Annotated in this window: 50 protein-coding genes, 1 other RNA gene and 1 pseudogene (1 of these 52 only partly in view); 35 read left to right on the plus strand and 17 right to left on the minus strand. The window is 61.4% G+C overall.

The annotated features are described in order from the left end of the window. Positions 1-171: 171 nt before the first annotated feature. From AC0969_RS15635 to AC0969_RS15675, 9 genes are all read right to left on the minus strand, one after another. The gene (locus AC0969_RS15635; RefSeq protein WP_479625078.1) at positions 172-1,899 is read right to left on the minus strand and encodes a methyl-accepting chemotaxis protein; all 1,728 of its coding nucleotides are present in this window, start codon (positions 1,897-1,899) and stop codon (positions 172-174) included. Between the two features lie 43 nt (positions 1,900-1,942). Beyond that, on the minus strand, positions 1,943-2,437 hold the full coding sequence (locus AC0969_RS15640; protein ID WP_479625079.1) for a chemotaxis protein CheW: 495 nt from the start codon (positions 2,435-2,437) through the stop codon (positions 1,943-1,945). Between the two features lie 467 nt (positions 2,438-2,904). Continuing rightward, positions 2,905-3,510: a hypothetical protein gene (locus AC0969_RS15645; RefSeq protein ID WP_479625080.1), complete on the minus strand. Its 606-nt coding sequence runs from the start codon at positions 3,508-3,510 to the stop codon at positions 2,905-2,907. Positions 3,511-3,559: 49 nt separating this feature from the next. Further along, the gene (locus AC0969_RS15650; protein ID WP_479625081.1) at positions 3,560-4,753 is read right to left on the minus strand and encodes an MFS transporter; all 1,194 of its coding nucleotides are present in this window, start codon (positions 4,751-4,753) and stop codon (positions 3,560-3,562) included. A gap of 117 nt (positions 4,754-4,870) precedes the next feature. Next, the gene (locus AC0969_RS15655; RefSeq protein WP_479625082.1) at positions 4,871-5,962 is read right to left on the minus strand and encodes an ABC transporter ATP-binding protein; all 1,092 of its coding nucleotides are present in this window, start codon (positions 5,960-5,962) and stop codon (positions 4,871-4,873) included. A gap of 10 nt (positions 5,963-5,972) precedes the next feature. Continuing rightward, complete coding sequence (locus AC0969_RS15660) at positions 5,973-6,887, minus strand: carbohydrate ABC transporter permease (protein ID WP_479625083.1); 915 nt, start codon at positions 6,885-6,887, stop codon at positions 5,973-5,975. Between the two features lie 3 nt (positions 6,888-6,890). Then, a complete protein-coding gene (locus AC0969_RS15665) occupies positions 6,891-7,730 on the minus strand; it encodes a carbohydrate ABC transporter permease (RefSeq protein ID WP_479625158.1) in 840 nt (279 codons plus the stop codon). A gap of 251 nt (positions 7,731-7,981) precedes the next feature. Then, positions 7,982-9,223, minus strand: coding sequence for an ABC transporter substrate-binding protein (locus AC0969_RS15670; protein WP_479625084.1), 1,242 nt, complete (start codon positions 9,221-9,223; stop codon positions 7,982-7,984). 96 nt (positions 9,224-9,319) lie between these two features. Next, on the minus strand, positions 9,320-10,699 hold the full coding sequence (locus AC0969_RS15675; RefSeq protein ID WP_479625085.1) for a GH1 family beta-glucosidase: 1,380 nt from the start codon (positions 10,697-10,699) through the stop codon (positions 9,320-9,322). A gap of 136 nt (positions 10,700-10,835) precedes the next feature. Here AC0969_RS15675 and AC0969_RS15680 point away from each other — a divergent pair, with 136 nt between their 5' ends. The 16 genes from AC0969_RS15680 (at position 10,836) to AC0969_RS15755 (ending at position 29,953) form a co-directional block, all read left to right on the plus strand. Continuing rightward, a complete protein-coding gene (locus tag AC0969_RS15680) occupies positions 10,836-12,785 on the plus strand; it encodes a sensor histidine kinase (RefSeq protein WP_479625086.1) in 1,950 nt (649 codons plus the stop codon). Then, on the plus strand, positions 12,782-13,429 hold the full coding sequence (locus tag AC0969_RS15685) for a response regulator (RefSeq protein ID WP_479625087.1): 648 nt from the start codon (positions 12,782-12,784) through the stop codon (positions 13,427-13,429). The genes AC0969_RS15680 and AC0969_RS15685 overlap by 4 nt, the downstream gene beginning before the upstream one ends. A gap of 127 nt (positions 13,430-13,556) precedes the next feature. Further along, positions 13,557-15,008: a Fic family protein gene (locus AC0969_RS15690; RefSeq protein WP_479625088.1), complete on the plus strand. Its 1,452-nt coding sequence runs from the start codon at positions 13,557-13,559 to the stop codon at positions 15,006-15,008. Between the two features lie 255 nt (positions 15,009-15,263). Continuing rightward, positions 15,264-16,508 carry a TIGR03862 family flavoprotein gene (locus tag AC0969_RS15695; RefSeq protein ID WP_479625159.1) on the plus strand — a complete coding sequence of 415 codons (1,245 nt, stop codon included), beginning with the start codon at positions 15,264-15,266 and terminating at the stop codon, positions 16,506-16,508. 152 nt (positions 16,509-16,660) lie between these two features. Beyond that, a complete protein-coding gene (locus AC0969_RS15700; RefSeq protein ID WP_479625089.1) occupies positions 16,661-17,392 on the plus strand; it encodes a helix-turn-helix transcriptional regulator in 732 nt (243 codons plus the stop codon). Positions 17,393-17,504: 112 nt separating this feature from the next. After that, positions 17,505-18,101 carry a 2OG-Fe(II) oxygenase gene (locus tag AC0969_RS15705; RefSeq protein ID WP_479625090.1) on the plus strand — a complete coding sequence of 199 codons (597 nt, stop codon included), beginning with the start codon at positions 17,505-17,507 and terminating at the stop codon, positions 18,099-18,101. A gap of 87 nt (positions 18,102-18,188) precedes the next feature. Further along, positions 18,189-18,620: a DUF6817 domain-containing protein gene (locus AC0969_RS15710; RefSeq protein WP_479625160.1), complete on the plus strand. Its 432-nt coding sequence runs from the start codon at positions 18,189-18,191 to the stop codon at positions 18,618-18,620. 144 nt (positions 18,621-18,764) lie between these two features. Then, the gene (locus tag AC0969_RS15715) at positions 18,765-19,247 is read left to right on the plus strand and encodes a hypothetical protein (RefSeq protein ID WP_479625091.1); all 483 of its coding nucleotides are present in this window, start codon (positions 18,765-18,767) and stop codon (positions 19,245-19,247) included. A gap of 26 nt (positions 19,248-19,273) precedes the next feature. Further along, on the plus strand, positions 19,274-19,486 hold the full coding sequence (locus tag AC0969_RS15720; protein WP_479625092.1) for a hypothetical protein: 213 nt from the start codon (positions 19,274-19,276) through the stop codon (positions 19,484-19,486). A 53-nt stretch (positions 19,487-19,539) separates the two neighbouring features. Then, the gene (locus tag AC0969_RS15725; RefSeq protein ID WP_479625093.1) at positions 19,540-20,292 is read left to right on the plus strand and encodes an AAA family ATPase; all 753 of its coding nucleotides are present in this window, start codon (positions 19,540-19,542) and stop codon (positions 20,290-20,292) included. A gap of 193 nt (positions 20,293-20,485) precedes the next feature. Next, positions 20,486-20,674: a hypothetical protein gene (locus AC0969_RS15730; RefSeq protein ID WP_479625094.1), complete on the plus strand. Its 189-nt coding sequence runs from the start codon at positions 20,486-20,488 to the stop codon at positions 20,672-20,674. A 223-nt stretch (positions 20,675-20,897) separates the two neighbouring features. Continuing rightward, positions 20,898-21,212 (plus strand): hypothetical protein, encoded by a 315-nt coding sequence (locus AC0969_RS15735; protein ID WP_479625095.1) that lies wholly within the window; start codon positions 20,898-20,900, stop codon positions 21,210-21,212. Between the two features lie 251 nt (positions 21,213-21,463). Further along, complete coding sequence (locus tag AC0969_RS15740; RefSeq protein ID WP_479625096.1) at positions 21,464-22,429, plus strand: TraB/GumN family protein; 966 nt, start codon at positions 21,464-21,466, stop codon at positions 22,427-22,429. Positions 22,430-22,650: 221 nt separating this feature from the next. Then, positions 22,651-23,937, plus strand: coding sequence for an HlyD family secretion protein (locus AC0969_RS15745; RefSeq protein ID WP_479625097.1), 1,287 nt, complete (start codon positions 22,651-22,653; stop codon positions 23,935-23,937). Further along, positions 23,934-26,042 carry a peptidase domain-containing ABC transporter gene (locus AC0969_RS15750; protein ID WP_479625098.1) on the plus strand — a complete coding sequence of 703 codons (2,109 nt, stop codon included), beginning with the start codon at positions 23,934-23,936 and terminating at the stop codon, positions 26,040-26,042. Before AC0969_RS15745 ends, AC0969_RS15750 begins: the two co-directional genes overlap by 4 nt. 194 nt (positions 26,043-26,236) lie before the next feature. Beyond that, positions 26,237-29,953, plus strand: a complete 3,717-nt coding sequence (locus AC0969_RS15755) for a hypothetical protein (protein WP_479625099.1) — start codon at positions 26,237-26,239, stop codon at positions 29,951-29,953. A 24-nt stretch (positions 29,954-29,977) separates the two neighbouring features. Here the strand turns inward: AC0969_RS15755 and AC0969_RS15760 are convergent, their stop codons facing one another. The 3 genes from AC0969_RS15760 to ffs form a co-directional block, all read right to left on the minus strand. Then, complete coding sequence (locus AC0969_RS15760; RefSeq protein WP_479625100.1) at positions 29,978-30,334, minus strand: addiction module antidote protein; 357 nt, start codon at positions 30,332-30,334, stop codon at positions 29,978-29,980. After that, complete coding sequence (locus AC0969_RS15765) at positions 30,331-30,546, minus strand: type II toxin-antitoxin system RelE/ParE family toxin (protein ID WP_479625161.1); 216 nt, start codon at positions 30,544-30,546, stop codon at positions 30,331-30,333. The genes AC0969_RS15760 and AC0969_RS15765 overlap by 4 nt, the downstream gene beginning before the upstream one ends. Before the next feature lie 356 nt (positions 30,547-30,902). After that, positions 30,903-30,998, minus strand: an RNA gene (gene ffs / locus AC0969_RS15770) — signal recognition particle sRNA small type. Between the two features lie 45 nt (positions 30,999-31,043). Between ffs and AC0969_RS15775 the strand changes: the two genes are divergently transcribed. From AC0969_RS15775 to AC0969_RS15815, 9 genes and pseudogenes are all read left to right on the plus strand, one after another. After that, on the plus strand, positions 31,044-32,072 hold the full coding sequence (locus AC0969_RS15775; protein WP_479625101.1) for a LacI family DNA-binding transcriptional regulator: 1,029 nt from the start codon (positions 31,044-31,046) through the stop codon (positions 32,070-32,072). 82 nt (positions 32,073-32,154) lie between these two features. Beyond that, the gene (locus tag AC0969_RS15780) at positions 32,155-33,117 is read left to right on the plus strand and encodes a Bug family tripartite tricarboxylate transporter substrate binding protein (protein WP_479625102.1); all 963 of its coding nucleotides are present in this window, start codon (positions 32,155-32,157) and stop codon (positions 33,115-33,117) included. Between the two features lie 28 nt (positions 33,118-33,145). Beyond that, positions 33,146-34,480 carry a glucarate dehydratase gene (gene gudD, locus AC0969_RS15785; protein WP_479625103.1) on the plus strand — a complete coding sequence of 445 codons (1,335 nt, stop codon included), beginning with the start codon at positions 33,146-33,148 and terminating at the stop codon, positions 34,478-34,480. A 108-nt stretch (positions 34,481-34,588) separates the two neighbouring features. Then, positions 34,589-34,982: pseudogene (locus AC0969_RS15790) on the plus strand (DUF4147 domain-containing protein); the annotation flags it as partial. Between the two features lie 21 nt (positions 34,983-35,003). After that, entirely contained in the window at positions 35,004-35,114 is a 111-nt protein-coding gene (locus tag AC0969_RS15795; protein WP_479625162.1) for an MOFRL family protein, read from the plus strand. Positions 35,115-35,156: 42 nt separating this feature from the next. Next, a complete protein-coding gene (gene dnaX, locus AC0969_RS15800) occupies positions 35,157-36,902 on the plus strand; it encodes a DNA polymerase III subunit gamma/tau (RefSeq protein ID WP_479625104.1) in 1,746 nt (581 codons plus the stop codon). Positions 36,903-36,928: 26 nt separating this feature from the next. After that, positions 36,929-37,261, plus strand: a complete 333-nt coding sequence (locus tag AC0969_RS15805; protein WP_479625105.1) for a YbaB/EbfC family nucleoid-associated protein — start codon at positions 36,929-36,931, stop codon at positions 37,259-37,261. An 87-nt stretch (positions 37,262-37,348) separates the two neighbouring features. Continuing rightward, positions 37,349-37,939: a recombination mediator RecR gene (gene recR / locus AC0969_RS15810; RefSeq protein ID WP_479625106.1), complete on the plus strand. Its 591-nt coding sequence runs from the start codon at positions 37,349-37,351 to the stop codon at positions 37,937-37,939. Between the two features lie 94 nt (positions 37,940-38,033). Then, positions 38,034-39,077 (plus strand): ABC transporter substrate-binding protein, encoded by a 1,044-nt coding sequence (locus AC0969_RS15815; RefSeq protein WP_479625107.1) that lies wholly within the window; start codon positions 38,034-38,036, stop codon positions 39,075-39,077. Positions 39,078-39,092: 15 nt separating this feature from the next. Here the strand turns inward: AC0969_RS15815 and AC0969_RS15820 are convergent, their stop codons facing one another. Both AC0969_RS15820 and gloB read right to left on the minus strand, forming a co-directional pair. Continuing rightward, positions 39,093-40,664 carry a transglycosylase SLT domain-containing protein gene (locus AC0969_RS15820; protein WP_479625108.1) on the minus strand — a complete coding sequence of 524 codons (1,572 nt, stop codon included), beginning with the start codon at positions 40,662-40,664 and terminating at the stop codon, positions 39,093-39,095. After that, the gene (gene gloB, locus AC0969_RS15825; protein WP_479625109.1) at positions 40,664-41,431 is read right to left on the minus strand and encodes a hydroxyacylglutathione hydrolase; all 768 of its coding nucleotides are present in this window, start codon (positions 41,429-41,431) and stop codon (positions 40,664-40,666) included. Before gloB ends, AC0969_RS15820 begins: the two co-directional genes overlap by 1 nt. Here gloB and AC0969_RS15830 point away from each other — a divergent pair. Then, positions 41,430-42,206, plus strand: coding sequence for a methyltransferase domain-containing protein (locus AC0969_RS15830; RefSeq protein ID WP_479625110.1), 777 nt, complete (start codon positions 41,430-41,432; stop codon positions 42,204-42,206). The two genes, gloB and AC0969_RS15830, sit on opposite strands and share 2 nt — an antisense overlap. A 33-nt stretch (positions 42,207-42,239) precedes the next feature. Here the strand turns inward: AC0969_RS15830 and AC0969_RS15835 are convergent, their stop codons facing one another. After that, entirely contained in the window at positions 42,240-44,618 is a 2,379-nt protein-coding gene (locus AC0969_RS15835) for a TonB-dependent hemoglobin/transferrin/lactoferrin family receptor (protein ID WP_479625111.1), read from the minus strand. 445 nt (positions 44,619-45,063) lie between these two features. Between AC0969_RS15835 and rnhA the strand changes: the two genes are divergently transcribed. The 9 genes from rnhA to AC0969_RS15880 all read left to right on the plus strand — a co-directional run bounded on the left by rnhA (position 45,064) and on the right by AC0969_RS15880 (position 54,670). Then, complete coding sequence (rnhA, locus tag AC0969_RS15840) at positions 45,064-45,498, plus strand: ribonuclease HI (protein ID WP_479625163.1); 435 nt, start codon at positions 45,064-45,066, stop codon at positions 45,496-45,498. A gap of 8 nt (positions 45,499-45,506) precedes the next feature. After that, positions 45,507-46,961 (plus strand): exodeoxyribonuclease I, encoded by a 1,455-nt coding sequence (gene sbcB, locus AC0969_RS15845; RefSeq protein WP_479625112.1) that lies wholly within the window; start codon positions 45,507-45,509, stop codon positions 46,959-46,961. Positions 46,962-46,979: 18 nt separating this feature from the next. Continuing rightward, a complete protein-coding gene (locus AC0969_RS15850) occupies positions 46,980-48,149 on the plus strand; it encodes an extracellular catalytic domain type 1 short-chain-length polyhydroxyalkanoate depolymerase (protein ID WP_479625113.1) in 1,170 nt (389 codons plus the stop codon). A gap of 196 nt (positions 48,150-48,345) precedes the next feature. Next, a complete protein-coding gene (locus AC0969_RS15855) occupies positions 48,346-49,992 on the plus strand; it encodes an acyl-CoA synthetase (RefSeq protein ID WP_479625114.1) in 1,647 nt (548 codons plus the stop codon). Then, on the plus strand, positions 49,982-50,734 hold the full coding sequence (locus AC0969_RS15860) for an ABC transporter ATP-binding protein (protein ID WP_479625115.1): 753 nt from the start codon (positions 49,982-49,984) through the stop codon (positions 50,732-50,734). Before AC0969_RS15855 ends, AC0969_RS15860 begins: the two co-directional genes overlap by 11 nt. Further along, complete coding sequence (locus tag AC0969_RS15865; protein WP_479625116.1) at positions 50,731-51,435, plus strand: ABC transporter ATP-binding protein; 705 nt, start codon at positions 50,731-50,733, stop codon at positions 51,433-51,435. The genes AC0969_RS15860 and AC0969_RS15865 overlap by 4 nt, the downstream gene beginning before the upstream one ends. A 32-nt stretch (positions 51,436-51,467) precedes the next feature. After that, on the plus strand, positions 51,468-52,682 hold the full coding sequence (locus AC0969_RS15870) for an ABC transporter substrate-binding protein (RefSeq protein WP_479625117.1): 1,215 nt from the start codon (positions 51,468-51,470) through the stop codon (positions 52,680-52,682). 131 nt (positions 52,683-52,813) lie between these two features. Continuing rightward, entirely contained in the window at positions 52,814-53,698 is an 885-nt protein-coding gene (locus AC0969_RS15875) for an ABC transporter permease subunit (RefSeq protein WP_315184282.1), read from the plus strand. Positions 53,699-53,716: 18 nt separating this feature from the next. Next, positions 53,717-54,670 (plus strand): branched-chain amino acid ABC transporter permease, encoded by a 954-nt coding sequence (locus tag AC0969_RS15880; protein ID WP_479625118.1) that lies wholly within the window; start codon positions 53,717-53,719, stop codon positions 54,668-54,670. Between the two features lie 100 nt (positions 54,671-54,770). On the opposite strand, the gene AC0969_RS15885 is transcribed toward AC0969_RS15880, so the two are convergent. Both AC0969_RS15885 and AC0969_RS15890 read right to left on the minus strand, forming a co-directional pair. Beyond that, on the minus strand, positions 54,771-55,193 hold the full coding sequence (locus AC0969_RS15885) for a universal stress protein (protein WP_479625119.1): 423 nt from the start codon (positions 55,191-55,193) through the stop codon (positions 54,771-54,773). A 120-nt stretch (positions 55,194-55,313) separates the two neighbouring features. Next, on the minus strand, positions 55,314-56,844 hold the 3' portion of the coding sequence (locus tag AC0969_RS15890) for an electron transfer flavoprotein-ubiquinone oxidoreductase (protein ID WP_479625120.1). It continues 167 nt past the right edge of the window; 1,531 of the gene's 1,698 nt are visible here — the last part of the coding sequence; its start codon lies beyond the right edge, outside the window — the gene reads right to left on this strand; the stop codon is at positions 55,314-55,316.

The following is a 56,844-nucleotide window of genomic DNA, read 5'->3' on the forward strand; positions in this document are numbered from 1 at the left end:
TGGCTTTCGATGCACCTCAACCACGCAACCCGCTAAATCCCTTCGCTTCGTCTTGATTTTTGTCGCTGGCACATTGGCCGCTTGGTCATCCGCAGAATTGTGCAAGTGGCTCAAATAGATAGTGATTCACCCTGCCTGTAGCGGGCCCAGGGCCCGCGAACGGAGGTGCTTTTAGAAGCTGGCCCAGTCGTCGGAATTGGCGGTGGTGGCCAGGGCTACTTTTTTTACTACGGGCTTGGGAGCTGCCAGTTTGTTGGGCTTGAAGGCTGGGCGCACTGGGCTGGGTTGCACCCGGGGCCGTGCGGCCGAAGCGGTGTGGTTGTTGGTAACACCCCCCAGCTGGAACACCGCCACCGATTGCAGCAATTGCTCGGCTTGGCTTTGCAGGCTATTGGCGGCTGCCGCGCTTTCCTCCACCAGGGCGGCATTTTGCTGTGTTACCTGGTCCATCTGGGTAATGGCCTCGCCCACTTGGGCTACGCCCTGGCTTTGCTCGCTGCTGGCGGCGCTGACTTCGCCAATGATGTCGGTCACCCGGCGGATGGCGGTCACCACTTCGGTCATGGTGTTGCCGGCTTTGGCGACCAGTGTGGTGCCTTGGTCTACCTGGCTAACGCTGTTGTCGATGAGGGTCTTGATCTCTTTGGCTGCGGCCGCACTGCGCTGGGCCAGGTTGCGCACTTCGCTGGCCACCACGGCAAAGCCGCGACCTTGTTCACCTGCACGGGCGGCTTCTACGGCGGCATTGAGCGCCAGGATGTTGGTCTGGAAGGCGATGCCGTCGATCACGCTGATGATGTCGGATATCTTTTTCGAGCTGTCGTTGATACCTTTCATGGTGTCCACCACCTGGCTCACCACCTCACCGCCTTGCATTGCCACAGCAGATGCATTCACCGCCAGCTGGTTGGCCTGGCGGGCGCTGTCGGCGTTTTGCTTGACCGTGCTGGAGAGCTCTTCCATGGATGCGGCGGTTTCTTCCAGGGCGCTGGCTTGTTGCTCGGTGCGGCCAGACAGGTCGCTATTACCCTGGGCGATTTCGGCGCTGGCGGTGGCCACGCCATCGGCGCTTTGGCGCACATTGGATACCACGCCGACCAGGCTGTCCTGCATGGCTTTGAGCTGGGCCATCAGGCTGGTGCTGTCGCCAGGTTTGACGGTGATGGGCATGGTCAGGTCACCTTGGGCAACAGCTCGGGCCAGGTCGGCGGCGGTGCTGGGTTCGCCGCCCAGGGCTCCTACCAGATTGCGGGTAATCAGAAAGCCCAAGGCAGCGGCTGCAGCTATCGCCACCAAGCTGGCGGCAATGAGCTGCAACTTTGCCTTGTTGTAGTCGCTTTCTGCCTTGGCGACACTGTCGGCACCGCTCTTGGTGCTGAACGCTTGGTAGCTGTTGGCGGCTGTGAGCAAGGTGGCCAGCAGGGGGCGACATTCCTTGTTCATCTTGGCAATGGCTTCGTCCTTTTTACCGTCCACGGCCAGCTTCACGATGTCCAGCGCGATAGGACCGTACAGGCCTTCCACCCGGTTGATCTCATCTATCAGGCGGCGTTCTTCGGCGCTTATCTGGGGGGTTTGCTTGATGGCAGTGTTCAGCTTGAGCAGGGAATCCTGGGTTTTTTGGTGGGCCTGGGTCACTATTTGCTTCTCTGTGGCGAGATCCTCAGGGGTGGTCACCAGCAGCAGGTTGCGTGCCGAGAGGGCCCGGCGGTTGACCGCAGCTCGCACATCCGTAACCAGTTGGGCCTGCGCCACATTGACACGGCTGTACTCTGTGAAATGGTCATTGGTATCGCTCAATGAGTGCATGGCTGCGAGGGATACGGCCAATACCAGTGCAGCCATGAGACCGAAGGCGAAGCTCAGCTGGCCTTTGACGGTGAAGTTCTTAAAGTTCATTTGAATGCCTCTTTAAAGTGAAATTCTCGGAAATGACGGACTACTAGTGAAAGGTGGGGCTCTGGCTGAGTTCGGGGGTGCCCAGGATGGATTCGGTATCCACCAGGATCAACATGCGATCTCCCAGATTGGCCAGGCCGGTGATGAAGCTGGCATCGTTGCCGGTATGGAGGTCGGGAGGCGGCTTGATGCTGCCGGGCTCCAACTGCACCACATCCGAGACCGAGTCCACCACCACACCTATGACTTTGTGGCGCAGGTTCAAAACAATTACCACGGTGGATGCCGTGTAGACCACGGTGGGGCAGTGCAGCTTGAGCCGCAAGTCAATGATCGGCACGATGACGCCACGCAGGTTGATCACGCCGAGCAATTCGCGAGGCGCATTGGCGATGTGCGTGGGCTTGGCATAGGAGCGGATTTCCTGCACTTTCAGGATGTCGATGCCGTATTCCACCGTATCCAGGCGAAAGGAGAGGTATTCGCCCGCAACACTCTTGGCGGTAGCTGCGTTTGTCGTAATGGGGTGTTGCATCATCTTCGTGGCTATGTGGTTGCGTTGGTCTAAATTCTACCCACTATATGATTCATGTGATACATATGATTTTTTCAACATGTGATTTTTTTGTGAAAATAGCACTTAAAAACAATTATTTGATTTAAATGATTTATTGATGGCAGGGCCCGATGCCCCATTTGCGTGCCTTGTGCTTGTGGGGCGGGCATACCTCTTGCGCTGGGGGCTATGCTGGGCGAGCAGATGCGCGATTGCCCCGCCGGGCATTGCCGAGGCCCCGGTGGCAGCTAGAAAAAGTAGCAGGCCGTTTGTGTGTGTGGAGTGCCGCACAGGTGAACCACGCTTCACACCCGATACGTTAAAACCCGCGCGCGCTGCGCGCTGAAGGCGCAGGCCGGGAGCCGGTCTACCCCGATAAATGAAATTTAAGCCTTTTAGGCCTCTAGCGCATATTTCACCTGCGCAAGTAGCTATATTTTACGTAGCAATCAAGCTTCCACCAAACTGCAATACGCCTTGCGCGTTTCGGGCGATACCGCTGCCAGCAGTTGGGCGTAGGTGGTTTGGTGGCGGGCCAGCATGCGGGCCGTGGCCACGGTTTTGGATTTGCAGAACCAGTGGCAGGTGTGCTGCATCAAGAACAGCTCGGCCGATAGGGTAAAGGCCTTGTCTTTGGCCGGGGTGCTGCTGGCCATATCGGTGGCACGGGCAATGCCCTGGGCGTGGATGGCGAAGGCTTTGCGCAGGTCAAAGGTGGCGCTGGGGAATAGCGTGTCTGCAAAAGGCAGGGCGATGGCGATTTGGCTGACCCGGGTTTGCTCTGCACCGGCTTTGGCAAATGTGCTTGCAAAGCGCTTGAACTGGTCGGCCAACTGGGCTTCGCTGGTGTTCAGCAGGCTCCATATTTGCTCTTGCCGGGCCAGGTCTTTTTCACCCAGCGCCCGCAGGTAGCCCTGGGTGATGGTTTCCATCAGCTTTTCAATCTGGTACTGGCCCAGGTGGCTGCCAAGGGTTTTGATGCGCTGGCGCTGGTCGCGCGAGGTGAGGGCGTAGCTGCCAATGGCGGCCAGGATCGCCAGGATGAGGAAGTCCATTACAGGGGGTGTGAGGGCGGTTGAAGAGGACTGGAGTGTAGTCACCCCGCTATGGTGTGTGCGGCAGGGGCGGGGTCGTTTGCCAAATCTGCCGCAGCGCGGGCACCAGCGCCAGGTACACCGCGCCAAACAGCACAAAGCCCAGGGTCAGCACCTGGTTGGCAAATTGGGCGTTCAGCAGAAAAAACAGGCCCACGCCGACCATGCGGCCCAGCCCCAGCGGGATTTCGCGCACCACGATGTAGTCCAGCTTGTGTTGGGCGTAGTCGGGGGCGGACTCGATGGCCGCGTAGCTCCAGGCCATTTCGCAGGTGGTGATGGTGTTCATGCCGATGGCGCTGGCCACGCCGTAGACCACCAGCATGGGGGCGCTAGGCCACAGCGCCAGCCCGATGCTGGCGGCGCACAGCAGCAGCGCACCCAGGGTGTAGGTGCGCAGCCGGTGCCGGGCCTGCGACCACACGGCCAGGGCGATGCTGGACACCAGGCCCACCAGCGCCACCATCGCGCTGTAGGCCCCAAAGGCAAACTCGTCTTGCAAGATGGCGTAGGCCATCAGGGTGACCAAAAAGCTGGTGTAGGTTCCCTGCACCGTGGCCATAGCGGTGCTGACCCAGAACATGCCGCGCCAGGTACGCTGCTTGTTGCGCCACGCACCCAGCAGGTTGGACTGGCGGCCCAGCGGCTGGCCGGTGATGCGGGTAGACCACCAGGCGGCCAGCGCAAAGGTCAGCAGCGACAGGCCGAACACCGCGCTGTAGCCGGGCGGCCCGGTGATGTGCCGGATCAGCCAGCCCGCCAGCAGCGGGGCCACGATGGCGGCGCCGCTGGTCATGTAGTTGGCGGCGTATAAAAAGCGGTCGCGCTGCGCGTCTTGGGCATTCTCTAAAAACTGCATGTGCTGGCCGATCACGAAGAAGCTGATCGCCAGCCCCTGCATGCCACCAATCAGCAGCACATGCTGGGCACAGTCTTCTTGCAGCCACAGAATCAGCGCGTAGGTCAGCATGAAGATCACCAGCCCGACCCGCGAGCTGGCCATCGGCGAGGTGCGCCGCGCATGCAGGCTGCACAGCGGAAAACTCAGCAAAATCGCCGCCGACTGGCTCAGGCTGTAGTAGGCCTGGGTGCTGAGGGCGCGGTCAATGTTCCAGATGTAGAGGTTGACGAAGATGCTGGACAGGCCGACTGCAAAGGCTTGTAGCAGCATCAAGACCAGGAAGCGGCGGGCGTTGGGGTGCATGTGTGGATTGTGGAGTCAGCCCCCACCCCAACCCTCCCCCGGAGGGGGAGGGAGTAGAAACGGGCCCTGTCTTCCTCCCTCCCCCTCCGGGGGAGGGTCGGGGTGGGGGCTTGGTGGTTACAGCCGCTGCCCGTCCTCGCCAAACAGCGAAATCCGCCGTGTATCGCACTGCACGCCCAGGGTGTGGCCGCGCTGGTGCGGGGTGTGGCTCTCGGCGATGGCCGACATCTGGGTGCCGGCCAGGTCTAGCCACAGCACCACCATTGCGCCCATCGGCTCGGCCAGGGTCACGGTGGCGTGGCCTACCACGGACCGGTCAGCGGGCGGGTCTTGCGGCACCAGGGTGATGTGCTCGGGGCGGATGCCCAACACCGTTTTTTGGCCCATGTGCGGCGACGCGGCGAAGGGGTAGGCGCTGACATCCACGCTCAGGCCGGGGCCGCGCCACACCAGCAGGCCGTTGTCGGCGGCGATCACGCCTTCAAAGAAGTTCATGGTGGGCGAGCCTAAAAAGCCCGCCACGAAGCGGTTGTTGGGCCGGTCATACACCTCGGCGGGGGTACCGATCTGCTGGATCTTGCCGTCCAGCATCACCGCAATGCGGCTGGCCAGGGTCATGGCTTCGGTCTGGTCGTGGGTCACGTAGACCATGGTTTTGCCGATGTCTACGTGCAGCTGCTTGAGTTCGCGGCGCAGTTCGTTGCGCAGCTTGGCATCCAGATTCGACAGCGGTTCGTCAAACAGATACACCCCGGCATCGCGCACCAGCGCCCGGCCAATCGCTACCCGCTGGCGCTGCCCGCCCGACAGCTGCGAGGGCTTGCGTTGCAGCAGCGGGCCCAGGTGCAGCATGCTGGCCGCGCGGTCTACTCGGCGGGTGATTTCGTCTTTGGCAATGCCGGTGATGCTGGGGCCGAAAGACATATTGCGCTCCACCGTCATGGTGGGGTAGAGCGCGTAGCTTTGGAACACCATGCCAATCGACCGGTCCTTGGGGTCGGCCCAGGTCACGTCGGTGCCGCCAATTTCGATCGCGCCGTCATGCACGTCGATCAGCCCGGCTATGGTGTGCAGCAGGGTGGATTTGCCGCAGCCCGAGGGGCCCAGCAGCACCAGGAATTCGCCATCGACGACCTCCAGGTTCATGTTTTGCAAAATGTCCACGCCGCCCAGACGGATGTGGAGTTGTTGGATCGAAACGCTTGCCATAATTTTTCTTTCAACCCTTCACAGCACCGGCGGCGATACCACGCACGAACCAGCGACCAGAAATTAAATAAATGAACAGCGGCACCGAGGAGGTGAGGATGGTGGCCGCCATGTTGACGTTGTACAAACGCTCGCCGGTGGTGGTGTTGATGATGTTGTTCAACTGCACCGTCATGGGCAGGTTCTCGCGCCCGGCAAACACCAGGCCCAGCAAAAAGTCGTTCCAGATGCCGGTGACCTGCATGATCACGGCCACGATGATGATGGGTGTAGACATGGGGATCATCAGCTGGAAGAAGATGCGCCAGAAACCGCCGCCATCAATGCGCGCCGCCTTCACCAGCTCTTCGGGCAGGCTTGCGTAGTAGTTGCGAAACAGCAGCGTCATTACCGGCATGCCGAAGATGGTGTGCACCAACACGATGGCGGGCAGGGTGCTGAACAGGCCCATCATCGACAAGCCACGCACCAGCGGGTACATGTGCACCTGGTACGGGATGAACGCGCCCAGCAACAAAATGGCAAAGAACCAGCCCGCCCAGGGCCTGCGCCAGTAGGCCAGCGCGTAGCCGTTGAGCGCGCCCACAAAGATCGACAGCGCCGTGCTGGGTACCACGATCTTCAGCGAGTTCCAAAAACCCACCTGGATGCCGGTGCACTCCAGCCCGGTGCAGGCGCTAGACCAGGCAATGCCCCAGGCTTCCAGCGTGGGCTTGCTGGGCAGGGCAAAGATCTGGCCCAGGCGGATTTCGTCCATCGGTTTCAGCGATGTCACCACCATCACATACAGCGGCAGCAGGAAGAACACCGCGCTCATCAGCAAAAAGGCGTAGATGCCGATGCGGGCCGGGGTGAACCAGGATTTTTTAGGGCGCTGGTTGCGTGCTTTTGGGGGCACATTGCTAGGGAAAGTTGCAGTGGTCATGGTTCAGTGGCCCTTGTTTTGCGCACGGTCCATGCGGTTTTTGGCATACAGCCAGGGCAGTAACAGGGCCAGCACGGTCAGCAGCAGCACTACCGAGGCGGCCGAGGCCAGGCCGATGTTGGCGCGGTTGAACAGGTAGTCCATGATGAATTTGGCGGGTACTTCGCTGGCAATGCCGGGGCCGCCGCCGGTCATGGAGACCACCACGTCAAACACCTTGATCACGCCCAGCGACAGCAGCACCGTGGCGGTGGCAATGCTGGGTGCAATCATCGGCACCACGATGCTCATGTAGACGCGCCACACCGGGATGCCGTCGATGCGCGCGGCCTTCCAGATTTCTTCGTCCACGCCGCGCAGGCCGGCCAGCAGCAGGGCCATCACCAGCCCGGCCGACTGCCACACAGCGGCCAGGGCGATGGCGTACATCACCTTGTCCTGGCTGATGATCCAGTCGAATTCAAAGTTGGGAAAGCCAAGTTGGCGCACCGCCTCTTGCAGGCCCAGGCCGGGGTTCAGCATCCACTGCCAGACCAGGCCGGTGGCCACAAAGCTCATGGCGTAAGGGTACAAAAAGATGGTGCGAAAAATGCCTTCGCCGCGCACCTTCTGGTCGATAAACACGGCCAAAAAGAAGCCCAGCAGCAGGCAGGCGATTACAAAGATCACGCCAAACAGCGCCATGTTGTGCAGCGACAGCCACCAACGGTCGGTGTTGAACAGTTTTTCGTACTGCGTCCAACCCACGAAGTTGGTGTTGGGGAAGGTTTTGGAGTTGGTAAACGAGACGGCAATCGACCACAGCACCGTGCCCAAATAGCACAGCAGCACGGTCACCGCCATCGGCAGCAGGGCGAAGTTGACCGCCCAGTTCTGGCGCTTGCCGCGCCGGGGCGGCGGTTTTATAGTTTTTGTAAGCAAAATAGACCTCTAGCGCTTATTGGTAGTGCGTAAGCAGCTATGAATTTAGGAACGAACCGAACAGGCAGAACGCACCCCCCACCAGAGATACCGCAGAACCGGCTTTGCCGGGCTGCAGGTATCGCCCCCTTCAAGGGGGTTGGCGAAAGATGCGCAGCACTGCAGCCTGGGGGTTAGCCTTTTATAGCGCTTTGCAGGGCCTTGACTACATCGTCCACCGACTGGTTGTTGTTCCAGTATTTGGAGATGATGTCTTGCACCGCGCCGCCCACATCGGGGGCCAGCAGCATGTCGGGCACGGCGATCTGGCGGGTCTTGTCTTTCATGATGGCCAGGCCGGTTTGGGCGCACAGGTCCATTTGTGAGGCATCGACATCGGTACGGATCGGGATGGAGCCCTTTTTGTTGTTGAACGCGACCTGGGTAGCGGCCGATGTCATCGAGGTGGCCAGCATCTGCTGGGCCTTGATGGCTCCGGCATCCTTGGTGCGGGGGAACACAAACACGTCACCGGCAATGATGTACGGCGACTTGGGGCCAAAGCCGGGGAAGCAGCCAAAGTCTTTGCCCGCCACTTGCTTGGCGTTGGCGAACTCGCCCTTGGCCCAGTCACCCATGATCTGCACGCCAGCCTTGCCGGTGATCAGCATCGAGGTGGCGTCGTTCCAGTTGCGGCCAGGGGAGCCTGCATCGGTGTAGCTCTTCAGGCGTTTGTAGTCGGTCAACACCTTGCGGAAGGCGGGGGTGTTGACGACGGCGGCATCGTGGTCTTTGAAGAACTTCATATACAGGTCGGTGCCGCCGACTTGCGCCACCCAGCTGTAGAAGGTGATGTATTCCTGCCAGCCCTGGCCACCCAGTGCCAGAGGCACCAAGCCAGCGGCCTTGAGCTTGTCCAGCGCGGCAAACAGCTCGTCGGCAGTCTTGGGTTCGCTGGTGATGCCGGCCTTGGCAAATGCGGGCTTGGAGTACCAGAACCAGCTGGGCATATGGATGTTGACCGGGGCGGCGTAGTAGTGGCCGTTGACCTTGATGCTGTTGATCACCGGCGCGGGCAGCATGGTGTCCCACTTTTCTTTGGCGGCTACGGCATCAATGTCGTTGAGCATGCCTTCTTTGATGATGTCCAGGTACTGCTGCGAGGTGTTGAACATGGCGGCAGTGGGCGGGTTGCCGCCGACGATGCGGTTGATCGCCGCTGCACGGGCTGCTTCGCCACCGGCCACTGCGGTATCGACCCACTGGCCACCCGATTTGTTGAACGCGGCGGCCAGCTCTTGCACGGCTGCCGACTCGCCCCCCGAGGTCCACCAGTGCATGACTTCGGCCTTGGTCTGCGCCTGTGCGCCGGTGGTAGCCAATATGGCTAGCGATGCAATGGCCAGGGCCACGGTGGTACGAACTTGTGCTTGCATGTTGTCTCCAGTTTTTATTCAAAAAAGGGCGTACTGCCCAGGGGGGAAAAAGGGCGGAACCCACGTTAGCACGCAGGCCCCGCCACGAAAAACCTATTAACGCTGGGCCCGCTCTTTACGCAGCTGTAGAAACGCTTGCACGGCCAGCGAGCTGTGCTTGGGTGTGCGCACCTGGGTGGTGTAGTCCACATGGGTGATGCCAAAGCGGCGCTCGTAGCCGTAGGCCCATTCAAAGTTGTCCATCAGCGACCAGATGAAGTAGCCGCGCACATCCACCCCGGCCTTGATGGCGGTGTCCACGGCCATCAAATGCCGCTCTAGGAAGCTAATGCGCTGGGTGTCCACCACGCCGTCGGCAGCCACGCTGTCATCGCTGGCCATGCCGTTTTCAGTGATGTAGACCGGGGGCATGTCTTGGTAGCGGGCGTTGAAGTCCACCAGCAGATCGGTCAGGCCCTGGGGATACACCTCCCAGCCCATTTGGGTGCGTTCCACCTGGTTGGACTGTGCGGAGTGGGGGGCTTCCTGGTAGCCGCCCTTGCCGTCCGATTCGACCTCAGTGCGGAAGTAGTAGTTGATGCCCAGGAAATCCATCTTGGTGGAGATGATGTCCATATCGCCCGCCAGCACCAGCGGCTCGCAGCCGGGCCACAGGCGGAACAGGTCTTGCGGGTAGGTTCCCAGCAGCAGCGGGTCGAACACCCAGTGGTTTTGCTGCACATAGGCCAGGTACGACGCATCCTTATCGGCAGCGCTGTCGGTGTGCGGGCCAAACACCCCGGTGTTGCAGACGATGCCGCGCATGGCCGCCGGGTCGTTGGCCTGGATCTTGGCCAGCGCCAGGCCGTGGCCCAGCAGCAGGTGGTGCAGGGCTTGCGTGGTCTGGCGCAGGTCGGTGATGCCAGGGGCGTGGCGGCCAATGCCGTAGCCCAGGTAGGCCGAGCACCAGGGCTCATTCAGCGTGGCCCAGGCCGTTACCTTGCCCGCCAGTTCGCGGCTCATCAGGTCGGCGTATTCGGCAAAGGCGTAAGCGGTTTCGCGGCTGGCCCAGCCGCCCCGGTCTTGCAGGTGTTGGGGCAGGTCCCAGTGGTACAGGGTGACGTAGGTTTGCACGCCACGGGCGATGAGGGCGTCCAGAAGCTTTGTGTAAAAGTTAATGCCTTTGGCGTTGGGCGCACCTTTCTCGTCCATCACGCGCGGCCAGGCGATGGACAGGCGGTAGGCATCCACGCCCAGTCCGGCAATCATGTCCACATCGGCCTCCCAGCGGTGGTAGTGGTCGCAGGCCACATCGCCGGTGTCGCCGTGCAGCACGCGGCCGGGCTCGTCGCAGTAGGTGTCCCAGATGGATTGCAAGCGGCCATCTTCGTCGGCCGCGCCTTCGATTTGGTACGAGGCGGTGGCTACGCCCATCAAAAATTCAGGCTGGGCAATGGCCGAGGTGGCGGGGATATTGAGGGCGGGGACAGCAGGCATGGTGTTCCAAAAAATGCAGCAGGGTGGGTGAATGTGGCGATGTTAGGGACGATGCACGCTGCGGTATGTAGGGAAAGTTTGACACCCGACCTATGGCTATCCCTGAGTGCCTCGCTATGCGGCACACTTGCGCACCATGCATGACACCCCCCCTCTTTTGACCGACCGCCTGGGGGCTGATGGCCTGCCCGGCGTGCCCGGCTACAGCGACCAAAAGCAGCAAACCGACCCCCGCTTTGGCCAGGGCGCGGTGTGGCGCTGGCTCAGCGAGGCCGACCTGCTGGACCAGCGCGGCGAGGCCCAGGCCGAATCGGTGCTGGTGTCCAACAGCCACCGCGTGTGGCAACTGCTGCGCGAGATGCCGGTGGGCCTGGTGTTGTACGACGCCGACTTCAACGTGGTCTACCAGAACCGTGCCAGCGAGCTGATGACCGGTTTTGGCGCCGACGAGGCCGTGGGCCGCTCCCCCATCGGCCTGTGGATACTGCCCGACCAGGTGGCCAACCTGCACCACACCTTGCGCCGCATGCGCACCGAGCGCATTTCGCTGCACGGGCGCGGCGTGCAACTGCGCCGCGACGGCCATGTGGCTTGGGTGCAGTGGTACACCACGCCGCTGTTTGAGGGCGACACTTTCATCGGCTACCTGGGCACGCACACCGACATCAGCGAAGAGCTGCGCGCCCACACGGCTGTGCGCGCCGCCAAGCAGCAGGTCGATTTGCTGGTGGATGCGGCGGTAGACATCGCCATGCTGCAACTCTCGCCGGTGGGCCGGGTGCAAAGCTGGAACCGCAACGTGCAGACCCTGTTTGGCCTGCCCGCGCTAGAGGTGCTGGGTCAGGACCTGGCGCAGGTGCTGGACCTGCCCGCGCATTGGCCAGCCTTGCTTGACGGGGCTGCAGGCGGCGCGCGCATGGAATTTGAAGGCTGGCTGCCGCGCCAGCCCGAGGGACGTTTCTGGGGCAACCTGTTGCTGTACCCGCTCACCGATGAAGTCAATGCCGTGGTGGCGGTGGTACTGGTGGCCCGCGACCTGAGCGACCGCCGCCTGGCCGAGCAAAAAATCCGCGACAGCGAAGCCCTGCTGTCGGCCATCGTCTCCACCACCAGCGACGCGATTCTGGGTCTGGACGCGCAGGCCTGCGTGGTCTTTAGCAACCCCGCCGCCCAGCGTATTTTTGGCCGCAGCGCTGCGCAATTGTTGGGCCTGCCGCTGGCCGACGTATTGCCGGATGTGGATTTGCCCAGCCTGATCGGCGTGGTGCGCACCCTGTCGGCCCGTCACCCCGACGGGGCCACGCTGCACCTGGAAGCCTCGGCCAGCGAAACCCGCGTCAACGGCGACATCCTCGTCACCCTGACTGCCCGCGACGTGACCGAGCGGGTCGAATCCGAGCAGGCTCTGCTGCATTACCGTGAACAGCTCTCGGCCCTGTCGCGCCAGCTGATGGAGGCCGAACAGCAAACCAACCAGCGCCTGGCCCAGTTGCTGCACGACCAGCTTGGCCAGACGCTCACCACCCTGCGCATCTCGGTCGATGCCCTGCGCGCCCAGCTGCCCCCCAGCGCCACCCCCGCCATCGACCAAAGCTGGACGCGGGTGTCCGGCATGATCGACCGGGGCATGCGCGAGGTGCGCCAGGTGCTGGTCGAGCTGCGCCCGCCGCTGCTGCAAGAGCAGGGCCTGGGCGTGGCGCTGGACAACGAAATCCAGGCCGAAGCCGCCAACCACGGCGCGGTGGCCCTGCGCCTGCACATCCCCCCTTTGATGGCCGACCGCCGCTGGAACCCTGAGGTCGAATACGCCGTCTTCATGGTCGCCCGCGAAGCCATTGCCAACGCCCTGTGCCATGCCCGCTGCCAGCACCTCACCGTGGGTATTGAACCCCTGGGTACGCTGGGCCTGCGCCTGCTGGTGCAAGACGACGGTATCGGCCTGGGCCCCATCGGTCAGGCCCTGAAACCCGGCCACCTGGGCCTGGTGGGCATGCGCGAACGCTCCCAAGCCATCGGTGCCCACCTGAGTGCCCGCAGTGCCGACAACGAACGCGGCACCATCATCGAACTGAGCTATTCCCCATGACAGATTCTGTGTATTTGGTCGATGACCACGCCATCCTGCGCGAGGGCCTGCGCGCGTTGCTGGAGCCGTCGGGCTTTAACGTGGTGGGTGAAAGCGGCGACCTGCCCACCGCCCTGCACGACATCGTGCGGGCTCCGCCCGACTGCGTGCTGCTGGATTTGTCGCTGGGCGAGCGCTCGGGCCACGAACTGCTGGCCGAGCTGCAACGCCGCAAAATCCCCAGCCGCGTCGTCGTGCTCAGCATGATGGCCCAGCCCCGCCAGGTGATGGATGCCGTGCGCATGGGCGCGATGGGCTACGTGCTCAAGGGTGCGTCGGGGGCCGAGGTGATCACCGCCCTGCGCCATGCCTGCTGCGGCCAACACTACTGGAGCGCCGCCATCGAACGCATAGCACAAGAGGCGCTATTGCCCGCCGACCCCAGCGCGCCGCCCGAGCCGCTGCACACCCTGTCGCAGCGCGAGCGGCAGGTGCTGAACCTGGTGGTGCGCGGCCAGCCCAGCAGCAGCATCGCCCACACCCTGAACTTGTCCGCCAAAACCGTCGAAACCTACCGCTCGCGGGTGATGGCCAAGCTGGGGGTGAGCGACATCACCGGGCTGGTCCGGCTGGCGGTGAAGGAGGGGTTGCTCGATGGGGAGTGAGGGTTTGAATGAAAGTGGTCGATAGCGCAGGTGGGGTGTGCGGGAGTAGCTACTTATTTTGTAGCAAAGCGTTTTGCGCCTCTTTACAGGGCTGGCGCAATTCCTGTAATCGCGCCATAATCGCGCCATGACCACCCCCGACTCTCGTTTCCTGCCCCGCATCGCATCGGCCCCCCAAGGTCTGTCGCTGGGCGAGTTATTAGCCGCATTCCCCGATGTCGCCCGGCGATCTGCCCAGCGTTGGCTGCAATTGCAGGTGGCGCAGGGCGTGCTCACGCCGGTGGGGGCGGCGCGGGCGCGGCGGTATGTGGTGGCCAAGTTGGCGCCAAAAATCGCGCCAGAAGTCGCGCCAGTAATAGCGCCAGATATCGCGCCAAAATCCGGTTGGCGCGATTTCTTGCCTATGCCGCCACTGGTGGCGCGTGAGGCCGGTGGGCGGGATGATTTCCCCGCCAGCATCCCTTTGTCGGCCGACAGCCGTGAGGTGCTGGCCTACGTGCAGCAAAGCGTGTTGGCGCGCAAGCCGGTGGGCTACCAGCGCGATTTTCTGGACAGCTACCAGCCCAACCACACGGCCTATCTGTCCGAGCCGCTGCGGCGGCAACTGCGCAATATGGGGGCGACTGGGCGCGGCACCGAGCCTGCGGGCACTTACGGGCGGGCGGTGCTGAACCGGCTGCTGATCGACCTGTCGTGGGCCTCTAGCCACCTGGAGGGCAACACCTACACGCGGCTGGACACCCGGGCGCTGCTGGAGCAGGGGCAGGCGGCCGACGGCAAGGCGGGGCTGGAAACCCAGATGATCCTGAACCACAAGGCCGCCATCGAGCTGCTGCTAGACAACATTGATAGCGCCAATTTCGACCGCTACACCCTGTTCAACCTGCACAGCGCACTGGCCGAAAACCTGCTGCCCGACCCCAGCCACGAGGGCCGCCTGCGCGACCACGCGGTGGAGATCGGCCAAAGCGTATACCGCCCGCTGGACCACCCGGCGCTGCTAGGCGAGCTGTTTGATGCCGTGCTGGGCAAGCTGGTGCAGATCCACGACCCGTTCGAGCAGGCGTTTTTTGCGATGGTGCATCTGCCGTATTTGCAGCCGTTTGCCGACATCAACAAGCGCACCTCGCGGCTGGCGGCCAATTTGCCGCTGCTGCGCGCCAACCTGTGCCCGCTGACCTTTCTGGAAGTGCCCAGATCCGCCTACAGCCTGGGGATTCTGGGGGTGTACGAGATGACCCGCGTAGAGCTGCTGCGCGACGTGTTTGTGTGGGCCTACCAGCGCTCCACCCAAGAATATGTATCCCTGAAACGCGACCTGGCCCAGCCCGATCCGGTGCGCCTGGCCTACCGCGACGTGATCAAAAACTGCGTGCGCCAGATCCTGCTGTCGCCCGAGCAGGACGCGCTGGACCTGATCGCCCACGCCGTCCACACCCAGGCCCCGCCCGCCGACCAAGCCGCCCTATCGGCCGTGGTGATTGCCGAACTGAGCCGCGTACACGAGGGTGTGCTGGCGCGTTACGGCGTGCGGGCATCGGAGTTTCAGCGCTGGAAGATGCAGCAAAGTGGAATGTAGATGTCCATGTCAAAAAAAGCATTTGCAGGGCTTTGGCGCAACACCGCACGGGCCTTGTATCCTCGCCCCCTCACATAAAACCCGGTAACTACTCACACCCCCAGGCTACAGCGCAAGCGCTTTTCGCCAACCCCCTTGCTGGGGGCGATGCCAGTGGCCCGGCAAAGCCGGTTCTACGGCATCTCTGGCTTGCATCCGTTCTGGCTGAACATTGGGAGCTGAGTTGTGGCAAAACCTGTAATTTTGAAAGAAACCATGCAAAAAGAACAAAAACCCCAAGGCAGCACCGCGCTGGTCATTGGCGGGGGGCCTGCGGGCTTGATGGCGGCGGAAGTGCTGGCCAAGGCGGGGGTGTCGGTGCAGCTATGCGATGCCATGCCTTCGGTGGGCCGCAAATTCCTGCTCGCGGGCAAGGGTGGGCTCAACCTCACCCACTCCGAGCCGCCCGAACTCTTCGCCACACGCTACGGCACCCGCCAGGAACAGGTCAGCCCTTGGCTGCAAGACCTGGGCGCGGCGCAACTGCGCGACTGGGCCAAGGAGCTGGGCGTGGACACTTTTGTAGGCAGTTCAGGCCGGGTGTTTCCGACTGACATGAAATCTGCCCCGTTGTTACGCGCCTGGCTGCACCGCCTGCGGGTGGCCGGGGTGCAGTTCCACATGCGCCACCGCTGGGTCGGGCTGGAGGGCAATACCTGGACTTTTGACACGCCCAAGGGCCCTGTGCAGATAACCGCCGACGTGGTGGTGCTGGCGCTGGGCGGCGGTAGCTGGGCGCGGCTCGGGTCGGATGGCGCGTGGATGCCTTTGCTGCAAGCGGCCCAGGTGCCGGTGGTGCCCTTGCAGCCCGCCAACTGCGGCTTCGATGTGGCGGCCTGGACCGAACATTTCAGCAGCCGCTTTGCCGGCCAGCCGTTCAAAACCGTGGCGCTGTCGTTCACCAATAGCCAGGGCGACAGCTTCCGCCGCCAGGGCGAATTTGTGGCCACCACCAGCGGCATCGAAGGCAGCCTGGTCTACGCGGTATCGAATCTGGTGCGCGACGAGATCGCCCTGCACGGCCACGCCACCGTGCTGCTGGACCTGCTGCCCGACAAAACCCCCGAGCGGGTGCTGGCCGACGTGGCCCATCCGCGCGGCACCCGCTCGCTGTCCAGCCACCTGAAAAGCCGCCTCGGACTGGAAGGCATCAAAGCCGGCATCCTGCACGAACTGCTCGACAAAGCCGCGTTCCAGAACCCCGCCGCGCTGGCCATCGCCATCAAGGCGCTGCCGATCCGTCTGGTTGCCACCCGTCCCATCGATGAAGCCATCAGCAGCGCCGGAGGCATTGCCTTCGAGGCATTGACCGACGACCTGATGTTGCAGCCGCTGCCCGGCGTGTTTGCCGCCGGTGAGATGCTGGACTGGGAGGCCCCCACCGGTGGCTACCTGCTCACCGCCTGTATGGCCAGCGGGGCTAGGGCGGGGCAGGGGGCTTTAAGCTTTTTAGGCCGCTAGCGCATATTCTGCTTGCGCTGGTAGCTATTGAAAATATAGCTACTGGCGTTTTTGTGTACTATGGTTGCGATTCGTTCTCAATATGGTGGATGTATTTTCTAGGCGGCTATTCCACAATCCGCGCACTGAAATAGCGCCAAGGAAGCCACTGCATGCCCCGAGACCGTTTTGAATTGACTGCGGATGCCCTAGCCGCCAGTGCCCGCCGGGTGCAGAGTATGGAGATTTTCCAAGACTGGGCCCGTGGCGTGTTGCGCGGCGTGCTGCCGCACCAAGCCTTGTTGTGCGGGCAGTTGGTGCGGCATTCGGGTGGCTTTACGGCGCTACAGCGGTGCAGCGTCGATGTGCCCGACGCTTATCTGGAACCCCTGGAGCGCCCCGGTAACAATCTAAGCACCCCCATGTTGGTGCGCTTGCTCCAGGCCCCCGACCAACCGCATTTTTTCGACCCCATCCGGGATGCTGCTTGGGGGCGCACCCACCCAGACTGGTATGCCCACTATGTGCAGGCCGGTTGGCGCAATTCACTGGTCTTTGGTTATGCGGCAGGCGAAGGCGACGACACGGTGTTGACCGCCGCTACCTTTTACAACGTCGATCCGGGGCTGGAATCCCAGGCCCTTGGCTGGCGGCGTGCCGTCATGCGGCCCTTGCATACGGCACTGAGCAGCTGGTATGCGGCCAGCCAAACCCATAAAGGCCCTGGATTGACCAGAGTCGAAGAAGCCATTCTGGCCCTGCTAAAGCAAGGCAAGACCACCAAAGAAATCGCCAAGCAACTAGGCAAAAGCGACCACACCGTCAAAAACCAGATCAGCGCCATGCTGCGCAAGTTTGACGTCAGCAGCCGTACCGAGCTGGTCAGTGGCTTTGGTGGGCTGTAACTATGCGCTGCCAACCCAACTTCGCCCGGTTGTCAATTAGCCCAATCGGGCTATATTTTTTCGAGCACCCCGCTTCTACCATCTGCGCAATACCCCCAATGGAGCGAGATGCATGGAGCGATTTGCGCAACACGACAACTTTTTAACCCAAGATGCCTTGGCCGCCCTGCAGGCCTATTTCCAAAGCCAGGTCACCTGGACCTTTGGCTGGCAAAGCAACAAAAAGAACGCCGAAGTTCCGTTCAGCCACTGGAACCACGACTTTCTGGGCGCGGGCAGCAACAACCAAACCGACCTGGCCAGCCAGCTGCTGGCCAACCCCGCGCTAGCCCCCATCGCCGCACTATGGACCCAGCTGCAAACCCGCCTGCTGCCCGGCCATGCCCTGGTGCGTTGCTATGCCAATGCCCACACCTTCGGCATCGAAGGCTACCCCCACACCGACAGCCGCAAGCCCGGCAACATCACCACCATCTTCTACATCAACCCCCAGTGGAAGCCCGAATGGGCCGGGGAAACCGTCTTCATCAATGATCTGGGCGACATCGCCCACGCCGTGTTGCCCCGCCCCGGCCGGGCCGTGGTGTTTGACGGCACCATCGTCCACAGCGCCCGTGCCGTGACCCGCCTGTGCCCGGCGCTGCGCGTCACGCTGATGTTCAAAACCCGCGCTCCCGGTGCCGAAATGGACGCAGAACCCCATGCTTGACACACTTGCCCGCAGTGCCATAGACCCCGCGCACACCGCTTTTTTACAGCAGCGCGAACCCGGCACACCGCCCACAGCGGCCACACCCTGTGGGCGCATTTAACCGGCGTACACCACATACTGGTGCGCTGGGGCGCCGCCCGCCCACTGCAACTGGCGGGGCTGTTCCATTCGGTCTACGGCACGCAGGTGTTTGCCACGGCCAGCGTGGCCAAAACCGAGCGTGCCTGCGTCATCCGCCTGATTGGCGAGCCCGCTGAAACCCTGGTCTGGCTATTCGCCCACCTGCCACGCCCCACGCTGTTTGAAACCTCGTTGCGCAGTGGCCAGTTTGTGTGGCCGCACATTGACGGCCAGGCACCTCTGCAAAGCTTGGACCATCCCACCGCGCTGCAAAGTGCGCTGCTGGCGCTGGAATGCGCCAACCTGGTCGAGCAGCGCACGCTCTACAAATTTCCCCACCTCAGCCGCCACGCGCAGGCAATTGGCATGCTGGATGCGGACGGGTTTGCGGTATGAAAAAAAGAGCGGTTGAAAGAGGCTTTCAACCGCTTGGAGAAGCCACGTACCGGGCGGCAACCCGGTACGTGGCTGCGGAGCCAAGAATGGGTCTTGGCCCCGCGTACAGCTGCCGTAGGGGCAGTGTTTTAGTTGGAGCAACGCATGGAAAAGATTTTACAAGCGGCATCGGTGGCAGCTACGACGGCAACCGATTACTGGGGCTACCGCGAACTAGAGCCGCATGAGCTGGCGCTGGTGTCAGGGGGTGATGACGGTGGCGGCGATGGAGGCGATGGGGGCGGTGATAGTGGTGGGGACAGCGGTGGGGATTCTGGGGATTCGGGTGGTATGGGGGAGTCAAGTGATGCGGGTGAATCTGATGCGTCGGATACGACAGATGCCGATACCGGTGTTTCTGCGGCGGAATCGGCTGCGGCGCAGGCAGCAGCGGATGCTGGGGTGGCGGCTGGGAAGGCTGCGGATGCGGCAGCAATGGCGGAAAATGAGTCTGTTGCATCTTTGTCAAAAAGTGAAGTTGCAGCCATGTGTAGGGCAACTTGCTCTACAACTTCTTTACCGACGCAAGATTATGGATTCTCTTTCTTTAATTGTGTTAACTCCTGTATCTCATCGTACGGATATTAGATATTAATAATTTAAGGGGCTGTTAAATGAATAAAAATTCTGCTATATCGATGACTAATTTTGCGGAGTGTGTGTTGAATGCGACAACAATAGTATTTAACGAAATATCAACTCAAATGGATGAGGCGCAGGCTGCTGATGTTAAATATAAAATCGGAGGGGTCGTTGTTCAATTGCGTGAGGTAATGCTTCCTGTGTGGAGTGAGTATCCCGATTTGAAGCCAAGTAATATTGAGTAGTTGCTAAAAATCGACTCTCAAAGCCTGAGGGTCGATTTTATTTCAAGGATCACATGGTTAAAATAAGACGAAATTATTTGCAGAGCATTGAGTTTGTTAAGAAAGAAGATGTTTTGCTTGAGAGTTATGTTCTTGAGATTGGTTGGTTAATTAATTTTGAAAAACTTAATTTTAATAAAAATATAATTTTTTTTACTGGTGAAAATGGAAGAGGAAAGTCAACTTTTCTTGAGGCGATTGCTATTTCTTTGGGGTTTAATGCTGAAGGAGGGGGTAGAAGTTTTAAATTTAAAACAAAAATAACGCATTCGCGATTAAATGAGGTTTTACGATTGGGAAAGGGGGTTGGATGGTCCGGAGAAGGATTCTTCTTCAGGTCTGAAAGTTTTTATAATTTTGCATCTGAAATGGATTCGCTTGATGAGCAGCCTGCTGGCTCTCCATTTATACGAGATAGCTATGGCGGAAAGTCTCTTCATCAGCAATCACGTGGGGAATCGTTGCTATCCTTGGTATTGAATAGATTTAATTCAAAAGGAATTTATATTCTAGATGAGCCTGAAAGTGGTTTGTCGCTAATGAGTCAATTCGCATTAATGCGAAGAATTTTGCAGCTATCAAGAAGTGGTGCTCAGTTTATTATTGCAACGCATTCGCCATTCTTAATCGCGTTGCCTGATGCCGATGTGTACTCGGTTGATGGTGAAGTTATTGATTTGATTGATTATAAAGAAACAATTAACTTTATTCTGGCGAGAAAATTTATGAATGATGCGATGAATTTTGTTGAAAATTCAATAATATGATTTTTAAATTTATTAGTTTGGTAGTTGTTTGTGAATTTACTTTAATGCTTTGCCATTTCATCGCCACCGGGCAATCCATGCCCCAGTGGAACGACCTGCCTACTGCTGTTGCGGTGTCGTTCGGGGCAAGCCCCTACGGCCAAATCTGTGCTCAATGGGTTAAAGAAAAGCTAGGCAACCGCCACAAAGAATGTTGAGCCATTCCAGTCAAACCCATGTCCGAAAACCCACCCCCCCCATCGCCTCCAAACTCTTCCGTCAAGAAGTCTTCACCGCCCGGCAAGACGCGTGGCTGGGCGAGCTGGTGTTGAGCAAACCGGTGTCGCACGCGGTGCTGGTGCAGGCAATTGGCATGCTGGATGCGGACGGGTTTGCGGTATGAAAAAAAGAGCGGTTGAAAGAGGCTTTCAACCGCTTGGAGAAGCCATGTACCGGGCGGCAACCCGTTACGTGGCTGCGGGGCCAAGAATGGGTCTTGGCCCCGCGTACAGCTGCCGTAGGGGCAGTGTTTTAGTTGGAGAAACGCATGGAAAAGATTTTACAAGCGGCATCGGTGGCAGCTACGACGGCAACCGATTACTGGGGCTACCGCGAACTAGAGCCGCATGAGCTGGCGCTGGTGTCAGGGGGTGATGACGGTGGCGGCGATGGAGGTGATGGGGGCGGTGATAGTGGTGGGGACAGCGGTGGGGATTCTGGGGATTCGGGTGACGCAGGGGATTCCGGTGACTCTGGGGGGATGGGGGAGTCCAGTGATTCTGGTGAATCTGATGCGTCGGATACAACAGATGCCGATACCGGTGTTTCTGCGGCGGAATCGGCTGCGGCGCAGGCAGCAGCGGATGCTGGCGTTGCGGCTGGAGTGGCTGCGGACGCTGCACAAAGGGCTGAGACGGACGCTGCACAAAGGGCTGAAATAGAAGCCAGCTTGGGGTGTACTTTAGTGGGTGTTGTTACAGGAGCCGCAGTTGCTACTACTGGAGTGGGAGCCCTTGCTACTGGTCTTGCAGGCGCTCTTGCTACGGGTATGTGCAATATCGCAACTGAAGGCCATGCATAGTTTGGTAACTGCTGACTATTTGTCAGTCAGGGTATTGAACGTGACGTAAGTTATGTCGAAACCTGCACCGAGATGTATTCGAAACTCTCGGTGTAAATTGTTAATTAAGCTATGGTTAAAATAATTTTTTATATATTTTTGGTTTGTTTTACTGGATTTTCATATTCAAATAATTCTGATTATTTTGTTGAAAAAAAACCTGCGGCATGGGTTTGGAAAATAACTGGAGTCGGGCGGGTCGTATATTTGGTGGGTGAAATGCATGTTTTTAATGATGTAAATGAAGGTGATTTGGATTTTGATTTGGGTTTTGATGTTTATAAAAATTCCTCAAAAATATTTACTGAAGCGAAAGCTGTTGTTCCAAGTCCCTATTTCCATGGGGGGAAATTGTCTGATGTTGTGGGTTCGGAGTTGTGGATTGAGATTGATCGGGTTATATCTGGTTTATTGGATAAAACCAGGTATTCGACTGAAGAAAAAATTCTGTTAAAAAATAAGGAATTAAAAGAATTAAATTTGCAAAGTGCTGGAATGGCTTATTTGAAATTATCAGGCCTTTCTTATTTTGCGTATATAGGAGGTCGATCGCCTTTAAGTAAGAAGCTCTCAATTGTTCCGGGATTGTCTTTAAGGATATTTAAAAATAATGATGAAAAAATTAATTTTTTGGAAGAGGATTGGGCCGTGGATGATGTTTGGAATGAAAAATGTAATACAAAAATTTTTTCTAAAAAATATTTAATTTCTGGATTATCTTTTTTTAATTTTAATAATTTTTGGGAGTCCAGTAGAAGAACATCGTTTCAGGATAAATTTTTTGAGCGTGATAGCTCTTTGGATGATATTTTTAACGTTTGGTTGAGGGATTACCCGGGTAGTGATATTACACTTCAATGTAATTTGATTCCGAGAAATTTGGCGTGGATGCCTAAAATATTAAATCTTCTAAATGAGCGTGGGGAAGCGGTCGCTATTTATGTTGGAATTGCACATCTGGCTGGTGATGATGGGCTTATAAATAAACTAAGAAAAAATGGTGATTATAAAATTGAAAGAATATTTCATTTTCAATGATTTGATTTATGGAAATAATTATTTTACTCCTAGTTTGTGAGTTGCCTTTTATGTTGAGCCACTATTGCGCCACAGGGCAGTCCATGCCTCAGTGGAACGACCTACCTGCTGTTACCGCCGTGGTATTCGGTGCAAGTCCCTACGGCCAACTCTGCTGGCAATGGGTTAAAGAAAAACTAGGCAAGCGCCACAAATAACGTTGAGCCATTCCAGTCAAACCTATGTCCGAAAACCCACCCCCCATCGCCTCCAAACTCTTCCGCCAAGAAGTCTTCACCGCCCGGCAAGACGCGTGGCTGGGTGAGCTGGTGTTGAGCAAACCGGTGTCGCACGCCGTGCTGGCGCTGGGCTTTGCGGTGTTGGCGGTGAGCCTGCTGGCCTACCTGGTGTGGGGGGAGTACACCCGAAAAATCCGGGCGAGCGGCACCATCGTGCCCAACACCGGGGTTATCAAAGTCACCCCGGCACAGGCGGGCATCGTGGTGCGCATGGCTGTGCATGAGGGGCAGAGCGTGGCAGCGGGCGATGTGCTGGCGGTGCTGAATTCCGAGCGCGCCACGGCAGCGGGTGGTGCTTCTGCCGAGGTGGAAAAGCAATTGGCCCTGCGCCGCGCCTCGTTGCAGCAAGACGCGCTAAAAACCCAAGACCTGTACGCCCAGCAAGGCAAGGCGCTGACCGCCCGGCTGGCCAATCTGCATGCCGAGCTGGCCCAGGTGGATGCGGCGCTGGTGCTACAGCAAAAACGCTTGGCGCTCACTGAGCAAATGCTGGTCAACCAGCGCAAGCTATTTGCCGAGAAATTTTTGTCTGAAATGGCCTTGCAGCAAAAAGAGCAAGACGGTTTGACCGAGCTGGCGGCGCTGGAGTCCATCCGCCGCAGCCGCACCAGCCTGCTGCGCGAGGTGGGCACGACCCAGGCCGACCTTGCCGCCTTGCCGCCCAAGCTGGCCAATGAGCTGGCTGCCGTTCAGCGTAATCTGGCCAGCTTGGCGCAAGACGGCATCGAAAACGAATCCCGCCGCGAGCTCTTGCTCAAAGCCCCGCAGGCCGGGGTGGTCACCGCCATCCTGACCGACGTAGGCAAGCTGGTGGGGGCCGGGCAGCCGGTGCTGAACCTGATTCCGGCCGGCTCCGAGTTGCAGGCCGATGTGTACCTGCCTGCGCGGGCTGCCGGTTTTGTGCGGGTGGGCTCAAAAGCGCTATTGCAGTTCCAGGCGTTTCCGTACCAAAAATTTGGCAGCCAGGCGGCGCAGGTGGTCAAACTCTCCAGGGTGGCGGTGGTGGGCAGCGATTTGCCTTATCCACCCGCTCCTTCGCCCGCCAATGCGCCGGGTGAGCTGTACTACATCGCCAGCCTGTCGCTGCCCAAAAAAACCGTCACCGCCTATGGCCGCGAGGAGCCCTTGCAGTCGGGCATGGGCTTTGATGCGAACCTGGTTTTAGACACCCGCACCCTGCTGGAATGGGTGTTTGAACCGGTGTTTTCGATCTCGGGCAATTTGCTGTGAGCGGCTGGTTCGACCGCCTGCAATTCGGCTTCACCCGCAAGCTCCAGCTGATTTTGCAGACCGAGGCCACCGAGTGCGGGCTGGCATCGTTGGCGATGGTGGCGGGCTACCACGGCTACCGCACGGACCTGGCCAGCCTGCGGGCCCAGCATGCGGTGTCGCTCAAAGGGGCCACGCTGGCGCAGTTGATGAAGATTGCGGCGGCCTTGGGGTTGCACACCCGCCCGGTGCGGCTGGAGTTGCACGCCTTGGACAAGTTAAGCCTGCCCTGCATCCTGCACTGGGACTTGAAGCACTTTGTGGTGCTGCAACGGGTGGGGCGGGAGCGCATTGACATCCTGGACCCGGCCCGTGGCCAGCGCAGCCTGGGGTTTGATGAGGCCAGCCGTTCGTTTACCGGGGTGGCGCTAGAGCTCACGCCGGGCGTGGCGTTTCGGCCTAAAACAGAACGCCAACAACTGCGCTTGGGCGCAATGCTGGACAAGGTGCAGGGCCTGGGCCGGTCGCTGGTGCAGGTGTTTGCGCTGGCGGCGGCGCTGGAGGTGTTTGGCCTGGTATTGCCGTTCTTTTCGCAATGGGTGATTGACGACGTACTGGTATCGGGCGATGCCGATTTGCTGGCCGTGCTGGTGGCGGGCCTGGTGCTGGTGGGCTGCTTTCAGGTGGCAGCGGGCTGGGTGCGGGCCTGGGTGCTGATGCACCTGACCACCACGCTGAACCTGCAATGGGTGAGCAACACCTTTGCCCACCTGTTGCGCCTGCCCATGCTGTGGTTTGAGAAGCGCCACCTGGGCGATGTGGTGTCGCGCTTTGGCAGCATCAACAGCCTGCAACAAACCCTGACGGCGGGCATGGTGGGCGCGGTGATTGACGGCATCATGGCGGTGGTGACGCTGGGCGTGATGCTGGTCTACAGCCCGCTGTTGTCTGCCGTGGCGGGGGCGGCGGTGCTGGTGTACGCGCTGGTGCGGGTGCTGCGTTACGGTGTGCTGCGCCAGGCCAGCGGCGAGCAAATTGTGCGGTCGGCCCGCCAGCAAAGCTACTTTATGGAGAGCATTCGCGGGGTGCAGGTGCTGAAGCTGTTTAACCGCGAGCCAGACCGCCTGCGCCGCTACATGAACCTGGCCGTAGAAAGCACCAACGCCGGTTTGGCGGTGCAGCGGCAAACCGTGTCGTTCAACGCCCTGAATGGGGTGCTGGTGACGCTGGAGAACGCGGCGGTGCTGTACCTGGGTGCGCAACTGGCGCTAGAGGGGCGCTTGTCGGTGGGCATGCTGGTGGCGTTTTTGGCCTACAAAGGGCAGTTTGTGGGCCGGGCGATGGCCTTGGTAGACCAGGCGCTGGCTTTCAAAATGCTGGGCCTGCAAACCGAGCGGCTGGCCGACATTGTGCTGACCCGGCCCGAGCCGCGTTTGGGGGTGGATGCGTACCGGGGACAGGAACAGGCAGATGGTCCCGGCGGTCTGCCCGCCTCCATCGAACTGCGCAACGTGCGCTTTCGCTATGCCGCAGACGAGCCCTGGGTGCTGAAAGACCTCAACCTGTTGATTGCAGCGGGCGAGTCGGTGGCCATTACCGGGCCGTCGGGCTGCGGCAAAACCACGCTGCTCAAAATCATGCTGGGCCAGCTAAAGCCGGAGGAGGGCGAGGTGCTGGTGGGCGGTGTGCCGCTCAAGCAACTGGGCTTGCAGGCATACCGCGACATGGTTGGCGTGGTGATGCAAGACGACCGCCTGTTTGCCGGGTCGGTAGCCGAAAACATCGCCTTGTTTGACCCGCAGATCAACCATGCGCGCATCGAGGCCGTGGCCCAGATGGCGGCGGTACACAGTGCCATTGTGCGCATGCCTATGGGCTACAACACCTTGGTGGGCGACATGGGCAGTGCCTTGTCGGGCGGGCAACGCCAGCGGGTGGTACTGGCGCGGGCACTCTACAAACAGCCCCAGATTTTGCTGCTGGACGAGGCCACCAGCCACCTGGATACCGAGACGGAGAGCCTGGTGAACCAGGCCATCCAGCAGCTGGAGATGACCCGCATCGTCATCGCCCACCGTCCGCAAACCATTGCGGCGATGGGGCGGGTGGTGGTGCTGGGGGCGTGACGGACATCAATTTGCACCCAACAGGAGGGGGTGGGTATATATGGTGTTTTAGGCCTCTAGCGCATATAAAACATGCGTAAGTAGCTATTAAAAATATAGCAATTACCCGCGCAAATTTGTAATGCATTGGGGGGATGCGTGGCGGGGCAGGCAGGGCCAGAATGTTTTCACTTCGGTTTTTCCAGGAAAACGCCATGCACCCCGCTCCGCCACCCGACAGTTTCGAGTTGCTCCGCGCCGCTGAAAAAGAGGCCCTGGCCGCGCGCAGGCGGCGGGTGCTGGAACAGGCCAAGCCCGACGGCACACCCTGCGCGGCCGATGCCAGCGAGCGCGATCTGCCCCGGGTCGGCCTGGCCTTGTCGGGCGGCGGGGTGCGCAGCGCCACCTTTGCGCTGGGGCTGATGCGCGGGTTGGCACAAAACCGCTGCGCCGGTGGCAGCCCGCCGTGCGGCTTGGCCCGCGATGGCCTGCTGGGGCGGCTGGACTATATGTCCACCGTGTCGGGCGGTGGCTACATCGGGGCCATGTGGGGGCGGCTGGTCGATAGCTACGGCATCCAGAAGGCGCAGGCGCTGATGGCCGACAGCGCCTCGCCGGTGCTGGGCTGGCTGCGCCGCAATGGCCGCTACCTGAACCCGTCGGGCTCGCGCGACACCGGCACGGCCATCGCCACCTACCTGCGGGCCTGGCTGGCGATCCATACCGAGCTGATGTTTGCCTGCATCTTTCTGGGCCTGCTGGTAGTGGCCCCCCACCTGGTGCAGCACCGCTGGCAGGTGCTGGGCGGCTGGGCGGCCTGGCATACGCCGTGGTGGGTGCTGGCGTTGAGCGTGGCGGTGGCCAGCGTGCCGGGCCTGATCGCCGGGTACTGGGCCGCGCGCGATGCAGGGGGCGACAAGAGCCGGGTGCGCCACCGTATCGGCCTGCGCGATGCCTTGTTTGTGCTGGTGGCCGGGCTGTGTACGGTGCTGTTGTGGGGCAGCCTCTTGACGCTGGGCCTGGTGCAGGCGGTGCGCGACGGGCCGGGCTGGCTGAATGCCTGCGCGCTGGGCATGCTGTCGCTGACCGTGGGCTACGCGGGCGTGCAGTGGTGGCAGTGGCGCTGGCCCACCGATGCGCATTCGCTGATGGTGGCGCAAATCCGCAATACCCTGACCGGCTGGCTGCGCGGGGTACTGGTGGTGGCGCTGCTGCTGCTGGCCTGTGGCGTGTTGGACCTGGTGAGCTGGTGGCTGCTGGGTGAGTGGCTGGCCGCCTTGGACGACCCGCATGGCGGCACGCCGTCGTGGCTCTGGGGCGGGCTGGGCGCGGGCGGCTTTGTGCTGCTGGTGCTGCGCAACCTGGTCCAGCCGCTGCAACAAATGGCCGCCGAGACCAGCAAGCAAGGGCAGGACTGGGCGCCCCGGCTGGTCAATATCGCCAGCCTGCTGGTGTGTCTGTTTCTGGGTCTGGGTTGGTTGGTGCTGGTGCAATGGTTTGTGTTTTCGCTCAACCCGTTCGGGGTGTTTGTGGATGTGCCTGCGTTGCTGCGGGCCGGGCTGCTGCTGCTGGCCGGGTTGACCTGGCTGGGCCTGACGGCGGCCAACGCGCAAATGGCCAACACCTCGTCTTTGCACAGCTTTTACCGCGCCCGCTTGTCCAGGGCCTATCTGGCCGCAGGCAACACAAAGCGGCATATGGACCAGCCGGACCTGCCGCGCTCAGACGTAACCAAGGTGATGGAGGGCGACGACCAGCATCTGAGCAGCTACGCCCCAGAGCGGCAAGGCGGCCCCATCCACCTGGTCAACACCTGCCTGAACCAGACCCGCGACTACCGCAGCGGCCTGTACAACGCCGACCGCAAAGGCGCTGCCGTGACCGCCAGTTGGCGCGGCTTTGAGGTGGGGCCCGATAAATTTATCTCCCTGCACGGCGACCAGGATGCGGGCACCCTGGGCCGCTGGGTGGCGGTGTCGGGCGCGGCGGCATCGCCCGGTGCCGGGGCCTACACCTCGCGCGGGCTGGCGCTGCTGCTGTACCTGCTGGGCGTGCGCCTGGGGCACTGGATGCGTGCCCCGGTGGTCAGCCCGGCCTTGAAGTGGGGCAGTCGGTTTGGCTGGCGCTGGTGCCCCAAACCGATGATGCTGGTCAACGAGGCGCTGGCTACTTTCTACGGCATGGAGCGGCCCTGGTGGTACTTGTCCGACGGCGGGCATTTTGAGAACACCGGGGTCTACGCCCTGCTCAAGCGCGAGCTGGACTTCATCATCCTGTCCGATGCCAGTTGCGATGCCGATTACGAGTTTGGCGACCTGGAAAACCTGGTTCGCAAGGCCCGCATCGACTTCGGCGCCGAGATTGACTTCTACAGCCACGCCGAGGCCACGCGGGTGCTGACCCGGCTGTTCAGCCACGAGCGCCGCGAGGTCACCGTGCTGTCGCCCGAAGACATGCAAGACAACCACTCTTGCCGGGGTGTGCTGCTGGCCCGCATCCGTTACCGGGCCCGCCCTGGCCCCGGCGGCAACCCGCACCGCCCCGAGGGCACGCTTCTGGTGGTCAAACCCAACATGCACGACGCGCTAGACGTAGACCTGCTGGCCTACAAACAAAAGCACCCCAGCTTTCCACACGAATCCACCGCCGACCAGTCGTTTGACGAAGCCCAGTGGGAAAGCTACCACCGCCTGGGCGAGGACTTTGGCCGCGCGCTGACCGACGACTGGCTGTCCCTGCTGCCCGGCTGGCGCAGCCCGGCGCACCACGGCATCCAGGTGGCGGCGCGGCTCAGTGGCATCAAAACGGCGGCCAACCAAGGGGCTGAACCCCTGTGGCGGCGCGGCGTGCGGGCCACCGCCATCGGCACCACACTGGGCCTGGGGGCTTCGGGCACGCTGGTGGTGTCCCTGTGGCAGGTGCAAGACCAGTTGCAGCGCAAAAGCACCGACCTGCAAAGCGACACCAGCCAGCTCTACACCAAGGTGTCGGAAAAGCTCGACACCCTGGAAGAAGCCTGCCCCAAGCTGCCCCAACACATGCTGACCCAGACCGAAGACCTGATGGGCCGCCGCGACAGCCCCGCCATGCGCCGGGTCGATGCCTCGGGCGTGGAGCGGCTGGTGGAGCAAATCACCGGCCAGTGCGCCCGGCTGGAAAACTATTTGGTCTGTAGCAACGCCGTCCAGCAGCGCGTGCAAGACCTGTGCAACCTGGTCAAAAAGCCCACCATCCTCAGCAGCGCTATGGGCTACTGGGTCAACGGTGCCAGCCCCACAGACCAGGCCCGCGCCAGCCAAAATTTGCAAACTGCCCTGGCCAAAAAATGGGATGCACTGGGCGCGATGGCCTTGTTCAACCTGTCGGTGGCCCCACCCAGCCCCGGGCCGGGCTATGCGCCGCCGCCGGTGCAACCGGTGCCGCCCACGCCCTCTGCTGCGCCCGATCCCAAGGCCCAAGCCGTAGCGCAGGCCTGCACCGGCAAAACCACGCTGTACATCCAGGTCTACGACCCGGTGTCTTTGGCGGCAGCCAATCTGCTGCGCGACACCTTGAACCTGCAGGTCAGCGCAACCGTGCAGGTGGCCCCGGTAGAAAACGTGGTGCGCCGCGCCGACCTGCGCCAGCAGCGCCGCCCCGAACCCTGGCCCAAGCCCACCTTTGTGCTGCACGACCGGGTCAATTCCACGGCCCCGGGTGCGCCAACGCACAGCCAAGCCTGCGCCAAAGCCTTGTCGCAGTACCTCGGTGCCCCCTGGGTGCTGCCCGGTGCCCCCGACCAGCTATGGATACGCAACCTGCCCGAAGCCCTGAAAGCCACCCCCGGCGTGATCGAACTGTGGCTACCGTCCATCGCCAGCAAAAATGCCGAGCGCGGCCAAGACAACGTCGGCCCCGCGCTAGCGATAGCTATGGCGCAAGTGGACGAGTGATTTTTTGGGGGAGAGGCCTTGGTGCTACCGCGTAACTGCCTGCCCTGGCATCGTTGACCGGGTCACACCCAGGTGCAGCCCTGCCGCCGCCAGTACCGCCAGCAGGGTCTTGATGGTGGGATTCCCACGGGGAGATAAGGCGCGGTAGAGGCTCTCACGGGGGATGCCTGCCCTTTCAGCTACAGCCGCCATGCCTTGGGCCTCTGCAATATGGCGTAGGGCGGTCAAGAGTGCCGCCTGTCCATCGGGTGCATCCGCTTCATCTAACGCTGCGGCTAAATATTCATTGGCAAACTCGGGGTCTTCCTTGAGCATTTCGACCATCATGGCATCGTTTGAGCGGCTGATGGGGGCCTTGGGGGTTGCTTGCGTGGTCGTCATGGGGTCTTCCTTCGCTGTTGCCAGTCTGTCCAGTAGCTGAGTGCTGCGGTAATGTCCGCCTGTTGCTTGCGTTTGTCTCCACCCATCAGCAGCAAGATCAATCGCTTGCCTGCTTGTGCGTAGTACACCCGGTAGCCTGGCCCCCAATCTATGCGCAGTTCCCAGACTCCATCACCTACGGGCTTGCAGTCGCCAAAGTTTCCAGCGGCCATGCGGTTGACGCGCACCACCACCCGGGCTCTGGCTTGCCTGTCGGTAACTTCATCAACCACTGTGCATAAGGATCATGTCCATCCTTGGCCAGATAGTCTTGAAGTTCAAATATTTTGTGGATTATAAGTTACAGGCGGCGCGTAAGGCCAGCGCGGGCCAGGCAGGTGTTCAACGACAGAGTGAGGCGGCGCGAGTATCCAATGGACACCTGTATGCCGATTGATATCCGCGCTCTGTTGGTTTATTGGCGGACTCTAGGCGGGGGCTGTAGGTGCACAGTCAAAGTACACAGTCGAGATGCTGGGGCTGGCGTAGTAGCCTAAGTCCGAGTCAGCATTGACTTTTTGGTGAATTAGTTGACGAACCTTACCCCGGCACTGGCTCCACAGTTAGGGCTGCTTGGTTCCCCACCTGACCCGGTTGGCCGCTTCACCATGCGGGAAGGTCCGTCAGGGCGAATTGTAAGCGAGGATGCGTGGGCTCCTAGAATCGGGCGATGAATCCTGTCACCCCTACAAAACGCGCCCGCCGGGGCAGCGGTGCTGTTACTTTGCACGCGGTCGCCAAGCTGGCCGGGGTGGCCCCCATCACCGCGTCGCGGGCGCTGAATACGCCGGGGCAGGTGTCGCCCGAGGTGTTGCGCAAGGTTTCCGAGGCGGTTGCGCAGACCGGCTACGTGCCCAACCGTTTGGCGGGCGGACTGGCATCGGCGCGCAGCCGGTTGGTGGCGGCGGTGGTGCCCACCATCTCGGGGCCGGTGTTTTTGCAAACGGTGCAGTCGCTGACCGAAGCGCTGGATGCCTGTGGCTACCAGCTGATTTTGGGCCAGAGCGGCTATGCCGATTCGCGCGAAGACGCGCTGCTCGATGCCATCCTGGGCCGCCGCCCAGACGGCATTGTGTTGACCGGCATTCTGCATTCGCCCGAGGGGCGCAAGCGCCTGCTGGCGGCAGGTATTCCGGTGGTGGAAACCTGGGACTACACGCCTACGCCACTGGACATGCTGGTGGGCTTTTCGCACGAGGCAGTGGGGCAGGCGGTGGTGGCATTTTTGATTTCCAGGGGCCACACCCGCCTGGCCGTGGTGGCCGGGGACGACGAGCGCTCAATGCGCCGCCATGCGGCTTTCCAGGCGGCCGCACTGGCAGCGGGTTTACGCCCGGTCACAGTGGTGTCGGTGCCTGCACCCACCACCATGCGTAGTGGCCGCACCGCCTTGGCGGAGCTGCTGGGCAGCGTGCCCGATCTGGATGCGGTGTTTTGTAGCTCTGACCTGCTGGCGCTGGGCGTGGTCACCGAGGCGCAGGCACGCGGGGTTGCGGTGCCGCAGCAGTTGGCGGTGGTGGGCTTTGGAGACCTTGCCTTTGCTGCCGACCTGCACCCGGCCTTGACCACCGTGCATATCGATGCCCAGGCCATTGGCCGCACCGCCGCGCAGTACCTGGTGGACCGGATTGAAGGCCGGCCCGTGGCGCAACCGGTGGTGGATATCGGCTTCTCCATTATCCAGCGCGAGAGCGCCTGACCCGTGTTTACCCCTAGTTTTTGGACCTTGTTTTGGGGGCTTGGTAGCGCTACCATATGACTTTACTTTCACCCATGTCCGTATGAAAAAATTACTCGCATCTGCATTCCTCGGTCTGGCCGCCACGGTAGGTGCCTATGCCCAAGCATGGCCCGAGAAAACCGTCACCCTGGTGGTGCCGTTCCCGGCAGGCGGTTCCACCGACTCGGTGGCCCGTGCCTTGAGCCCCCGGCTCACCGAGAAGTTCAAGCAAACCGTCATCGTGGACAACAAGGCCGGAGCCACCGGCACCATTGGCGCCACCTTTGTCAAACGTGCGCTGCCCGATGGCTACACCTTGCTGGTGACCTCGCTGGGCCCTCTGGCAATTGCCCCGCACCTGATCAAGGGCGTGCAATACGACGCGTTGAAAGACTTTGACACCATCACCGTGGCGGTACAGGCCCCCAATGTGCTGGTGGTGCCCGCCAATTCGCCGCATAAATCGCTGGCCGATGTAGTGGCCTTCCAAAAGGCCAACCCCGGCAAGATGACCTTTGCCTCCTCGGGCAACGGCTCCAGTGACCACCTCACCGTGGAGCTGTTCTGGCAGCAAACCGGTACCAGCGGCCTGCACATTCCGTACAAGGGCGGCGCACCGGCAATATCAGACCTGCTGGGCGGGCAGGTGGATGCGTCGTTCCAGAACATCAATGCGGTGCTGTCGCAGATCAAGGGTGGCAAGCTGCGCGCCCTGGCCGTCACCAGCGCCAAGCGCTCTGAAGTGTTGCCCGAGGTGCCCACTATGGCCGAGGGGGGCGTGAAAAACGTCGAGGTCTACTCTTGGCAGGCGGTGGTCGCACCCAAGGGTTTGCCTGCCGATGTGCGCAGCAAGCTGCACGCCGCCATCGTGGCCGCGCTGGCCGATCCGGTCATCAAGCAGCAGTTTGGTGCGCTGGGGTTTGAAACCATCGCCAACACGCCAGAGCAGTTTGCCGTCTTCCAGGCCAGCGAGTTTGCCCGTTGGAAGCGCGTGATCGAGGCTGGCAAGATTACCGCCGACTAAGCCCATCCCCATTTCGAAAGCACATTCCATGACCACCCATTCCACCCCCGTCATCACTGCTCTGCGCGCTATTCCAGTGGCCGGCCGCGACAGCATGCTGCTCAACCTCAGCGGCGCGCACAGCCCGTTTTTTACCCGCAACCTGCTGGTCCTGACCGACAGCGCTGGCCGCACCGGCGTGGGCGAAGTGCCCGGTGGCGAAAAAATCCGCCAAACGCTGGAAGATGCCGCCGCCTTGGTGGTCGGCCAGCCCATCGGCTCCCACCAGCGGGTGTTGCAACAGGTGCAACAGCAGTTTGCCGACCGCGATACCGGCGGGCGCGGGCTGCAAACATTCGATTTGCGCACCACCATCCACGCCGTCACCGCCATCGAATCCGCTTTGCTGGATTTGCTGGGCCAGCACCTCGACGTGCCGGTGGCCGCCTTGCTGGGCGAGGGCCAGCAGCGCGACGCGGTAGAGATGCTGGGCTATTTGTTCTACGTGGGCGACCGCACCCAAACCGACTTGCCTTACGCCACCGACCCTGGTGCCGACAACGACTGGTTCCGCCTGCGCCACGAGGCCGCGATGACCCCCGAATCCGTGGTGCGGCTGGCGGAGGCCGCCCGCGAGCGCTATGGCTTCAACGACTTCAAGCTCAAGGGCGGCGTGCTGCGCGGCGAGGCAGAGATCGAATCCATGCACGCGCTGCATGCCCGTTTCCCCGAGGCCCGCGTCACATTGGACCCGAACGGCGGCTGGCTGTTGAAAGACGCAATCCGTTTGATGCGCGACATGCGCGGCGTGGTGGCCTATGCCGAAGACCCGTGCGGTGCCGAAGACGGCTTCTCGGGCCGCGAGGTGATGGCCGAGTTCCGCCGTGCCACCGGCCTGCCCACGGCCACCAACATGGTCGCCACCGACTGGCGCCAACTCAGCCATGCGCTGTCTTTGCAGTCGGTCGATATTCCGCTGGCCGACCCGCATTTTTGGACCATGGCGGGCTCGGTGCGGGTGGCGCAGACCTGCCGCGACTGGGGCCTGACCTGGGGCTCGCACTCCAACAACCACTTTGATGTGTCGCTGGCCATGTTCACCCACGTGGGGGCTGCTGCGCCGGGCCGTGTTACCGCCATCGACACCCACTGGATCTGGCAAGACGGCCAGCGCCTGACCAAAGAGCCGCTGCAAATCCAGGGCGGCATGGTGCAGGTGCCCAAAAAGCCCGGCCTGGGTGTGGAACTGGACATGGCCGAAGTCGAAAAAGCCCACCAGCTCTACAAACAGCACGGCCTGGGCGCACGCGACGACGCAATGGCCATGCAAAGCCTGATCCCCGGCTGGAAGTTCGACCCCAAACGGCCCGCGCTCGACCGTTGAGCTTGTCTGGAGTTTTTAAGTAAAAATAGCCTGTAGCGCATATGGAATATGCGGCTACAGCTATGAAATAAGAAGCAAATACACGACTTTAATGCACTTCTGCGCCGCATGTTCGACGCAGTCGTAGCCGCCGCCCAGCCCGCGTTGTGCCTGCCGCCGCCGCCAAGCACTCCCACTGGCCGCACCATCGCCATCGCGCGGGCAAAGCCTCGGCCGCAATGGCGCGGGCGCTGGAAAACCACTGGAGCGGCCCGCTGGAGGGCCTGGTCATCACCGCTACGGCTACGAGCTGCCGTGCCAGCGGATTGAAATTGTGCAGGCCGCCCACCCGGTGCCAGATGCCGCCGGGCTGCAAGCGGCAGAGCGCATCCGCCAGCGGGTGACCGGTCTGACGCTGGCCGACAAGCTGGCCGACAACACCGCGCTGCTGCACAGCGGAGCCAGCATTTCCGAGATGAACTGCGTGCGTCGCCACCTCTCCAGCCTCAAAGGCGGGCGGCTGGGCACCAACCCGCGCAACAGCCTGGACAACAACGACACGCACAGCTTCTTCCAGGCGCTGGGCGACTCGGTGGTAACCGGGCCGACCTTAACCAACGTAAACGACTTTCGGGCGATCCTGATCGAGGGCTAGCCCCGCCCCAAAAGGGGCCGTCCAGCCCTTTAGAATCCCCGTATGTCTTATCTCGTGCTCGCCCGCAAGTACCGTCCGCGTAATTTCTCTGAAATGGTGGGGCAGGAGCACGTGGTGCAAGCCCTCAGCAACGCCCTGACCACCCAGCGCCTGCACCATGCGTATCTGTTCACGGGTACGCGCGGCGTGGGCAAAACCACCGTGTCGCGCATTCTGGCCAAATCGCTCAACTGCCAGGGCGTAGATGGCACAGGTGGAATCACCGCCAGCCCTTGTGGAGTCTGCGCAGCATGCTCTGCTATTGATAGTGGCCGGTTTGTCGATTACACCGAGCTGGATGCCGCCTCCAACCGGGGGGTGGACGAAGTGCAGGCCCTGCTGGAGCAGGCGGTGTACAAGCCGGTGCAGGGCCGCTTCAAGGTCTTCATGATCGACGAAGTGCACATGCTGACCAACACCGCGTTCAACGCGATGCTGAAAACCCTGGAAGAGCCACCCGAGTATCTGAAGTTTGTGCTGGCCACCACCGACCCGCAAAAAGTGCCGGTCACCGTGTTGTCGCGCTGCCTGCAATTCAACCTGCGCCCTATGGCCCCGGAAACCGTGCTGTCGCACCTGACCCAGGTGCTGGCCACCGAGGGCGTGCCGGCCGATACCGGGGCGCTGCGCCTGCTGTCGCGCGCCGCACGGGGCTCGATGCGCGATGGCTTGTCCTTGACGGACCAAGCCATTGCTTTTGGCAATGGCCAATTGGTTGAGGCCACCGTGCGCCAGATGCTGGGCAGCGTGGACCGCAGCTACGTGTTCCGCCTGATCGACGCGCTGGCCCAGGGCGACGGAAAAACCGTGGTGGATACCGCCGAGGCCCTGCGCCTGAACGGCCTGAGCGCCGCCTCCACGCTGGAAGAGATGACCAACGTGCTGCAACGCATGGCCGTGCTCCAGGCCGTGCCCGGCATGCCCGTGGATGAGACCGACCCCGAGGCCGCCGATACCGCCCGTTTGGCCACAGCCATGCCCGCCGACGAAACCCAGTTGCTCTACAGCCTGTGCCTGCATGGCCGTGCCGAACTGGGCCTGGCGCCTGATGAGTACGCCGCCTTGACGATGGTGCTGCTGCGCCTGCTGGCCTTCAAGCCCGGCAGCGCGGTGCGCCAGTCGGCTGAAAAAAAAACTCTGAATGAACCCATTCGGGCGGCTTTACCGCTGCCTGCGCCGGTTGCGGCTGCCAAGCCCCTAGCGCCCCAGGCTGCGCCGCCAGCCATTGCAGTACCTGTACCTGCTCCTGTCGCCGCCCCTGTGCCTGCCCAGCCCACCGTGCAGGTATTGCCCGTGCGCGTGCAGGCCGAACCCAGCGAACGCCTGCAAGCCCGCCCCGTTCCGGTTGCCACGCCCCCCGTGCACACGGTAGATGGCGACTACTGGCACGCCACGGTGCAGCAACTGGTGGCGGCAGATGCCGTGGGCGGGCTGGTGCGCGAACTGGCTTTGCAGTCGCAACTGGTGGCGGTGGACGGCAGCCATTGGCGGCTGCGCATCGAGCGCGAATCCCTGAGCCAGCCCATGAGCCGCGAGCGCCTGCGCGTGGCCCTGGAGACGGTAACCCCCAACGCCACGCTGGACATCGAAATTGGCAGCGTGGCCGACAGCCCGGCCAAGCGCAATGCGGCGGCAGCGAATGAAAAACAACGCATCGCCGAAGAGATCGTCCTGGGCGATCCGCTGGTGCAATCCCTGATGCGAGATTTTGGTGCGAAGATCGTGCCCGGTACGCTAAAACCCCTTTAATTTCAATTACTTAACTAGGAAAAACCATGTTCAATAAAGGACAACTCGCCGGCCTCATGAAGCAGGCCCAGTCGATGCAAGACAACATGAAAAAAGCCCAGGACGAACTGGCTTTCATCGAAGTCACCGGTGAATCCGGCGCAGGCTTGGTCAAGGTGCTGATGACCTGCAAGCACGACGTGAAGCGCATCACCATCGACCCCAGCCTGCTGGCCGATGACAAAGACATGCTGGAAGACCTGGTCGCCGCCGCTTTCAATGACGCAGTGCGCAAGGCAGAAGATGCCAGCCAGGCAAAAATGGGCAAGTTGACGGCTGGCATGCCCGGCCTGCCCGGTGGCATGAAATTCCCCTTCTAATCATATTTATGCTTTTTAGGCCGCTAGCGCATATAGAACGTGCGGAGGTAGCTATTAAAAATGTAGCATCCTGCGTGCAGGTGCTGCATGTCTGATTCCAGTGCCTTGAACGCCCTGATCCAGGGTTTGCGCCGTTTGCCTGGCGTGGGGGTGAAGTCGGCCTCGCGCATGGCGTTTCACCTGCTCCAGCACGACCGCGAGGGCGCGCAGATGCTTTCACAGGCCTTGGCGCAGGCGGCGGGCAACGTCAAGCACTGCACGCTGTGCCATACCTTTACCGAAGAGGCCATCTGCGACACCTGCCAGGACGAAACGCGGGACGCGTCCAAGCTGTGCGTGGTGGAAAACCCGGCCGACCAGTCGGCGGTGGAGCGCACGGCGGCCTTCAAGGGTTTGTACTTTGTGCTGATGGGCAAGATCAGCCCGCTGGACGGGGTGGGGCCCAAAGACATCGGTCTGCAAAAACTCATCGACCGCGCCAGCAACGGCGTGGTGCAAGAGGTGATTTTGGCCACCAATTTCACCGCCGAGGGCGAGGCCACGGCCCACGTCATCAGCGTAGCCCTCAAGGCGCGGGGCTTACAGGTCACGCGACTGGCACGCGGCGTGCCGGTGGGCAGCGAGCTGGAATATGTCGATTTGGGCACCATCGCCCATGCATTTGTGGATAGGCGTTAACCCGTAGGTCAAGGTGTTACGGACAAACCCGCACGGGGATGTTCCCAATGTGTAACAAATGCATGAGCCTTAAGCTGCGGCAAAGTCCACCCGCATGTCTACCTACCCACTTCCACGCCGCTCCTTTATGGCGGCGGCCCTTGTCGCCGCTGGTGGTATAGCGACATCCACACGGGCCCAGAATAAGCTGGAAAAACCCCGTTTGGCGTTGGCAGTGGATGGCGAGGCGGCGCTCTACCACCTGCCGTTAACGATTGCCGACCAGTTGGGCTATTTCAAGGCCGAGGGGCTGGAGCTGGAGATCAGCGACTCGATCGGTGGGGCCCGTTCACCCCTCATCTTGCCGGGTAGTGCGGCCGATATTTTTGCCGGGCCATTTGAAAACACCATCTACAGCCAGCCCAGGGGGCCGCTGTACCAGTCGTTTGTGTTGCAGGGCAGGGCACCACAAATTGCCTTCGGCGTGTCTATTCGCAACCTGCCGGAGTACCGAGGGGTGGCCGATCTTCGGGGTAAAACAATTGGCGTGGCGGCGTTGAATGCCCCCTCGCACATGGTCGCCAATGTGGTGTTAGCGCGTGCCGGTGTCGGGCTTGGCGAGGCCCAGTTTGTCAGCGTGGGTTCTGCCGGAGGTGCTTTGTGGGCCTTACGCTCGGGCCAGATTGATGCCCTTTGCAACACCGACCCGGTGATGGGCATGCTGGAACAAAAGGGCGAGATCAAAATCGTCACGGACACCCGCACGCTCAAGGGGACGCTAGACCTGTTTGGCGGCAGCATGCCTTCCGCCTGCCTGTATGCCCCCTTGGCATTTGTTCAAAAAAACCCCCGCACTGTGCAGGCGCTGGCAAACGCCATCGTGCACGCACTGAAATGGCTGCAAACCGCCGGGCCGAGCGACATTGTCAAAATCGTGCCCGAGAGCTATTTTCTGGGCGACCGTGCCGCCTATCTGGCCGCCTTCAACAAGGCCCGCGAGGCCATTTCACCCGATGGCTTGGTGCCCGAAGAGGGCCCTAAAACGGCCCTGACGGCCTTGGGCCGTTTTGACTCCGTCGTCAAGACAGCCAAAATCGACCTGGCTAAAACCTATACCAATGATTTTGCCCGGCGGGCCAAAGAACGCTACCGAGCCTGATTTGCTGGCAGGTTCTTAGGGTTTTTTCTTTTGGCTAGGGGCAACAGTTTTTACGGGTTTCACCGTTTTGCTGCTTGCACTGGCCTTGGCGGGGAGCGTCGGTTGCCCCTTTTTTCGTGCGCTGGTCGGCGCACTGGCGCGCTCGGTGCTGCGGGCTTGGGCGATGCGTACCGGTAAATACAGCACCACTTGCTGCCCAGCTTTCAAGACGGCGCTGGCCTTGGTGTCGTTCCAGTCGGCCACGTCGCTGGCGCTGACCCCAAAACGCTTGGCGATGCTGGCGACAGTGTCGCGCTTGCCTGCCTTGACCGAGGTTTTGCGGTTCACGATCTCGGGGGACAGGCTGAGTTGCGCGTTGTCGGCCACATGCCCACTGACGTCGCGCATGCTGGCCGAGCGCGGCACGATGAGGGCCGAGCCGGCCTTGATCAGCATGCGCGGCGGGATGTTGTTGACGCTGCGCAGGTCGTATTCGCTCATGCCCACCTGCTGTGCGGCGGCGCTCACGCTCATGGTGCTGGGCGCGGTCCAGGCGGTCCAGCTGGCGTACTGGCCTTGGGTGTAGGCATCGAAGTTGCGGGTAAAGACGGTGGCGTTGTCCCAGGGCAGCAAGATTTGCGGCGTGCCTGCGGCCAGGATCACATTGCGGTGGGCAGAGGGGTTGAGTGCCTTGAAGTCGTCCAGCTTCACATTGGCCAGCTTGGCGGCCAGCGCCACGTCGATGTCACGCGAGATGTCCACACTTTGGAAGTAGGGGTGGTTTTCAATCAGCGGCAGCTCGGTGCGGAACATGTCGGGGTTGGCGATGATGTTCTTTACCGCTTGCAGCTTGGGCACGTACAGCCGGGTCTCATTGGGCATGTTGAGCTCGGAATAGGTAATGCCCAGCCCGGCCTTTTGGTTGCGGGCAATGGCCCGGCTGACGCTGCCTTCGCCCCAGTTGTAGGCCGCCAGTGCAAGTTGCCAGTCGCCAAACATGCCGTAGAGCTTTTGCAGGTAGTCCAGGGCGGCGCGGGTCGAGGCCAGTACGTCACGCCGGTCGTCGCGGAAGATGTTTTGCTTTAGCTCGAAGTAATTGCCGGTGGCGGGCATAAATTGCCACATGCCTGCGGCCTTGGCGCTGGAGACAGCCTGCGGGTTGAAGGCGCTCTCGATATAGGGCAGCAGGGCCAGTTCGGTCGGCATGCCCCGGCGCTCCAGCTCTTCCACCACGTGGAACAGGTATTTGCTGGAGCGTTCGGTCATACGCTGGATGTAGTCCGGGCGGGTGGCGTACCACTGCTCGCGGTCCAGCACCAGATCGCTTTGCAGGTTGGGCATGGCAAAGCCCCGGCGGATGCGCTCCCACAGGTCGGCGGGTGCTTTGAGTTGCGCCACACCGCGTGAAGCGGCTTCGGCGGCGGTGATGGGCTGTAGCGTGCCACGCGGGTACACCGCAGTGTGCGGTGGCTGTGCGGGCTGGAGTACGGGTGTGGGCAGTGTTGGCGGCAGATCGGTGGGGGCCACCGCACCGGGCTGGGGCCCGACGGTGGCGCAGCCTGTAAGCCACAACAGGGCGGACAGACTGGCAAAGTGGATAAATTTCATTAAAACTGGTTTTTCCAGGTGCGAAGTGCGCCTAAAACGCTGGCTTCGTCGAGGGTGGATGCATCGAACGCGTGGGCCGCTTGTTGAACGGCCACTTCGCGGGTGCGCAAAAAGGGGTTGATTTGAAGCTCCAGTGCGATGCTGCTTGGCAGCGTTGGCACACCGGCCTCACGCTTGGCGACGCACTCGGTCTGGTATTGAGCCAGTGCGGCGTTGTCTGGTTCCACCATGCAGGCAAATTTAAGGTTGCCCAGGGTGTATTCGTGGGTGCAGCATACCCGGGTGTTACCGGGCAGGGCGGCCAAGGCGCTCAAAGATGCCAGCATTTGCGCGGGCGTGCCTTCAAACAAGCGCCCACAGCCGCCTGAAAACAGGGTGTCGCCGCAAAACAGCAGGGGTGCGCCCATCCAGTCGGGCGCAAAGTAGGCAATGTGCCCGGCGGTGTGGCCCGGCACGTCGAGCACCTCAAACGCAATGCCCAGCGCGGCGATGCGGTCGCCCTGGCGGAGTGGGTGCAGCGGCGCGGGGATGCGTTCACGGGCCGGACCGTACACGGCGGCCCCGGTGGCTTCGCGCAATGCGTCCACGCCGCGCACATGGTCGGCGTGGTGGTGGGTGACTAAAATGGCTTCCAGCTGCAAACCGTGGTGTTGCAGCGCGTGAAACACCGGCTCTGCATCGCCCGGGTCCACCACCAGCGCACGCTGTCCATCGTGCACCATCCAGATGTAGTTATCGGCAAAAGCAGGCAGGGCAAGCAAGTTCATGGGCGATCGAATTATAGGTTTGCATGATTGGCTACAGACCCCGCCGGGCCGGTATCTGCTGGACTGGGAGCGCAGCCGTTTCGACGCCGCCGTGGCAGATATGTTTGGCTACCACGCGCTCCAGCTCGGGTTGCCAGAGTTGCCGGGCTTGCAGAATAACCGCATGCCGCACCGCTGGCTGGCCATGCATACACCCGCCACGCCCGCTTTTGCGCCTAGCTTTGCGTGCGACTTTGCGGCCCTGCCGTTCTCAGAAAACAGCCTTGATTTGCTTTTGCTACCCCACGCGCTGGAACTCAGCCCCGACCCCCACGCCACCCTGCGCGAGGTGGAGCGCGTGTTGGTGCCTGAAGGCCGGGTGGTCATCTCGGGCCTGAATCCCTTGAGTCTGTGGGGAATACGCCAGCAGCGTGCCCGGCTGGCCGACCGTTTTGGCCTGGGCGAGCGGTATTTGCCCGAACTGGGCGACATGATCGGCTATTGGCGCTTGCGGGATTGGCTGCGTTTGCTTGGTTTTGAGGTCGAATCGGTGCAGTTTGGTTGTTATCGACCCGCCGTGCGCAGTGCCGCCTGGTTGCAACGGTTTGCCTGGATGGACCCCATTGGGGAGCGTACCTGGCCGATTTTGGGTTCGGTGTACTTTGTGGTTGCTGTCAAACGGGTGCGCGGTATGCGTTTGTTGGGGCCGCCCTGGAAGGCTTCCAAAGCCCTGGCGAACGCGCCGGTTCCGGTGGCCCAGAAGCGTGCCAGCCGGGATACGCACCGGGATGCGTAATCTCTCGGCTGGGGCGGGTGTGCACCCGGGCTTTCAGAAGGTGGCTGACACCGAGAGTGCGTAGGTGCGCCCTGAGTTGGTTAGCAGTTCGATATCTCGCTGGTCACGCGCGACCGAGGGCTGTAGGCTGCGGGTGCTGGCATAGTCCCAGTAGCGTTTGTTGCCCAGGTTGTAGACCCCGGCGCTCATGCGCCATGTCTTGTTGATTTGCCAGTAACCGGCCAGATCGAAGACGGCATACCCCGGTACATTGAATAGCTGTGTGGTGGAGTCCGTTACGCTGGTGCCCGCAGTATTGGAGTAGCTGTCGCGATTGGTTGCGGTGGCTTGCTTGGATGTCGCAAAGGTACCGAACAAATTGAGGCCCCATGCCTTTTGCGGAGCATCGTAGCCCGCACCAATCACCGCTTTGGTGGGTGGAATGCTGTCTAGATCGACCTTTTTATCGCCTTGGTAATAGGACTTGGAGCTGCCGTTGCTCACGCCCAATGCCCAGGTGCTGTAGAAGCCCTGTAGCCCTGGCGACCAGACACCGTGCTCCAGTCGGGTGCTGACATCAAACCCGTAAATGGTGGCTTCGTCCCGGTTCTCCGCCTGGTAGATGATGGAGAGATTGCTCGGCACATTGGTGAACATGGACGGGTTGGCCGCCCGTGTGTAGCGCGTATAGGCAATAAAGTCTTTGTACTTGCTATAGAAGACCGAGGTATTCAGTGTGATGCCTTCAGCGGGGGCACCTTTCAGGCCGATGTCGATGGTGTCGCTGGTTTCCTTCTTGAGATCGTGGTTACCGATCAGTGCGTACTGGGTTGCGCTGTAGCTGGAGTTCATGTTCCAGGAGCCGAATACCTCGCCCGTGGACGGCGCACGTCCACCGTGTTTGTACTGCGCATAGGCACTGAATTGCGGGGTCAGGTCATATACCAGGGCCAGGCTGGGGCTCACGATGGTGCTGGATGCCGGGCTGCCATAGAGCTTGGTGGCTTCGGCCAAGGTCAGTGCGCCAGACACAAAATCTTGTAGATTGCGCGACTCGGTTTCCACCCGGTCCACGCGGATGGCGGGTGTGAGGGCCAAACGTTTGCCAGCGGCCGTGAAAGTGATCTCGTCTTGCAGGAAGAGGCCTGTGCGGTTGGTCGTGGTGTCTGGCTGGGGCTTCATGTAGCCTGTGACGGCCCAGGGGCGCTCAGCTTTCTCGATGGAAGCGTTGAAGCCCGCACTCAGCAGGTGGTTGTCTATGCGCTTGTCGGCCGCAGTAGACAGGCCCCAGCTTTTCGTCTTGGTGCCCGACACATTGCGGACGGTTGAACCGCTTGATAAGGTGGTGGTGTCCGTCACATCGTTGGTGCTTGCATCCTGGAAGTACAACCGGGTATCGATCCGATCGACAAACGCCTTCGCAGGCGCCCATTTGTGGCTCAGTTGGAAGGTATTGCGATCGGTGGTTCCGTCCTGTTTGGAGTTTTCACTGATGGCGGTGTTGGCAGTGTTCCAGCCATCGAACACACTTTTGTTTTTGCGCTGGTACAGGTCTGCGGACAGTACCAGGCGGTTTTCTGCATCTACTTGCAGGCCGCCTTTTAGCAGCAGCGCATCCGAACTCCAGTCGTTTTGGTAGCTTTTGACACTCTCGCTGTTGTTGCTAGTGGCATGGCCATCACGCCGCGAATAAGCGAGCAGTCCGTCCCAGGGGCCCGAGCTTGCGGCTGCTGTGACGCTTTCATTGCGGGAGCGGTTTGCCGTGTCGTAGCCCAGCTTGGTGTTGAAGTAAGACGTTTTCCCATCCTTCAGGTAGTACTCCGGGGCCTTGGTCCGAAACCCTACGGCACCGCCAATTCCACCTGCATTGCGGCGTGCTGAGGTGGTGCCTGAGTCGATTTCGGCTGCTATGTACATCTCCGGGTCGATAAAGTCGCGGCCAACCCCAAAAGTATTGACACCCACGCGGCCCACATAGGGCCGCGAGGCGGCGCTGGGCATCTCTACGCCATCAATGTCCAATCCAATGCGATTGCCCTCCACCCCACGAATGTTGTAACCCGTGGTGCCGCTGCGATCGAAACTGTTTTTGTTGCGGCTGGCACCCGTGGCAACGCCAGGCGCAGACACCAGCGGCTGGTAGCGCACCACGTCTTCCATGCTGTTGGCCCGCTCCAGCTGCTCGCCATCTACGGTGGTGCTGGCACCGGGCTGGCGGTTCGCGGCCTCTTTTTCAGCCCTTACTTCCACCGGTTTCAGCGTCTGCACGGCAGGGGCTTGCGTTGCCTCGGCGGAAGTTTGTGCCCAAATGGTGGCTGGTAGCGCCCCGATCAAAGCCGCCTGGATAGCCGTTACCAGCAGACGCTGGCGCGGCACCTGCATCCATTGGGGTTTAGATGCTTTCGTCGCCGTTGTGTTGCGAAGGTATTCCATGACTGCTAACTCCTTTACGATGAATTTTTTGTGCCGCATCCACCTTTGATTACCGCGTGTAATTACAAGTGAGAATGATTTGTATTTAGATTTTACGAATCGTAACATGTTGATCCAAGGCCGCTTGCCAGCACAAAAAATTAAATTTTTAGGGCCCACGCAAGTTCCCCGTGTGTGCCAGCAGGCGACACAGGGGTGCTGCATAAGTCCTATTTATGTAGCAAGCTCTGCTGTTAGCTTGGGCGCTAGCCCCCAAGCTAACGTGCATGGATTCGGGTACAGCGCACCCCGAGCTATGCAAGTTGTTGCAAGCCAAGATCCTGGCGGGAGCACCTGCGGTGCAAGCGCCGACCCCATCCAATGCCGAACAGACACATTCGGGTCAACGTATCTGGTAAAAACGTAGCCTATTTGCATCTAGAGAGCTGTTTTGAACCATATTGATATGTATACCGACGGTGCCTGCAAAGGCAATCCTGGCCCAGGCGGCTGGGGCGCTTTGCTGACCTGGAGCGGCACCGAGAAAGAACTGTTTGGTGGCGAGCTGGCCACCACGAACAACCGCATGGAAATGATGGCCGTAATCGAGGGCTTGAGCGCCTTGAAGCAGCCTTGCAGCATTACCCTGTACATCGACAGCCAGTACGTGCTCAAGGGCATGACCGAATGGCTCAAGGGCTGGAAGGCACGCGGCTGGACCACCGCCTCCAAAGAACCCGTGAAAAACGTAGACCTGTGGCAGCGCCTGGACGCGCTGGTCAACACCGCCGGCCACAAGATTGACTGGCGCTGGGTCAAGGGCCACGCTGGCCACCCCGGCAACGAGCGCGCCGATGCGCTGGCCAACCGGGGCGTGGATGTCGCCCTGGGCAAACGGTAAGCAAGCACATGGCAGACCACAGCTTCAGTAGTTTCCTCTGGCACGACTACGAAACCTTTGGTGCCAATCCCCGGCGGGACCGCCCGGCCCAGTTTGCCGCCATCCGCACCGATGCCGAGCTGAACGAGATCGGTGCGCCGATGATGCTGTACTGCCAGCCCGCACCCGACTTTCTGCCCGACCCGCAGTCTTGCCTGATCACCGGCATCACCCCGCAAATCTGCATGCAACGCGGCGTGCCCGAAGCCGCGTTTGCCAGCCAGATTGAGCAAGCCTTCAGCCAGCCCGGCACCATCGGCGTGGGCTACAACACCATCCGCTTCGACGACGAGATCACGCGCTTCATGTTTTGGCGCAACCTGATTGACCCCTACGCCCGTGAATGGCAAAACGGCTGTGGCCGCTGGGACCTGCTGGACGTGGTGCGCACCGCCTACGCCCTGCGCCCCGACGGCATCCAGTGGCCCACCAAGCCCGACGGCAGCCCCAGCTTCAAATTAACCGATCTCAGTGCCGCCAACGGCCTGCTGCACGAGGCCGCGCACGATGCCTTGTCTGACGTGCGTGCCACCATCGCTCTGGCGCGCCTCATCCGCACCGCCCAGCCGCGCCTGTTCGACTTCTGCCTGGGCCTGCACACAAAAGACCGCGTGGCCGCCGAGCTGGGCCTGCCCACCACGGTACAAACGGCCAAGCCGTTTTTGCACATTTCCGGCATGTTTCCCGCGCAGCAAGGCTGCCTGGCCCTGATGTGGCCGTTGGCCATGCACCCAAACAACAAAAACGAGCTGATCGCTTGGGACTTGGCCCACAGCCCGGCAGAGCTGGGCCAGATGAACGCGGCCGACATCCGTCTGCGCCTGTTCAGCAAGGCCGAAGATTTGCCCGAAGGGCTGGCCCGCCTGCCCATCAAAACCATCCACCTGAATAAGTCGCCGATGGTGGTGGCCAACCTGAAAACCCTGTCGCCCGCGCTGGCCGAGCGCTGGGGCCTGGTGGGCGACACCTTGCGTGCCCACGCGGCACAGGTGCGTGCGCTGCCCGACATGAGCGCCATCTGGCCCGAAGTCTTCAGCCGCCCGGCGCTGGAACCCATGGATGTGGACGAAGACCTGTACGGCGGCTTTGTGGGTAATGACGACCGCCACCGCCTTAACGATTTGCGTGCCTTGTCACCCGAAAAATTGACCGATGCCCGGGCCCACTTCGACGATCCCCGCCTGGGCGAGCTGCTGTTTCGCTACCGTGCCCGCAACTTCCCCGCCACGTTGACACCGGAGGAGGCCGCCCGCTGGGAGGCCCACCGCGCCGCCCGCCTGTTTGACGGCGAGGGCGGTGCCCGCACCATCGAAGGCCTGTTTGCCGAGATCGACACCTTGTCTGAAACGGCAGACGAGCGGGGCGAAGAGATTCTGGGTGCCCTGTACGATTACGCCGAAGCCATCGCCCCCGACCGCGATTAACCCGAACGGACCACAACCATGGCAAAAAGTCTCAGTAGCCTATGGTTGAAAAGCCTGACCCGTATCGCCAAGGCACAGCAAAACAAGCTGGTGCGCAGTTTCACGACGGCCACCAAAAAGGCCACCAAAGCTGCGGTAAAACAGGCCCTTGCCCCGCCGAAACCTAAATTCAAGCCGCCCAAGCCTAAGGCCAAGCCCGCAGCCAAAGCCGCCCCAAAATCCAGGGCCAAGCCAGCCTCCAAACCTGCCGCCAAGCCCGCGCCGCCCGCCGCCTTGCCCGGCAGCTGGACCCGCTCCTTCTTTGCCGCGCCCAACGGCCAGCGCATGACCTACTGGCTCTACCTGCCGTTTCGCGACAAGGCGCAGGCCCTCAAACCTTTGCCGCTGGTGGTCATGCTGCACGGCTGCACCCAAACCGCGCCCGAGTTCGCCCAGGGCAGCCGCATGAACGCCTTGGCCCAGCGCAAAGGCTTTGCGGTGCTGTACCCACAGCAACTGCTGACGATCGATGCCCACCGCTGCTGGCAGTGGTACCAGCGCGCCACCCAACATGGCGGCGGCGAGGCCGGGTTGGTGGCGGGCATGCTTACCCAGGTGGTGGCCAAGCTGGAGCTGGACGCGAGCCGGGTGTACCTAGCGGGCATCTCCGCCGGGGCGGCGCTGGCCCAGACCATCGCGCTGCGCTACCCCTTTCGCATTGCTGCCGTGGGCCTGCATTCCGGCCCGGTGTTTGGCACGGCAGATAGCCGCATGACGGCCTTTGGGGCCATGCAAACCGGCGGCGGCACCCACGTGGCGCAGGCAGTACAGGCCACCGTGGACGGCGGTGGCTTTCCGCGCATGCCCGCCATCATCCTGCACGGCGAGGCCGATAAAGTGGTGCGCATCGTCAACCAGCAGCAGGTGGCGCGGCAGATGTGCCTGCTCAACGGCCTGGCCGATCAGTCGCCCGTCACCACCCACACCCCCGCCCGGCCCAAAGGCCGCAGCCCGCGCCACGCCTTCCAGACGCAGGACTACCGGGTCGGCCGCAAGCCCATCGTGTCGGTCTGCCGCATCGCCGGGCTAGACCACGCCTGGAGCGGTGGCGACGGCGCGCTGCGCTTCAACGACAGCCTGGGGCCGGATGCCAGCGCCTTGCTGTGGGCGTTTTTTGCCAAGCACCGGCGGCTGCGCGCGCTGAAGTGATTTGCTCCTTTTTATGTAGCTGCTAGCGCATGTGGAGTATGCGCTAGAGGCTTATTTTTTATAAATGTAGACCCTCGGGAAAGTCCCAACAGGGTTGACCGTAACCTGTCAGTAACTTGTAAAAAACCCTGCCCATAATCCAGTCAACAAATAAGCTTGTCGCCAACCCACGGCAGACAGGAAACGGAGGCCTAGCATGCGCAGCACCCATCCATACCAGCACGGTTTGGACAAAACCCCCGCCAATTTTGTGGCGCTGTCGCCGCTGAGCACTATTGCCCGCACAGCCCACATCTACCCCGAGCGGTTGGCCGTCATCTACGGCGAGCGCCGCCAAACCTGGGCCACCACCTACACCCGCTGTCGCCAACTCGCCAGCGCCCTGCAAGCCCGTGGTGTGGGCGTCGGCGACACGGTGGCCGTCATGCTGCCCAATGTGCCCGCCATGCTGGAAGCGCACTTTGGCGTGCCGATGGCGGGCGCAGTGCTCAACACCCTGAACACCCGGCTAGATGCCGAAGCCATCGCCTTCATGCTGCAACACGGCGAGGCCACGGTGCTGCTGACCGACCGCGAATTTGCCAGCGTGGTGGAGAAGGCGCTGGCCCTGCTGGGTGATAAGCGCCCCTTTGTGATTGAGGTCGAAGACGACCTGGCCCCACCCGGCAAGGCACTGGGTGATGTGGACTACGAGGCCTTCATCGCCCAAGGCGACCCGCAATTCGTCTGGCAACTGCCCGCCGACGAGTGGGATGCCATCGCCCTGAACTACACCTCGGGCACCACCGGCAACCCCAAGGGCGTGGTCACCCACCACCGGGGCGCGTATTTGAACGCGGCCAACAATGTTCTTTCGTGGCAGTTGCCGCACCACGCGGTGTACCTGTGGACGCTGCCCATGTTCCACTGCAATGGCTGGTGCTTTCCCTGGACTCTGGCCCTGGTGGCGGGCACCAGCGTATGCCTGCGCCGGGTCGATCCCGTACTCATCTTTCCGCTGATCCGCGAACACGTTATTACCCACCTGTGCGGCGCGCCCATCGTCTACAGCATGCTGGTGCATGCGCCCGCCAACCTGCGCCAGGGCATCACGCACACCGTGCAGGGCCTGATCGCCGGGGCCGCGCCGCCTGCTGCCGTGATCGAGGGCTGCGAGCACATCGGCATCCGCATCACCCACGTCTACGGCCTGACCGAGGTGTACGGCCCGGCAGCGGTATGCGCCCAGCAAGATGCCTGGGCGACATTGCCGGCCGAAGAACGCGCCCGCCTCAACGCCCGCCAAGGCGTGGCCTACCCGCTGCAAGAAGCAATGGCCGTGCTGGATTCTGAGACGCTGCTCCCCGTGCCCGCCGACGGCGTGACGATGGGCGAAATCTTCTTTCGCGGCAACATCGTCATGAAGGGTTACCTGAAGAACCCTGCCGCCACCGCCGAGGCCTTTGCGGGTGGCTGGTTCCACACCGGCGACCTGGCGGTGTTGCACCCCGACGGTTACGCCCAAATCAAAGACCGCAGCAAGGACGTGATCATCTCGGGCGGCGAAAACATCTCCAGCATCGAGGTGGAAGACGTGCTGCACCGCCACCCCGCCGTGATGCTGGCCGCCGTGGTGGCCCAGCAGGACGTTAAGTGGGGCGAGGTTCCTTGCGCGTTTGTCGAACTCAAGCCCGATGTGCAGGCCACCGAGGAAGACATCATCGCGTTTTGCCGCACGCACCTGGCCCGCTTCAAAGTGCCCAAACGGGTGGTGTTTGGGCCGCTGCCCAAGACATCGACCGGGAAAATCCAAAAATTCGTACTGCGTGTACAGACACAAAACAAGGAACCGCATGGCGAATGACACCATTTTGCAAACCCAAGGGTTGACCAAAGAGTTCCTCGGCTTTGCCGCCGTCTCCAAGGTCGATCTGAAGGTGCAGCGCGGCAGCATCCACGCGCTGATTGGCCCCAACGGCGCGGGCAAGACAACGGTGTTCAACCTGCTGACCAAGTTCATCCAGCCCACCCAGGGGCAGATCCAGTTCAACGGCATCGACATCACCCGCGAGACCCCCATCCAGGTGGCACGCCGGGGCATGGTGCGCTCGTTCCAGATATCGGCCACCTTTGGCCACCTCACGGCCATGGAAAACGTGCGTGTGGCCTTGCAGCGCAAGCGCGGGGATTCGTTCAACTTCTGGTCGTCGGTAAAGCGGCTGGATGCGCTGAACGACCGCGCTATGGCCCTGCTGGAAGAGGTCGATCTGCGCAGTTTTGCCGACACCGTAGCGGTGGAGATGCCCTATGGCCGCAAACGTGCCCTGGAGATCGCCACCACGCTGGCACTCGACCCCGAGCTGATGCTGCTGGACGAGCCCACCCAGGGCATGGGCCATGAAGACGTGGGCCGGGTGGTAGAGCTGATCCGCAAAGTATCCAAAAACCGCACCATTCTGATGGTGGAGCACAACCTGTCGGTGGTCGAGTCGCTGTGCGACACCATCACTGTGTTGCAGCGCGGCAGCATTCTGGCCGAGGGCAATTACGCCACCGTATCGCAAGACCCGCGCGTGTTGGAAGCCTATGTGGGAGTGGAAGCATGAGCAAAGAAGTCTTACGTCTGAGCGGCCTGCACGCCTTCTACGGCGAATCGCACATCCTGCACGGCATCGACCTGCATGTGAACACCGGCGAGTTGGTCACCCTGCTGGGCCGCAACGGCGCGGGCCGCTCCACCACCTTGAAGGCGATTTTGGGCCTGGTGGGTAAGCGCACCGGCTCCATCCAGTTCAACGGGCAAGAAATCACCGGCCTGGCCCCGCACCGTATTGCCCGCATGGGCGTGGGCTTTTGCCCGGAAGAGCGCGGCATCTTCGCGGGCCTGTCCACCGAAGAAAACCTGCTGCTGCCGCCCATCGTGGCCCCCGGCGGCATGACGCTGGACGAGATCTACACCTTGTTTCCCAACCTGCTAGAGCGGCGCAATAGCCCCGGCACGCGCTTGTCGGGCGGTGAACAGCAAATGCTGGCGATGGCGCGGATTCTGCGCACCGGCGCCAAAACCCTGCTGCTCGACGAGATCACCGAAGGCCTGGCCCCGGTGATCGTCAAAAAACTGGGCGAGGTGATCCGACTGCTGAAAACCCGGGGCTACACCATCGTGCTGGTGGAGCAAAACTTTCGCTTTGCCGCCCCGTTGGCGGACCGGCATTACGTGTTGGAGCATGGCCAGGTGGCTATGGTGGTCCAGAAAGATGAGCTGGCAGAGAAGACCAGCGCCATGCAAGCCCTGCTAGGGGTTTGATTCCATATTTACTTTTGACCGAGGAGACATCCATGAAACTCAAACTCAAACCTCTTGCCCAAGCCGTTGCCCTATCCCTGGTGCTGGCCACCGCCGTCCAGGCCCAGGTGTCCGATGGCATCGTCAAAATCGGCGTGCTGACCGACCTGTCGGGCACCTATTCGGACCTGGCAGGCACCGGCACCATCATCGCCACCAAGATGGCCATCGACGACTTTGTGGCCTTAGAGAAGCCCAGCTTCAAGATCGAAATGGTCTCGGCCGACCACCAGAACAAGGGCGATATCTCCAGCAACAAGGCCCGCGAATGGATTGAACGTGACAAGGTCGATGTGGTGACCGAGCTGGTCACGTCCTCCACCGCGCTGGCGGTACAAAAAATCGGCAAGGAAAAGAACCGCATCGTGCTGGTCAACGGCGCGGGCTCCACCGCCATTACCAACGAAGCCTGCAACGATGTCACCGTGCACTGGGCCTACGACACCTATGCGGTGGCCAACGGCACAGCCAAGGCCGTGACCAAGGCGGGCGGCAAAAAATGGTTCTTCCTGACCGCCGACTACGCCTTTGGCCATGCGCTGGAAAAAGACGCGTCGGATGTCGTCAAGTCCAGCGGCGGCGAAGTGGTGGGTGGCGTGCGGCATCCGTTCCCCACGTCGGACTTTTCGTCCTTTCTGCTGAAAGCGCAGTCTTCGGGTGCGCAGATCATTGGCCTGGCCAATGCGGGTGGCGACACCATCAACTCGATCAAGCAGGCCGCCGAATTCGGCATCACCGGCAAGCAGCAGCTCGCGGGCCTGCTGATGTTCATCACCGACATCCATTCGCTGGGCCTCAAAACCACCCAGAACATGTACCTCACCGAAGGTTTTTACTGGGACTTGAATGATGAAACCCGTGCTTGGTCGAAGCGCTTCTTTGCCCAACACAAGCGTATGCCCACTATGGTGCAGGCAGGCCAGTACTCGTCCACCATGCACTACCTGAAAGCCGTCAAGGCCATCAACAGTGACGACACCGCCAAGGTGATGGCGCAGATGAAGAAAACCCCGGTAAACGACTTCTTCGCCAAGAACGGCACCATCCGCGACGATGGCCGCATGGTGCACGACATGTACCTGATGCAGGTCAAGACCCCGGCCGAATCCAAAACGCCATGGGACTACTACAAGGTGAAGGCGGTGATTCCGGCGGCCGAGGCGTTCCAGCCGCTGTCGGCATCGCGCTGCCCGTTGATTAAGAAGTAACCCTGTCTTGCCCCTTCCCCCTCCGGGGGAAGGTTGGAATGGGGGCCCTCCGCGCATAGCAACCAGCCCCCACCCCAGCCCTCCCCCGAAGGGGGAGGGAGCAACATCCGCCACCCCCACGAGACCCCTCCATGGAAATCTTCGGCATACCGTCCCCCGCGTTTTTCGGCCAGCTGCTGCTGGGGCTGATCAACGGCTCGTTCTATGCCATCCTGAGCCTGGGGCTGGCCATCATTTTTGGACTGCTCAACATCATCAACTTCGCCCACGGCGCGCAGTACATGGTGGGAGCGTTCGTCGCCTGGATGGGCTTTACCTGGCTGGGCATTGGCTACTGGTGGGCGCTGATTTTGTCGCCGCTGGTGGTGGGGGCGGTGGCCGTGGTGATCGAGCGCACCATGCTCAAGCAGCTCTACAAGCTAGACCACCTGTACGGCCTGCTGCTCACCTTCGGGCTGGCGCTGATGGCCGAGGGTGTGTTCAAAAACTATTTCGGCGTGTCTGGCGAATCCTACGAGGTGCCCGAGCTGCTGCAGGGCGGCATGAACCTGGGCTTCATGTACCTGCCCATCTACCGGGCTTGGGTGGTGGTGGCGGCCATGACCGTGTGTTTCAGCGCCTGGTACGCCATCGAGCGCACCAGCCTGGGGGCCACCTTGCGGGCCGCTACCCAGAGGCCCGACCTGGTGCAGGCCCTGGGCATCAACGTGCCTGTGCTGCTCACGGCCACCTACGCCGTAGGCGCTGGGCTGGCGGCGTTTGCCGGGGTGCTGGCCGCGCCCATCATGCAGGTGAACCCGGTGATGGGCTCCAACCTGATCATCGTGGTGTTTGCGGTGGTGGTGATTGGCGGCATGGGCTCGATTTTCGGCTCCATCGTCACCGGGCTGGGCCTGGGCGTGGTGGAGGGGCTGACCAAGGTGTTCTACCCCGAAGCCTCGGCGGTGGTGATTTTTGTGGTGATGGTGTTGGTGCTGCTGGTCAAACCCGCAGGCCTGTTCGGCAAACAAGCCTGAAGGAATGGAATGAATGCTATGACTGAACGCCAACGCACTGTTGCCTTGTTTGCCGTGCTGATCGTGGTGGGCTGCATCGCGCCCTTTGTGCTGTACCCCACGTTTTTGATGAAGCTGCTGTGCTTTGCGCTGTTTGCCTGCGCCTTCAACCTGCTGCTGGGCTTTGCCGGGCTGCTGTCGTTTGGGCACGCGGCGTTTTTTGGCGGATCGGCCTACATCACCGGTTACCTGTGCCGCGACCTGGGCCTCTCGCCCGAGCTGGGCCTGCTGGCCGGGGCCGCGTTTGGCGGTCTGCTGGGGGCGCTGTTTGGCCTGCTGGCGATCCGGCGCGAGGGCATTTACTTCGCCATGATCACCCTGGGCCTGGCGCAGCTGGTGTACTTTGTGGCGCTGCAAATGAAGTTCACCGGCGGCGAAGACGGCATGCAGGGCATTCCGCGCGGCAAGCTGTTTGGGGTGGTCGATCTGAACGACAACATTGCCATGTATTTCTTCGTGTTTGCGGTATTTTTGGCCGGGTTCTGGTTGATCCACCGCACCATCCATTCGCCGTTTGGCCAGATCTTGAAAGCCATCCGCGACAACGAGCCGCGCGCCATTTCGCTGGGCTACGACGTGGCCCGCTTCAAGCTGCTGGCGTTCGTGATCTCGGCCTCGCTGGCCGGGCTGGCGGGTTCGATGAAGTCGCTGGTGTTCCAGCTGGCCTCGCTGGCCGATGTGCACTGGCACACCTCGGGCCAGGTGGTGCTAATGACCTTGCTAGGCGGCCTGGGCACCATCCTTGGCCCTGTGGCCGGGGCCTTCACCATCGTCAGCTTGGAGAACCTGCTGGCCGACAAGGTGGGCTCCTGGGTCACGGTGATCATGGGCGCGATCTTTGTGGTCTGCGTGCTGCTGTTCCGCCGGGGCGTGGTGGGCGAGATTGGGGCGCTGTTTGGCAAGAAATCAGCCGCAGGCCCAGCCGGCCACTAACGTAAAAATGCTCCTGTTTTTGATATCAAAAACAGGAGCATTATGCGCTTATTTAATAAGCGCTAAGTTGTGATTCAGGGCCTGAAAAAGGCCCTGTTTTTTAACGTACCAGCAACACGGGCACATGGCAGTGCGCCAGCACCTGTGTGGCCACCGAACCCATCACCAGATTGGCCAGCGCGCTGTGGCCGTGGGAGCCCATCACCAGCAGGTCGCATTTTTCGGCTTCGGCGAACTTGGCGATGGTTTCACCGGCGGGGCCCATCTTCCAGCTGGTTTTGGCATTGATGTCGTGGCGCAGCAAGAACTCAGAAACCGGGGCCAGCACCAACTCGGCCTCTTCAAGGGCGTAGTTGTCTACCACCGCCTGGCCCACCACCGAGCGCACCCGGGGCGGAATGCTGGGCTGCACCGTCAGCACAACGTAGTCGTTGATGGCGGCAAACAGCTCGCTGTGCGTGGCCAAATAGGCCAGCATTTTTTTGGTGTGGGCGCTGCCGTCCACGGCGAGAAGAATTTTCATAGGGTGCCTCCTGGATGTGTTCTTGCGAGTCTATCTGCGCAAAGGCACCTGTGGTTGCGCCAGATCAAACAACGGGGCCGTCGCCTACAAGCGGACGGCCCAAAAGACTACGTGGCAAGACTACATGCCCGCGTAATTCGGCCCGCCACCGCCTTCAGGCGTGACCCACACAATGTTTTGCGTCGGGTCTTTGATGTCGCAGGTTTTGCAGTGCACGCAGTTTTGGGCGTTGATTTGCAGGCGGTCCTGGCCCGCATCGGTTTTTACAAACTCATACACCCCGGCCGGGCAGTAGCGCGCCTCGGGTCCGGCGTAGGTGTGCAGGTTGATGCTGACCGGCACGCTGGCATCTTTCAACGTCAAATGCGCGGGCTGGTTTTCTGCGTGGTTGGTGTTGCTGATGAACACGCTGCTGAGGCGGTCGAAGGTCAGCTTGCCGTCGGGCTTGGGGTAGACGATGGGCTTGCACTGCGCGGCGGGCTTCAAATAGGCGTGGTCGGGCTTGTCGCGGCGTAGCGTCCACGGGATGTGGCCACGCAGGGCGAACTGCTCGATGCCGTTCATCAGCGTGGCGGTGACCAGGCCCTTTTTGAACCAGGCTTTGAAGTTGCGCGCCTTGTGCAGTTCGGTGTGTAACCAGCTTTTCTCAAACGCCTCGGGGTAGGCGCTGAGCTCGTCGTGCTGGCGGCCTGTGGTGATGGCGGCGTAGGCGGCCTCTGCGGCCAGCATGCCGGTTTTGATGGCGGCGTGGCTGCCCTTGATGCGGCTCACGTTCAAAAAGCCTGCGTCGCAGCCCACCAGCGCGCCGCCGGGGAACACGGTTTTGGGCAGGCTTTGCAGCCCACCGGCCGCAATCGCACGGGCACCGTAGCCCAGGCGCTTGGCGGGGGCTACGCCGTGCTCGGCATCGCCTTCCAGGTACCAGCGCACGTTCGGGTGGGTCTTCCAGCGTTGGAATTCTTCAAACGGGCTGAGGTAGGGATTGCTGTAGTCCAGCCCGGTGATGAAGCCCAGCGTGACCTTGTTGCCCTCCATGTGGTACAGAAAAGCGCCGCCGTAGGTGCTGTTGTCCATCGGCCAACCGGCGGTGTGCATCACAAAGCCGGGCTGGTGGCGCTTGGGGTCAATCTCCCAGACTTCCTTGATGCCTAAGCCGTAGGTTTGCGGGTCTTTGCCGTCGTCAAGTTGGTACTTGGCGATGAGCTGCTTGCCCAGGTGGCCGCGTGCGCCCTCGGCAAACACGGTGTATTTGCCCAGCAGCTCCATGCCGATCTGGAAGTCGGCGGTGGGCTCGCCTTCTTTGCCGATGCCCATGTTGCCGGTGGCCACGCCTTTCACCGAACCGTCGGCGTTGTACAGCACTTCGGCGGCGGCGAAGCCGGGGAAAATTTCCACACCCAGGGCTTCGGCCTGCTCGCCCAGCCACTTGGTGACCGCACCCAGGCTGACGATGTAGTTGCCGTGATTTTGGAAGCAGCCGGGCAGCAAAAAGTTGGGCGTGCGGAAGGCAGATTTTTCACCCAAAAACAGCATCGCGTCGTCGGTTACCGGTTGGTTCAGGGGGGCGCCCATCGCTTTCCAGTCGGGGAACAGCTCGTTCAGGGCGATGGGGTCCATGATTGCGCCGCTGAGGATGTGGGCACCGGGCTCG

It is taken from the genome of Rhodoferax sp. LB1P47 (assembly GCF_056521445.1).

Excerpts from the sequence above, each read along its gene's own strand:
- AC0969_RS15780 (WP_479625102.1), top strand. The coding sequence starts at position 32,155 with ATGAAAAAATTACTCGCATCTGCATTCCTCGGTCTGGCCGCCACGGTA.
- AC0969_RS15835 (WP_479625111.1), bottom strand. The coding sequence starts at position 44,618 with ATGGAATACCTTCGCAACACAACGGCGACGAAAGCATCTAAACCCCAA.
- AC0969_RS15665 (WP_479625158.1), bottom strand. The coding sequence starts at position 7,730 with ATGGCGGTGACCGTGCTGCTGTGCTATTTGGGCACGGTGCTGTGGTCG.
- AC0969_RS15670 (WP_479625084.1), bottom strand. The coding sequence starts at position 9,223 with ATGCAAGCACAAGTTCGTACCACCGTGGCCCTGGCCATTGCATCGCTA.
- AC0969_RS15865 (WP_479625116.1), top strand. The coding sequence starts at position 50,731 with ATGAGCAAAGAAGTCTTACGTCTGAGCGGCCTGCACGCCTTCTACGGC.
- AC0969_RS15720 (WP_479625092.1), top strand. The coding sequence starts at position 19,274 with ATGAATAAAAATTCTGCTATATCGATGACTAATTTTGCGGAGTGTGTG.
- AC0969_RS15830 (WP_479625110.1), top strand. The coding sequence starts at position 41,430 with ATGGGCGATCGAATTATAGGTTTGCATGATTGGCTACAGACCCCGCCG.
- AC0969_RS15690 (WP_479625088.1), top strand. The coding sequence starts at position 13,557 with ATGACCACCCCCGACTCTCGTTTCCTGCCCCGCATCGCATCGGCCCCC.
- rnhA (WP_479625163.1), top strand. The coding sequence starts at position 45,064 with ATGTATACCGACGGTGCCTGCAAAGGCAATCCTGGCCCAGGCGGCTGG.
- recR (WP_479625106.1), top strand. The coding sequence starts at position 37,349 with ATGTCTGATTCCAGTGCCTTGAACGCCCTGATCCAGGGTTTGCGCCGT.
- AC0969_RS15680 (WP_479625086.1), top strand. The coding sequence starts at position 10,836 with ATGCATGACACCCCCCCTCTTTTGACCGACCGCCTGGGGGCTGATGGC.
- AC0969_RS15660 (WP_479625083.1), bottom strand. The coding sequence starts at position 6,887 with ATGACCACTGCAACTTTCCCTAGCAATGTGCCCCCAAAAGCACGCAAC.
- AC0969_RS15685 (WP_479625087.1), top strand. The coding sequence starts at position 12,782 with ATGACAGATTCTGTGTATTTGGTCGATGACCACGCCATCCTGCGCGAG.
- AC0969_RS15655 (WP_479625082.1), bottom strand. The coding sequence starts at position 5,962 with ATGGCAAGCGTTTCGATCCAACAACTCCACATCCGTCTGGGCGGCGTG.
- AC0969_RS15645 (WP_479625080.1), bottom strand. The coding sequence starts at position 3,510 with ATGGACTTCCTCATCCTGGCGATCCTGGCCGCCATTGGCAGCTACGCC.
- gudD (WP_479625103.1), top strand. The coding sequence starts at position 33,146 with ATGACCACCCATTCCACCCCCGTCATCACTGCTCTGCGCGCTATTCCA.
- AC0969_RS15815 (WP_479625107.1), top strand. The coding sequence starts at position 38,034 with ATGTCTACCTACCCACTTCCACGCCGCTCCTTTATGGCGGCGGCCCTT.
- AC0969_RS15880 (WP_479625118.1), top strand. The coding sequence starts at position 53,717 with ATGACTGAACGCCAACGCACTGTTGCCTTGTTTGCCGTGCTGATCGTG.
- AC0969_RS15860 (WP_479625115.1), top strand. The coding sequence starts at position 49,982 with ATGGCGAATGACACCATTTTGCAAACCCAAGGGTTGACCAAAGAGTTC.
- AC0969_RS15675 (WP_479625085.1), bottom strand. The coding sequence starts at position 10,699 with ATGCCTGCTGTCCCCGCCCTCAATATCCCCGCCACCTCGGCCATTGCC.
- AC0969_RS15695 (WP_479625159.1), top strand. The coding sequence starts at position 15,264 with ATGCAAAAAGAACAAAAACCCCAAGGCAGCACCGCGCTGGTCATTGGC.
- AC0969_RS15850 (WP_479625113.1), top strand. The coding sequence starts at position 46,980 with ATGGCAAAAAGTCTCAGTAGCCTATGGTTGAAAAGCCTGACCCGTATC.
- AC0969_RS15820 (WP_479625108.1), bottom strand. The coding sequence starts at position 40,664 with ATGAAATTTATCCACTTTGCCAGTCTGTCCGCCCTGTTGTGGCTTACA.
- AC0969_RS15760 (WP_479625100.1), bottom strand. The coding sequence starts at position 30,334 with ATGACGACCACGCAAGCAACCCCCAAGGCCCCCATCAGCCGCTCAAAC.
- AC0969_RS15640 (WP_479625079.1), bottom strand. The coding sequence starts at position 2,437 with ATGATGCAACACCCCATTACGACAAACGCAGCTACCGCCAAGAGTGTT.
- dnaX (WP_479625104.1), top strand. The coding sequence starts at position 35,157 with ATGTCTTATCTCGTGCTCGCCCGCAAGTACCGTCCGCGTAATTTCTCT.
- AC0969_RS15855 (WP_479625114.1), top strand. The coding sequence starts at position 48,346 with ATGCGCAGCACCCATCCATACCAGCACGGTTTGGACAAAACCCCCGCC.
- AC0969_RS15635 (WP_479625078.1), bottom strand. The coding sequence starts at position 1,899 with ATGAACTTTAAGAACTTCACCGTCAAAGGCCAGCTGAGCTTCGCCTTC.
- AC0969_RS15715 (WP_479625091.1), top strand. The coding sequence starts at position 18,765 with ATGGAAAAGATTTTACAAGCGGCATCGGTGGCAGCTACGACGGCAACC.
- AC0969_RS15725 (WP_479625093.1), top strand. The coding sequence starts at position 19,540 with ATGGTTAAAATAAGACGAAATTATTTGCAGAGCATTGAGTTTGTTAAG.
- AC0969_RS15700 (WP_479625089.1), top strand. The coding sequence starts at position 16,661 with ATGCCCCGAGACCGTTTTGAATTGACTGCGGATGCCCTAGCCGCCAGT.
- gloB (WP_479625109.1), bottom strand. The coding sequence starts at position 41,431 with ATGAACTTGCTTGCCCTGCCTGCTTTTGCCGATAACTACATCTGGATG.
- AC0969_RS15745 (WP_479625097.1), top strand. The coding sequence starts at position 22,651 with ATGTCCGAAAACCCACCCCCCATCGCCTCCAAACTCTTCCGCCAAGAA.
- AC0969_RS15735 (WP_479625095.1), top strand. The coding sequence starts at position 20,898 with ATGAGCTGGCGCTGGTGTCAGGGGGTGATGACGGTGGCGGCGATGGAG.
- AC0969_RS15805 (WP_479625105.1), top strand. The coding sequence starts at position 36,929 with ATGTTCAATAAAGGACAACTCGCCGGCCTCATGAAGCAGGCCCAGTCG.
- AC0969_RS15740 (WP_479625096.1), top strand. The coding sequence starts at position 21,464 with ATGGTTAAAATAATTTTTTATATATTTTTGGTTTGTTTTACTGGATTT.
- AC0969_RS15885 (WP_479625119.1), bottom strand. The coding sequence starts at position 55,193 with ATGAAAATTCTTCTCGCCGTGGACGGCAGCGCCCACACCAAAAAAATG.
- AC0969_RS15775 (WP_479625101.1), top strand. The coding sequence starts at position 31,044 with ATGAATCCTGTCACCCCTACAAAACGCGCCCGCCGGGGCAGCGGTGCT.
- AC0969_RS15650 (WP_479625081.1), bottom strand. The coding sequence starts at position 4,753 with ATGCACCCCAACGCCCGCCGCTTCCTGGTCTTGATGCTGCTACAAGCC.
- sbcB (WP_479625112.1), top strand. The coding sequence starts at position 45,507 with ATGGCAGACCACAGCTTCAGTAGTTTCCTCTGGCACGACTACGAAACC.
- AC0969_RS15765 (WP_479625161.1), bottom strand. The coding sequence starts at position 30,546 with ATGGCCGCTGGAAACTTTGGCGACTGCAAGCCCGTAGGTGATGGAGTC.
- AC0969_RS15875 (WP_315184282.1), top strand. The coding sequence starts at position 52,814 with ATGGAAATCTTCGGCATACCGTCCCCCGCGTTTTTCGGCCAGCTGCTG.
- AC0969_RS15755 (WP_479625099.1), top strand. The coding sequence starts at position 26,237 with ATGCACCCCGCTCCGCCACCCGACAGTTTCGAGTTGCTCCGCGCCGCT.
- AC0969_RS15870 (WP_479625117.1), top strand. The coding sequence starts at position 51,468 with ATGAAACTCAAACTCAAACCTCTTGCCCAAGCCGTTGCCCTATCCCTG.
- AC0969_RS15705 (WP_479625090.1), top strand. The coding sequence starts at position 17,505 with ATGGAGCGATTTGCGCAACACGACAACTTTTTAACCCAAGATGCCTTG.